The sequence below is a fragment of the Mesorhizobium sp. M1027 genome, from assembly GCF_040318745.1.
Classification (GTDB): domain Bacteria; phylum Pseudomonadota; class Alphaproteobacteria; order Rhizobiales; family Rhizobiaceae; genus Mesorhizobium.
This window is the reverse complement of the sequence record NZ_JAMYMW010000001.1, coordinates 679281-735388: the sequence shown is the minus strand read 5'-3', so window position 1 is coordinate 735388 and position 56108 is coordinate 679281. Positions and strand designations below refer to the sequence as shown.

Genomic DNA, 56108 nt, shown 5'->3' with positions numbered 1-56108 from the left:
TTTGTGCTGACCCCGGAAGCAGTCGGGCTGACGCGTCACACCAAGGACGAGTTGCGCGGCGGCGACGCCGCCCACAACGCCCAGGCACTGCGCGACATGCTGGGCGGCGCCGCTGGCGCCTTTCGCGATACGGTGCTGATGAATGCCGGCGCCGGGCTGGTGGTAGCCGGCAAGGCGACGACGCTTGCCGACGGCATGGTAACGGCGGCGCAGGCCATCGACAGCGGCCGCGCGCTGAAAGTGCTCGACAGGCTGGTCGAGATTTCGAACGGTTAAAACCATGTCCGACATCCTGCGCAAGATCGAGGCTTACAAGCGCGACGAGATCGCGGCGGCCAAGGCACGCGTGCCATTGGCCGAGATCAAGGCACGGGCGACGGATGCCGACGCGCCGCGCGGATTTCTTTCCGCCCTTGAAGCAACGCGCAAATCCGGCGGGTTTGCGCTGATTGCCGAAATCAAGAAAGCTAGCCCATCCAAAGGCCTGATCCGCGCCGATTTCGATCCGCCGGCGCTGGCCAGGGCCTATGCGAAAGCCGGTGCCGCCTGCCTTTCGGTGCTGACCGACACACCCTCTTTCCAAGGCGCGCCCGAATTCCTCACCGCTGCGCGCGCTGCCGTCGAGTTGCCTACCTTACGCAAGGATTTCCTGTTCGACCCCTATCAGGTCTACGAGGCCAGGGCATGGGGCGCCGATGCCATCCTGATCATTATGGCCAGCGTCGACGACGCGTTGGCAAGAGAACTCGAAGCGACAGCTTTCGGGCTCGGCATGGACGCGCTGGTCGAAGTGCATGATGAGGCGGAAATGGAACGTGCGCTGCGGCTGTCGTCGCGGCTGATCGGCATCAACAATCGCAATCTCCGGACTTTCGAAACCAGCCTCGAGACCTCGGAACGGCTGGTAGCGATGGTACCGGGCGGCCGCCTTCTAGTCAGTGAGAGCGGGATCTTTTCGCATGACGATTGCCGCCGGCTGGAGCGGAGCGGCATCGCTACTTTCCTGGTCGGCGAGAGCCTGATGCGTCAACAGGACGTGGCCGCGGCAACGCGCCTGCTGTTGACGGGCAAGGCGCCGGCAGAGGCGATCTGAGATGGCGGCCGCCCTCACCCATCTTGGCGCGCAGGGCGAAGCCAACATGGTCGATGTCGGCGACAAGGCTGAGACGGTGCGCACGGCAGTCGCGGAAGGTTTTGTCGCGATGCGGCCCGAGACGCTGGACATGATCCTCGCCGGCGACGCCAAGAAGGGCGACGTGCTGGGCACCGCGCGCATTGCCGGCATCATGGCGGCCAAGAAGACGCATGAACTGATCCCGCTCTGCCATCCGCTGCTGCTGACCAGGATATCTGTCGACATCGAGCCGGACGCAGCTTTGCCCGGCCTGAAGGTCACAGCATTGACCCGCGTCACCGGCAAAACCGGCGTTGAGATGGAGGCCCTGAGCGCCGTCTCGGTCGCTTGCCTGACCATCTACGACATGGCTAAGGCGGTCGACCGCGCAATGGTCATCTCCGGCATCAGGCTGGTTGAAAAGACCGGCGGCAAATCCGGCGACTACAAGATCACCGGGGCCACCGAGGCAGGCCGCTAATGGCGCTGGTCCCAGTTGCCGAGGCGCTCGAGCGCCTGCTGGACGGAGCAGTTGCGCTGCCGGGCGAACGTGTCGCGCTGCTGGATGCCGCCGACCGCGTGCTGGCGGAGCCGGTTGTGGCGCTCCGCACCCAGCCGCCGTTCAACGCCTCCGCCATGGACGGCTATGCCGTGCGGGCGGCCGACATCGCGTCCCTACCGGCAAGCCTTTCGGTGATCGGCATGGCGCCGGCCGGACGCGGCTTTGCCGGAACGGTGCAGCAGCGGCAGGCCGTGCGCATCTTTACCGGCGCGCCGCTTCCCGCAGGCACCGACACTATCGTTATCCAGGAGAACGTCCGCGACCTCGGCGGCGGCAAGGTCGAAGTGACAGAGCCGACGGTGCAGGGACGCAACATCCGCCGCCTTGGGCTCGATTTCGCCAAGGGCGATGTCCTGCTGCCCAAAGGCCGCCTGCTCGATTCGGCCGCCTTGTCGCTGGCGGCATCGGCCAACCACCCCGAGGTCGGCGTGGTCAAACGGCCGCTGGTCGCCATCATCGCCACCGGCGACGAATTGCTGCCGCCGGGCAGCGAGCTTGGCCCTGACCAGATCATCTCCTCCAACGCCTATGGTGTCGCTGCCGCCGCACAGTCGGTCGGTGCGCTGGCGCTCGACCTCGGTATCGCGCCGGACCGCAGGGAGGCGATCGCGGCATTGGTTGAAAAGGCCGTGAAGGCTGGCGCGAACGTCATCGTCACGCTGGGCGGTGCCTCGGTCGGCGACCACGACTTCGTCCATGACGTGCTGACCGGGCAAGGCATGACGCTCGATTTCTGGAAGATCGCCATGCGACCGGGCAAGCCGCTGATGTTCGGGCGGCTGGGCGACATTCGCTGCATCGGCCTGCCCGGCAATCCCGTGGCGAGTCTGGTGTGTGCTCAGCTCTTCCTGAAGCCGCTGCTGGCCCGGCTCGGCGGCCGCGCCTTTCAGCAGGATATCCGTCGGGCAGGGCTCGGTGCTGCCATGCCGGCCAACGATCTCAGGCAAGATTATGTGCGGGCTGTTGTCATAGATGACGCCGGTACGCTCGTGGCGACGCCGTTCGGCATCCAGGACTCCTCGATGCTGAAAATGCTGTCCGATGCCAACGGGCTGATCGTTCGCGCGCCGTTCGCGCCTGCCGCGGCGGCGGGCTCCCCCTGCGACGTGCTGATGCTACGCTGAACCTGCCTCACTCCGAGATCAAGGTCCGGGTCAGCGGATGGTCTGGATCGGCCAAACCGTCGATGATGTTGAAATGATGCCGGTCAGGCTCGACGACCGAGCTGGTCGCGGTACCCAGGCCGATCCAGATGTTGGCCAGCAACGCGCTCTGACGCAGGAATTCGGCGCGCTCGCCGCCGCCGGCCCAGCAGGTCAGGCGGGCCTTGTCCATCGGGCGCAGCAGCACCGGGCTTTCGGCCTGCGCCTCGGCCTCATCGATCGCGATCGTCTTGTTCATGCCGGTGCGCATGATCGGGCGCAAATCATGCACCCCCGAGATCGACACCACGTGACGAACGCGCCGGACGACTTCGGGCGCCAGCGGCGTCGTCGCCGTAACCATCCGGCTAACAAGATGGCCGCCGGCCGAGTGCCCGGTCAGCATCAGCGGCCCTGGGACCATCGCCGCCGCCTTGCCGATCGCCGCGCCGACTTCCTTGACGATTCCGCCAATGCGTATCTGCGGACAGAGCGTGTAGGACGGCATCGCCACCGCATAGCCGCGATCAACAGGGCCAGCGGCAAGATGCGACCAGAAATTCTTGTCGAATTCCATCCAGTAGCCGCCATGAACGAACACCACGAGTCCCTTGGGCTTGATGGCCGGCAGGAAAAGATCGAGCCGGTTGCGTGGGTTGTCGCCATAGGCCATGTCGAGCCGCGCCCTGCCCTCGGTCGAAAGCACGTCGCGGAAAACCCGCGCGGACTCGATCCAGGCCGCCGGCCAGCGATCGCTGCCGGCTATGTTGGCGCCGTTGGCATAGGCGTTGTCCCAATCGGCAATGTGACGTTCGAACACCCTGCGCCCTCCCTGGCAATATGGCCTTGCAACCTAGCCGTGAGCATCGCGCGGCACGTCGTCGCCAGCCTCACGATTCCAGCTCTCGCATCAATCTCAAGTGACAGCTGCTTTGATGGCGAAGCGCGCATCCTTCCACGCACCGGTGCGCAGGATATCCTCAAGCACTTTGACGGCCTGCCAGACATCGGCATAGCCGACATAGAGCGGGGTGAAGCCGAAGCGCATGGTCGATGGCGCGCGAAAATCGCCGATCACGCCACGTTCGATCAGCGCGCGCATGACCTGGTAGCCATGCTCATGCATGAATGAAATCTGGCTGCCGCGTTTTTCCCCATCGCGCGTGCTTTCGAGCGTGAGCCCGTAAGTGCCGCACTTTGCCTCGACAAGCTCGATGAACAGATCCGCCAGCGCGATGCTCTTCTTGCGCACCGCCGTCATGTCGACATCGTTCCAGATGTCGAGCGCGCCCTTCAGCGTGCGCATCGACAGGACCGGCTGGGTGCCGCACAGAAACCGGCGGATGCCGGTGCCGGCCGCATAGCCTGGCTCGAAGGCGAAGGGCCGTGCATGGCCCCACCAGCCGGTGAGCGGCTGCTGGATGTCGGAAAGATGCCGCTCAGCCACATAGATGAAGGCAGGCGCGCCCGGGCCGCCATTCAGATATTTGTAGGTGCAGCCAACGGCAAAATCGGCGTTTGCCTTGTCGAGCTCGACTGGCATCGCGCCGGCGGTGTGGCAGAGATCCCAGACGATCATCGCCCCGGCTTCCTGAGCCCTGCGCGTCAGCGTCGGCATGTCGCGCAGTTCGCCCGACTTGTAGTTGACGTGGTTGACCAGCACCACCGCGGTGCGTTCGTCGATCAGCTCTTCGATGGTCGGCGCGTCGACCCCCGAGAGGCGCAGCAGCGCATCTTTTCGCGTCGAAACCACACCCTCAGCCATGTAGAGGTCTGTCGGAAAACTATCGCCCTCGGCGACGATGACCTGCCGCTCCGGTCGCATGGCCATGGCGGCGTGCAGCAGCTTGTAGATGTTGACCGACGTCGTATCGCAGACCACCGTCTGGCCGACCGCGGCACCGATCAGGCGCCCTAGCTGGTCGCCAAGTTCAAGCGGCATGTTGAACCAGCCGGCCGTGTTCCATGCGCGGATGAGATCATGCGACCATTCTTCGGTCGCGGCCTTGTACAATTCATCGAAAGCGGCACGTGAAGCAGCTCCTAGCGAATTGCCGTCGAGATAGATCACTCCTTGCGGCAAGACAAAGCGGTCGCGCATCGCGCCCAGCGGATCCGCGGCATCCATCGCCTTTACGGCCACGAGATCGGGAATTCCCGTCATGATTTGCCTGCTCCCCCAAAAAATCCAACGCAACGCCGGACACGCATCAACTGTTCTTCTGTTCTTCTATTACCTGGTTGCGCGTGCAAGGCTCCACCGGCGAGAAGCAGCCTGACCAGGCGGTGGAAACCTGGAGTTAGCCCGAGGTTGGCGTTTTGAGTTCGTTTCGTTCACGGCGCATTGACCAAACCGCACAGTCGATAGGGGTTCACTTCCGTGCCCTTTGCCGACCGACGGCCGATGCCAGTACCGCCTTCTAGGAGGCCAGAACGGCGCAAACGAAAGCAGAATCAAGGCGATGAGGCTCGCGGCGGCGAAAATACGGTACGCCGGTAGGGGACGTCGTTTGTTTCCCGAGCCTTAACGCATTCATTAAACTTTAAACAGTTGCGGAACACAACTGGAACAGATAGTGTCTGTTCTGGGTTTGTTTTCTGATTCTGTTGGGGGTCGCTATGCTGACACGCAAACAACACGAACTGCTTATGTTCATCCACGAAAGGTTGAAGGAAAGCGGTATCCCACCGTCCTTCGACGAGATGAAGGAAGCGCTCGACCTGGCTTCCAAATCCGGAATCCACCGACTGATTACGGCGCTGGAGGAGCGCGGCTTCATTCGCCGTTTGCCCAACCGGGCCCGTGCGCTGGAGGTACTACGCCTGCCTGACTCGATCGCCCCCGGCCTCAATGCGGCACGCAAGTTCTCGCCGAGTGTCATCCAGGGCAGTCTTGGGCAAGGTGCCCCTCGGCAGGGCAAGCCCACATCGTCGCGCGTCCCTGCAGCCGGCAATGACGACGATGTCGTCGCCGCCGTTTCGATCCCGGTAATGGGCCGCATCGCCGCTGGTGTGCCGATCGATGCTATCCAGCACCAGACGCATTCGATTTCGGTGCCGCCGGATATGATCATGGGCGGCGAGCATTATGCGCTCGAGGTCAAAGGCGATTCGATGATCGAGGCTGGCATTTTCGACGGCGACACGGTGATCATCCGCAACGCCGATACGGCGAGCCCCGGTGAGATCGTGGTGGCCTTGGTCGACGAGGAGGAAGCGACGCTGAAGCGGTTCCGCCGCAAGGGCGCCTCGATCGCCCTGGAGGCCGCCAATCCGGCCTACGAGACGCGCATCTTCGGACCAGACAGGGTCAAGGTGCAGGGCAAGCTCGTTGGGCTGATCCGCCGCTACTGAGTTGCGCCCTTGGTGCCGGCTTTTGGATTGTCGGCTCTGCGGTATGGCGGCAGGCCGCGCGCCGCGCGTGAAAATTTCCGCTGCACGTGCCAGGGCCGGTATGATTTTTCGACGGCGAAGCGGATTTCGGCGCGTGTTGCCGCTTGTGGATCGAAATAGACGGCCGCACTTCCCGCGCGCGCCAGTTGCCGTTTGGTGACGACGAGGACCAGCCGGTCGTAGTAGCAGGGATTATGGGCGGTGGCGTCGTCGATGACGATCAAGCTGGCGAAGGCGCAGGCTGGCCGTGCGGTATCGCGGTCCTTGGCTTGCGCAATGATCGCGCCGGATGGATGCCTGGCGAGGCAGAGACCGTCCGTGCAAATGAACGGCATGCCCGGCGGTAGGTCGGCCGGATCGGCAATGTCGAATTGCGGATCGTTCTTTCCAGGTGTTTCCGGCGCGACGATAGCCTCTGATGTGAGCGCGCGTTTCCAGTTGTCGATCGTGAACTCATTCGGGCGTGCCCGGTTGACGGCGAGCTCACCGCTGCCGATCGGCAGCGCGACCAGCCGTGCGTCCTCCGAGATCAATACGTCGGGTACGCGCGTCTGCGTTGTCGTTAGCAAGCCGGCGAGCGCAAAAGGAAGTGCCGCGAGCCGCAACCAGGTCGTCGCCATGCTGGCAATGACGAGGGCGATCGTCACCAAAAGGACAGATCTCAGCGAAATCAGTCCGACCGCATCGATCGGCGAGCGCTCGGAGATCCACCCGGACAGGGCGATCATCGCCGTCAGCCCTTTGCCCATCACGTATAGGAAAGGCCCATCCGCGCCGAACGGCATCGCCAGCGCACTGAGGACGGCGAAGGGCATGACGACCAGTGAGACGATGGGCATGATGGCCAGATTGGCGAACAGGCTGAGCGGCGCCACGCGCTGGAAATGCCATATGGCGAAAAGCGCCGTGGCGCTCCCTGCAATGATCGAGGTCATCGCCAGGCCGCCCATGCCCAGCAGGACCTTTCGCGTGGCGAGGCGTAGCGGCGACCGCCGCGGCGGCGGCGTGGTGGCCCTGCCGGCGCGGTAGTCGGACCAGCCGGCATAGGCGCCGACAAGGGCCGCCGTCGCGGCGAAGGACATCTGGAAGCTCGGACCGACCACCTCGTGCGGCGACACCACGATGACCGCGATGGCCGAGATCGCCAGGTTGCGCATGGTGAGCGCGGCCCGGTCGAACAGCACGGCGATAAGCATCACCGCCAGCATGATGAAGCTGCGTTCGGCCGCTACCACAATGCCGGAAAAGACGAGGTAGGCCGCAATCGAAAAAAGCGCGGCGGCTGCGGCATATTTCTTGACCGGCCGTCGCGATGAGAAGTCGGGAAACAGCGCAAAGGCGCCGCGTAGCAGCGCCATGATGGTGCCGGCGACCAACGCCATATGCAGCCCCGAGATGGAGATGATGTGGTAGATGCCTGTACGCCGCATCGCTTCGTTGATCTCCTCGGGAATGCCGGCGCGCACGCCAACGATCAGCGCAGCAGCAATCTCGCCCTCGGCGCCGCCGATGCGGCTGCGGATATGGTCGGCGATGGATTCGCGCGCGTCTTCGATCGCGGAAGAAAGCCGCGCGGCAAGCGGCATGCTGCCCGAAGCCACGACTTTCGGATTGCCGAGAAAGAAGCCGCTGCCGCCGATACCGGCGAAATAGCTGTCGAAGGAGAAATCATAGCTGTCGGGCCGCACCGGGCCGGTCGGCGGCAGCAGCCGCACATAGCCGGTGATCTCGGAACCAGCGGCCAGCTCAGCCGGTATCTTCATCGCCGAAATGCGGACCCGTTCCGGCATGTAGCGCAGCGTCGGCCTGGCGGTTGAGATCACATCGATTGTCAGTCTGATGCGGCCGCTCGCCATGGGCTCGTACGATACGACACGACCCGTCAGCCGCGTCGAGATTTCGGAACCGAGCATATGCGTCCCGACACGCCAGGTCTCGAACTTGGCGGCAAGCACGCCAAGCGCGCAGAGCAGCGCCACCATGAAGCACAGGCGGGTCCTGGGCCATGACCGCGAGATGACGGCACAAAGGGCCGCGAGGAGCACGATTGCGATCGGCTGCGGAAAGGCCGGCTCCACCGACAGCGCGAAATATACGACCACCCCGCATGCGAGGAACACCGGCACCAGCAGGAAGGCGACGCCACGGTCGAGTTCCAGGCCGGCTGCCGAGGTTACGCTGTTGCGGATGCGGGATGGTGACGGGAGGCGGAAACGCCGGCGTAGGCGCACGATGGGCTCGGACGCAGGCACCGGAACCGTTGCTGGGTCGCTGGCCGGCAGCGACGGAGCATCGAAGCGCGGAGCGGGCAGCAATGCCGATACCGGCAGGGCAGGCGGGGGAGCGGCAAACAGCAAGCGTTCGCTGACGCCGCTACCAGCGTCCTCGCCCTCGCCCGCACCACGGCCTCGCACAGCCATCGGGTCTGCCTCTTGCGCCCTCGACCTCCTATGCTACATGAACGCGCAACGCGCGAAAGTCCGCAAACCCACTTCCTTGGCCCGCCTGAGAGTTCCATGCCCGATAAGGTCGTCACCCGTTTTGCCCCCTCGCCCACCGGTTATCTGCATATTGGCGGCGCGCGCACGGCGCTGTTCAACTGGCTGTATGCCAAGCACACAGGCGGCACGATGCTGCTGCGCATCGAAGACACCGACCGCGAGCGCTCCACCGATGCGGCAACCGCAGCCATTCTCGACGGGCTTTCCTGGCTTGGCCTGACATGGGACGGTGAGCCGGTGTCGCAGTTCGAGCGTGCGCCGCGCCATCGCGAGGTGGCCGAGGAGCTCGTTCGCATGGGCAAGGCCTATTATTGTTATGCGACGCCTGCCGAGCTGGAAGCAATGCGCGAGAGCGCACGGGCCAAGGGGCTGCCTCCCCGCTATGACGGACGCTGGCGCGACCGCGACCCGTCGGAGGCGCCGCCCGGCGCCAAGGGGGCGATCCGCATCAAGGCGCCGACAGACGGCGAGACGGTGGTGCATGACCGCGTCCAGGGCGACGTGCGTTTTCCCAACAAGGATCTCGACGATTTCATTATTCTGCGCTCGGACGGCAATCCGACCTACATGCATGCCGTCGTCGTCGACGATCACGACATGGGCATCACCCACATCATCCGCGGCGACGATCATTTGACCAACGCCGCACGCCAGACCGTAATCTACCAGGCCATGGGCTGGGAGGTGCCGTCGATGTCGCATATCCCGCTGATCCACGGTGCCGACGGCGCCAAGCTGTCGAAGCGGCACGGTGCGCTTGGCGTCGAGGCCTATCGCGCCATGGGCTACCTGCCGGAGGCGCTGCTCAACTATCTGGCGAGGCTTGGCTGGAGCCACGGCGACGATGAGATCATGTCGATTGCCGACATGATCGCATGGTTCGACATTGGCGATGTCAACAAGGGCGCCGCCCGTTTCGACTTCGCCAAACTCGAGGCGCTCAACGGCGTGCATATGCGCCGGATGAACGACGCGGCGCTGCTCGACACCTTCATCGCCACTCTGCCCTATCTCGAAGGCGGCCCGGCAATCGCCGCCCGCCTCGACGACAGACGCAAGGCGCAACTGCTTGCCGCTTTGCCCGGCCTGAAGGAGCGCGCCAAGACGCTGGTCGAACTTGTTGAAGGGGCTGCATTCCTGTTCGTCGAGCGGCCGCTGCCGGTCGACGAGAAGGCGGCGGCGCTGCTCAGCGGTGAGGCGCGCGCGATCCTGCGAGGCGCTCATGCGGCACTGGCCACGGTTTCGGACTGGTCTGCCGCCTCGGCTGAAGTCGCGATCCGCGACTACGCGCAGGCCGGCGGCCATAAACTCGGCGCCGTGGCCCAACCTTTGCGCGCCGCGCTCACCGGCAAAAGTACCTCGCCAGGTGTCTTTGATGTGCTTGCCGTGCTGGGCCGCGAGGAAAGCCTGGCGCGGATCGCTGATCAAATCGATTAGCGAACTGGCCCAAGAAGATTGGCATTGAAAGGTGTGTTTCGCAGTGCAACATTGGGCCTTGGCCTAATCTGGCGCGCAGATACAATTGCGGGCGCAAATGTGCATATTCCGATGCTTTTGACGTGTTGGGTTCAGATATTTTGCCTTTGCCGGCCTGAGGAAACAAAAAGGAGTTTGCTATGACCGAACCTGCGACGAAAATGGAATTTGGCGGCAAAACCCAGGCATCGACGGCAAAGCTGGAGCTCGGCGGCAAAACCCATGAATTCAAGATCCGAAGTGGTTCGGTAGGACCTGACGTCATCGACATCGGTTCGCTCTACAATACCGCCGGCGTCTTTACCTATGATCCCGGCTTTACGTCGACGGCGAGCTGCGAATCGGAAATCACCTTCATCGATGGCGATGCCGGCATTCTTTTGCACCGCGGCTACCCGATCGACCAACTGGCCGAGCACGGCGACTTCCTCGAAGTCTGCTATCTCTTGCTCTATGGTGAATTACCGACCAAGGCGCAGAAGGACGATTTCGACTACCGGGTGACGCGCCACACCATGGTACATGAGCAGATGTCGCGCTTTTTCACCGGCTTCCGCCGTGATGCGCATCCGATGGCGGTGATGTGCGGCGTGGTCGGCGCGCTGTCGGCCTTCTATCACGATTCCACCGACATCTCGGATCCGTATCAACGCATGGTCGCCTCAATGCGGCTGATCGCCAAGATGCCGACAATCGCGGCGATGGCGTACAAATACCACATCGGCCAGCCGTTCATTTATCCGAAGAACGAGCTGAATTTCGCAGCCAACTTCCTGCATATGTGCTTCGCCGTGCCTTGCGAGGAATACAAGATCAATCCGGTGCTGGCGCGCGCGATGGAGCGCATCTTCATCCTGCACGCCGATCACGAACAGAACGCCTCGACTTCGACCGTCCGCCTGGCCGGCTCGTCGGGCGCCAATCCCTTTGCCTGTATCGCTGCCGGCATCGCCTGCCTGTGGGGTCCCGCACATGGCGGCGCCAACGAGGCAGCGCTGAACATGCTGGGCGAGATCGGCCATGTCGATCACATCCCGGAATTCATTGCGCGCGCCAAGGATAAGAACGATCCGTTCCGATTGATGGGCTTTGGCCACCGCGTTTACAAGAACTACGATCCGCGTGCCAAGATCATGCAGAAAACGGCGCACGAAGTCCTGGGCGAGCTCGGCATCAAGGACGATCCGCTGCTCGACATCGCCATGGAGTTGGAAAAGATCGCGCTGACCGATTCCTATTTCATCGAGAAGAAGCTCTACCCTAACGTCGATTTTTATTCCGGCATCACCCTTAAGGCGCTGGGCTTCCCCACCACCATGTTCACCGTACTGTTCGCGGTCGCCCGCACCGTCGGCTGGATCGCGCAGTGGAAGGAGATGATCGAGGATCCGCATCAGAAGATCGGTCGCCCACGCCAGCTCTATACTGGCGCGCCGGAACGGGATTACGTGCCGATCGCGAAGCGGTGAAGATAGCGAGTAGCGAGTAGCGAGTAGCGAGTAGCGAGTAGTAGCTGAAGCAGCTTGGCCGTTACCGCCAGCACCATTTCCTACTCGCTATTCACTATTCACCACTTCCTCACCATCCCCATCACCACCCCCGCAGCAATCTCGCCTGACGACTTGGCGATTGCCATACGCCCGGCAATGTCGGCAAAACCGTGCTTCTGCCAGGTGCGGTAGGCGGTATCGGAGAACAGCGCTTCCAGTTGCCGCGCCAGATAATGCGGCCGCACATATTGATTGTAGTGTTCCGGCACAATCGGCCGGTCGGCAATGAGATTGGGCAAGGCTGCGCTCCATACTTTGATCAGCGGCTGCGCCATGCGCATGACCGGATCGAGCCGGTAGCAGGAGATCATCGGCACACCTGCCAGTGCAAGTTCCAGCGATACCGTCCCCGACGCGATCAGCGCCGCATCCGCCTTGCCGAAGGCCTGCCATTTGCGTTCGGCATCAAGGATGATCTCCGGCTTCTCGTCCCAGCTCGCAACCGAGGTCCTGACCAGGTCGGCTACGTGCGGGACCGTCGGCAACAGCAGGCGCAAGCGGTGCCCCCGCGCCCGCAGGATCGACACCGTCTCGCCGAACGGCCCGACCAGGCGTCGCACCTCGCCGCGACGCGAACCGGGCAATACGAGCAACGTTTTGACGTGATCGGCGGACAGGTCACGCGGCTGCGCCTGCGCCCTGGCGGCACTGACTATGCCCGGATCGTGTGCGAGGCGATGCCCGACATAGGTGCCGGGCGGCCCGCCCAGGCGAGCGAGTTCCTTCACCTCGAACGGCAGGATGCAAAGAGTGTGATCGACATACGGTTTCATCGCCGCCGCCCTGCCCGGCCGCCAAGCCCACACGCTCGGGCAGACATAGTGGACGATCGGGATAGTCGGATCGGCGGCACGCACCTTTTTGGCGACGCGCAGCGAGAAATCCGGACTGTCGATGGTGACAAGGCAATCGGGCTTTTCACCGGCAATCGCGTTTGCCGTTTGGCCGATCCGCCGCATCAGGCGCGGCAGGTCGCGCAGGATGGCGCTAAGCCCCATCAGCGCGATCTCGCTGCCGTCGAACAATGGCGCCAGGCCGAGCGCCTGCAAATGGCGGCCGCCGATGCCGACAAGCCGAACGTCGCGCCCGGTCATGCGCTTTAACGCCTGCACAAGATCGGCGCCAAGCAGGTCACCGGACTCCTCGCCGGCGACGACGGCTATCTTCAACGGCCGCTCATTCGCCATGCGCCGGCTCCGCAGCAGGCAGCCCGATCACGAACAGGCCGAGCGCATTGGCACGCCCGATGGTGGCGGGACCTTCGAGCACCAGCGAGCGGCCGGCTTCTACGGCAATGCCGGCCAGTCCGGCGGCATGCGCCGCCTCGACGGTCAGCGGGCCAATGGAGGGCAGATCGGCACGCAGTTCCTGACCGGGCTTGGCGCATTTGACCAGGACACCGCGCGTCCTGCCCGCCAGCCTGCCGTGCCCGCGCAATTCCCTTGTCCGCTCGAGCAGCCCGTCAGTCCCTTCGACGCCTTCCAGCGCAATGGCGCGGCCGCCGACCGCAACAGCCGCTTGGCCGATGTCGAGCGCGCCGATGGCTTTTGCCGCCGCGTGCGCCGCCTCGATGTCGCGCCAGTCGGCTTTGCGTGGCGCCGCCTTGGTCAGCAGTCCTTCGGCGGCGACCAGCTCCGGCACGATCTCGTGAGCGCCGACGACTTTGATGCCGCTGCGCTCGATCCTGCGCACGAACAATTTCAGCACCGTATCGTCTCCCCGGGTTACACCGACGAAAAGGCTGGGCAGCCAGGCGAGCAGGCCCAAATTGAGGCGCATGGCGCTCAGCCTGGGGCGGCGCGTGATATGACCCGCGGTCACCAGATGCGTAACGTGATGCCGCTTGAGGATCGGCAACAGCGAGCCGACGTCTTCCAGCCTCAAGGTTGCCTGCTCATAGGGCTCGAAATCGGCTATGCGGTCGACCTCGCCCGCCGCCATCACGATGAAGGGCAATTTGCCTTGCCGGGCGAGCGCTCGGGCAATTTCGACCGGGAGGCTGCCGCCGCCGGCGATGATGCCGACCTTGGCATCTGGCGCGAGATCAAGGCCCTTTCCGGCAGCCTCAATCTTCGTCATCTGCTCTCAGTCTTCATCATCGGTATCGTCGCCGTCGCCACCCTTGAGCGACGGCACGGCATAGTGCCGCTTGCCGCGACCGGCGATGAAATCGACAATCTTCATGGCAGTCGGCGACGAGGCGAACTCCGCCTTGGCGAATTCGATGTTTTCGCCGACGGTCCGGGAGCGATCGAAGATCGTCTTATAGGCTTTGCGCAGCAAATGGATCTCCGAACGTGGCAGGCCGGCGCGCTTCAGCCCAATGATGTTGAGGCCGCGAAGGCTGGCACGGTTGCCAACGGCGATGGCGTAGGGAATGACGTCGCCGACGATCGCCGAGCAGCCGCCGAGAAAGGCGTTATCGCCGATGCGGACAAACTGATGAACCGCGGTAAGGCCGCCGATGTAGACATTATCACCGACTTCGCAATGCCCGCCTAACGTCGCTTGATTGGCGAAGGTGGCGTTCTTGCCGACCACGCAGTCATGGGCAATGTGGGCATAGGCAAGGAAATTGCCGTTGTCGCCGATCGTCGTCTCGCCGCGGCTGGAATCGGTGCCGACATGCATGGTGACGCCTTCGCGGATCGTGCAGTTCTCGCCGATCACCAGCGTGGTACGGCCGCCCTTGTGCTTGGTGTTCTGCGGTGGTCCGCCCAGTATCGCCATCGGATAAACCTTGGTCGATGCACCGATGGTGGTCGCGCCAATCACCGAGACATGGCTGACCAGTTCGACGCGGTCGCCGATCACGGCATCGGGGCCGACGTGACAGAAGGGCCCGATGCGGGCGCCTTCGCCGATTTGGGCGCCTGCCTCGATGACCGACGATGGATGGATGACTGTCTGGATTTTCATTAGCATTCGTTTGTCAGCCGCTTGCGACCATCATCGCCGAGATCTCCGCTTCCGCCGCCTTGGCGCCATCGACGAGGGCCTCGCAAGCGAATTTGAGAAGATTGCCGCGTTTCTTGATTTTCTTCACATGAATTTTCAGCTGGTCGCCTGGAACGACCGGCTTGCGGAACTTGGCATTGTCGATGGTCAGGAAATAAACCAGCGACGGCTTTTCCGTACCAAGGCTGCGGATGCAGATGGCGCCGGCCGTCTGCGCCATCGCCTCGATGATCAGCACGCCGGGCATGACCGGCTGGTCAGGGAAATGACCTTGGAAATGCGGCTCGTTTATGGTGACGTTCTTGATGCCGATTGCGGATTCGTCGCCATCTATGTCGACGATACGGTCGATCATCAAGAACGGATAGCGGTGCGGCAGGAGCTTCATCAGCCGCATTATGTCAACCGCTTCGAGCGTCGCCGCTGCGATGTCAGCCATTTCCCCCCTCACCCTGTCTGCGCGTCCGTGCAAGTCTGCGCAAGGCCGCTATCTCGCGCATGGCTTCCGCCATCGGCTGCGCCGGATATCCTCCCCAAATCTCACCGGCAGGCACATTGCTCATAAACCCGCTTCTTGCCGCAAGCTTGGCGCCGGACCCGATGGTCAAATGATCGGCAAGGCCGACGCCGCCACCCATGGTGACGTTGTCGCCTATCGTCACTGAACCGGAAATACCCGAAAGCCCGGCTATTATGCAATTGCGGCCGATGCGAACGTTGTGCGCGATCTGCACCAGATTGTCGATCTTGGTGCCCTGGCCGATGATCGTGTCGGACATGGCGCCGCGATCGACGGTCGTATTCGACCCGATCTCGACGTCGTCCTGGATGATGACGCGGCCGATCTGCGGAACCCGCTCCGGACCCTTTGCGCCGGCCACAAAGCCGAAGCCATCCTGGCCGATCCTGGCGCCGCCATGAATGATAACGCGATTGCCGATCAATGCATATTGCACGCTGGCACCTGGACCGACATAGCCGTCGCGGCCAATCTGCGAGGACGGACCGATAACCGCATGAGGGGCAATGACGGTTCCGCTGCCGATGGCAGCGCGCGGTCCGATGACCGCGCCCGCTTCGATGATCGCACCGGGCTCGACATGGGCGGTCGCATCGATATGGGCGTGCGGCGAGATACCGGTTTCGCCGGTCATCGGTCCAGGCGTCGCAGCCGCCGGGAAAAGCAGGCGCCCGACCATTGCGAAAGCCTGCTGCGGGCGCGGATGCACCAGAACCGCGATGCCCGCTGGCGCCTTGGCGGCAAATTCGGCAGGGCAGAGAACCGCTGCCGCCCGCAGTGACTGCATCAGGGCGAAATTGCGCCTGCCATCGACGAAGACAAGGGCGTTCTCGCCGCCTTCGTTGGCGGGAGCCAGAGCATCGATCGAAACATCGGCGAGAGCGGAATCGACAAGCATCGAGCCGGTCAGATTCGCGACTTCGCCGGCCGTATACCGGCGTGAGGGCGCGAAGAACACCGGATCGGTCATTCCAGAAGCAATATCCAGCTAGCGCATGACCCCGAAATCGGAAATCGATCCTCGGAAAGGATCATGCGCAAATCAAAGTGCTACAACGTCCTTTGAGCGTCCGATAGGACGCGCTGCGCTGTAGTGTCGGATCACTGCCATCCGGATCCAAACGAGCCGGAAGCATCGTTACCCGCACATCAGAAGCGGGTCGATATGCCGAAGTTGAATTCCTGCACGTCGTCGGTCTTTTCCTTCTTGACCGGGATCGCATAGTCGATGCGGATCGGGCCGAAAGGCGATGCCCACATCAAGCCGACGCCGACAGAAGCGCGCCATTCCATGCCGGTCGTCGACTGATTGACGAGGTTGGAGGCAATCTTGCTGCCGTAGAGCGTTGCCGCATCGGCGAATACCGCGCCGCGCAAACCGAAGCTTTCCGGGATGACCGGCAGCGGGAACTGCGCTTCCGCCGAGGCATTGAAGTAAGTGGTGCCGCCGAGATGGTCATTGCTGTTGTCCGAGGCAACCGGACCGATGCCGCCATATTCGAAACCGCGGATCATGCGATCGCTGCTCTGGAAATGGTCGAAGACACGCAGGTCGCCGCTGCCATATCCCTGGACATGGCCGGCACCGCCAGAAATGAGGCCTACCAGATCCAATTGTTCGGACAACGTCTGATAAATGCTGCCGCGCGCTGTCACCTTGATGAACTTGGCGTCGCCGCCCAAGCCAGCCACTTCCGTGCCGACGTTGGCAAAAATGCCTTCATGGGGATTCTTCATGTCGTCAATAGTATTGTAAACTAGGCCGAGACTAACCGACGATTTGAGCCACGGACTCTCTTCGACACCGTTTATAATCGCCTGGGAGACATCGCAGGTGGCAGGGTCGCAGTTCTCGTCGAACTCATACTTCTCCTGAGCGATATTATACGCGAGCTGAGTCGAGATGTTGTCGGTAATCGGCAGACCGAAGCGCACTGTCGCGCCCGTCGTGTCGCTATCGTAATGGTCATAGTTTCGAGTCTGCTTGTAGATGTCGAATCCGGCAGCGATACGGCGACCAAGGAAGTACGGTTCGGTAAACGAGAAGCTGTAGTCGCGCGAGTTCTTGCCGCCGCCAGCCGCCACCTTGATGAATTGGCCGCGGCCGAGGAAGTTGCGCTCACTGATTGAACCTTCGACGGACGGACCAGCCGTCTCGCCACCAGTCGAATAACCGGCACCGACCGAGAACTCACCGGTCGATTTCTCGACCACGTCGACCACCAGTACGACTTGATCAGGCTCAGAGCCCGGAACGGTGGAAATCTCGACTTTCTCGAAATAATCAAGCGCTTCCAGCCGCCTCTTCGCGCGCTGGATGAGAACCTGATTGAAAGCGTCGCCTTCGCTGACATCGAACTCGCGGCGAATGACGTAGTCGCGCGTCCGATCGTTGCCGCGGATCTCGATGCGCTCGATATAGGCCTTGGTGCCCTGGTCGATCGTATAAACGACAGAGATGGTGTGGTTTTCGAAGTTGCGGTCACCGCGCGGCGTCACCTGGGCAAAGGCATAACCAGAACCGGCGACCTTTTCGGTCAGCGCGATGATCGTGTCCTCGACATCCTTGGCGTTATAGACATCGCCCTTATGGGTCTCGACCACCGATTCAAGCGACTTGCTGTCGACCTCGGGGATCGTGCTTTCGACGCTGACGTCCCCGAACGTATACCGCTCGCCCTCCTGCACCGTGATGGTAACGGTGTATTTGTTGGTTGTGTCGTCGAGTTCGCCGACAGCCGAGACGACCTGGAAGTCGGCATAGCCGTGATTATAATAGAAGCGGCGCAGCAGCTCCTGGTCGGCGCGCAGCTTGTCCTCGTCATAAACATCGTCGCGCAGCACGAACGACAGGAAGGACGAGCGCTTGGTGGAGATGATGTCCGACAGACGGCGGCTCGAATAGGCGCTGTTGCCGACGAAATTGATCGCCGCAATCTGGGTGCGGCCGCCTTCGTTGATGTTGAAGACCACGTTTACCCGGTTGTCGCCGAGATCCATGATCTGGGTGGTCACGGCGGCATCGTCGCGACCGATACGCCGGTATGCGGCCTTGACCGCCTCGACATCGGCGTCGAGCTGCTGTTGCGAGAAGGTGCCGCGCGGCTTCAATTGCACAGCGGCTGCAAGCGCGTTGTCCTTGAGCTTCTTGTTGCCCTGGAACAGCACCTGGTTGACGACCTGGTACTCCGAAACCTTGATGACCAGCGTCGATCCGACCTGGTTGATCTGCACGTCCGAAAACAGCCCGGTGCCGAACAGCGCCTTGACCGCATCGTCGATGTCGGAGCTGGAAAACGCCTTGCCGGGCTTGATTGTCACGTAGTTGCGGATGGTGTCCGCGTCGACACGCTGATTGCCGGTGACTTCAACTCTGGAGACGACAGCCGCCTCGGCGGCCGATGTGGCAACGAACTGCACTGCGAGCGCGCCTGGTACAACCAGAGCAGCGGATATAGCCACCGCGGACGCGGCGCTCAGAAACTTGGATGCTGCCTTCATCGGGCTTTTGTACCTTTTCTCGAAGTCCCCACGGCGAGAAAACCGGACGTGCGGTAATTTCCCCTACCGTATTAACCGGATTTTCCCTACACGCAAGGCTTCTGGTTAATTTGTATTTACTTAACCCTGTGGCGTGGCTTTCGCGTCACGCATATCCCCACGCATGGTAAACGGCGTCTCAACATTGGTCGCGCTGAAGCCAAATTTCTTCATGATTTCAGCACCCAAACAGATCGTTCCAGAAAACAAAACCCATGAAGCCGAGCACCAGGATGAGGCCGCTCCGATAAGCCATTTCCATCATCCGTTCGGACACCGGCCGTCGGATGACAGCTTCCACGCCGTAGAACAGAAGATGCCCTCCGTCGAGAGGGGGAATCGGCAGAAGATTGAGAATTCCTATCCCGACTGACAGATATGCAACAAGCTGGACGAGCAATTCGAAGCCGAGCTTTGCCGCCTGGCCCGACATCTTGGCGATCTTGATGGGCCCGCCCAGCTGGCACTTGTCCTCGCGGCCAACAACGAAACGCTGCAGGAACTGGCCGGTGCGCTGGATGACGTGTCCGGTTTCCTGGACGGCCGCCCCGACTGCCCCGGCCGGGCTGTAGGTGATCAGCCGCGGCTGGCCGAGTTCCTTGTTGTTGATGACGCCGATCACGGCCACCTGGGCTTTGTTGCCCAATGCGTCTTGTTGTTCCATCAAACGCGGCGTCGCCGTGACGGTGATTTCCTTGCCGCCGCGTAACATAACGAAGGTGATGCTGTCGCCGGCGCGGCCCGAAACCAGACGCTGGACGTCGGCAAAGGTCTCGACCTTGCTGCCGTCGACGCTGACGAATCGGTCACCGGGCATGATGCCGGCCGCCGCTGCCGGACTGCCTGCGGTGACTTCAGCCACCATCGGCTCGTATACCGGCCGGCCATATATTGAAAACAGCACGGCAAAGACGGCGATCGTCAGCAGGAAGTTGAACAGCGGCCCCGCCACGACGGTCGCCGCCCGCTTCCAGATCGGCTGCGTGTGGAAGGCAACCTTGCGTTCGTCGTCGCTCAGCGCCTCGACCTCCTCCGAGCTGGGCTGGCTCGACGTCGCGTTCATATCGCCGACGAACTTGACGTAGCCGCCGAGCGGTATGGCGCAAAGCTTCCAGCGGGTGCCTCGGCTGTCGTTGAAGCCGATGATCTCAGGGCCGAAACCGATCGAAAAGGCTTTTGCGCCGATACCGCACCAGCGGCCGACGAGGTAATGGCCCATTTCGTGGACGAACACGACCACGGTCAGCACGAACAGGAAAGGCACCAGCGTGCCGAGGACAAGGCCGTCCGTGCTGAAAACCGCGTGAAGAATCTCGTTCAATTCATGCCCTCAAATTCATCCACGGCGCAGATCACGCCGCGACTGTGACATCAATCCAGGCGAATCCATGACGCAGCCTCGTGCCGGCCCACCGACGATGCCGTTCAAACCGGAAACAGCCCCTGTGCCGGATGGTCGGCGGTCGCGGAAATCCAGCCGATGACGTATAGGGCGAAAGCCGCCGCGACAAGCCCATCGACCCGATCCATGATGCCGCCATGGCCGGGTATCAGCGTACCGGAATCTTTACGGCCGTGGCGTCGCTTGACCCATGATTCGAACAGGTCGCCGGCCTGCGCGACGATCGAAAGCACCAGTGCGACCACGCCAAGCACGGCGAGGTTGCCCGTTCCGGCTACTGCGGCCAGAAGCAGACCGGCCACTACGCCGCCGACCACCCCACCGAGCGCCCCGCTCCGCGTCTTGCCCGGCGAGATCGACGGCGCCAGCCTTGGGCCACCGACGGAGCGGCCGACGAAATAAGCAAAAATATCGGTCGCCCAAACCACGGCGAATAGGAACAGAATGGCCAGCAGCCCTGAATAGTCGCCATCACGCAAGAAGGCCAGCGACAAGCCCGACACGGCCGCATAGGCAAGGCCGGATGCTTCCCACGGTCCTGCCTTGCGCATCGACGCCGCGATGGCAGTGACAGCAACCAGAGCCGCCACGAGCGGCAGCAGCAAAGGCGCAGGCAGGCCGGCGACGAGGGCACCAATAAAGACCACGATCAGCGCCTCGGGCAGAAAGCCGAGACCTGCCATAGCACCAGCACCTGCCGGGGCAACGGGGCGGCTCATCCGCGTCCACTCGTAGAAGATCACCGCCGCCATGGCAGCGCAAAGCAACCGGAAGGGCAGTCCGCCGAGCCAGGTCAAGCCAAGCGTGACGACGGCAAGCACGACGGCCGAAATGACCCGAAGCTGGAGGTTGCTCATTCCTCAGCCTGAGGCGACATCTTGGGCGGCAAGTCCGCCGAAGCGGCGCTCGCGGCCGGCGAAATCGCGCAGTGCATCGGACAGGTGCTCGCGACTGAAGTCGGGCCAATAGCAAGGCAGAAAAACGAGTTCACTATAGGCAGCCTGCCATAACAGGAAATTCGACAGCCGAAGCTCGCCGCTGGTGCGGATGACCAGTTCCGGATCCGGAATGCCCTCTGTATCGAGCGAGCTGGCAAAGGACTCGGCCGTGATCGCCTCGCTGTCGATCTCACCGCGCGCCACCGCAGCTGCGAGCTTGCGCGCGGTGCGCACGATCTCGTCGCGCCCGCCGTAATTGAAGGCAATGACCAGCGTCAGCGCTTCGTTGCGGAGAGTGAGCGTTTCGGCTTCCTCAAGCAGGCCCCTTATGTCGGGCTGCAGCCCTGCCCTGTCACCGATGACCCTGATCCGCACCCCACTCTGGTGCAGCTCGGCGAGGTCACGTCGGATGAAAAGCTTCAGCAGGCCCATGAGGTCGCTGACTTCAGATTTCGGTCGTGACCAGTTTTCCGACGAAAAAGCGTAGACGGTCAGGAAGGAGATGCCGAGGCCGGGGGCGGCGCGCACTGTCTTGCGCAGCGCCTCAACGCCGGCGCGGTGACCAGCCAGCCGAGGCAAGCCGCGCGCCTTGGCCCAGCGTCCGTTTCCGTCCATGATGATCGCGACATGCGCGGGCGTTGCCATGTTCTCACTTCCGGGCCAGCCGTGGCCAGACCCTAGACCTGCATGATTTCCGCTTCCTTGTCGGAAAGCAGGTGGTCGATGGTGCTGATTGTCTCGTCGGTCAGTTTCTGAACCTGGTCGGCCCGTTTGCGATGGTCGTCCTCACTGATGTCGCCGTCCTTTTCCGCCTTTTTCAGAAAGTCCATGCCGTCCCGGCGAACGTGTCGTGCGGCGACACGGGCATTCTCGGCATAACCGTGCGAGATCTTCACCAGCTCCTTGCGGCGCTGTTCGTTGAGCTCGGGCAGCGGAATCCTGAGATTGGTACCGTCGACGATAGGATTGAACCCGAGATTGGCTTCACGGATGGCACGGTCGACCGCGCTGACCATCGACTTGTCCCAGACCGAAACCGAAATCATGCGCGGTTCCGGAACCGACACTGTTGCCACCTGGTTGATCGGCATGGTGGTGCCATAGGCCTGCACCTGGACGGCATCGAGCAGGTTGCTCGACGCGCGGCCGGTGCGCAGCGAAGCCAGATCATGCTTGAACGCGGCGATCGCCCCGTCCATGCGCCGTTTGAGATCGTCGTATTCGCCACTCATCATCGTCTCCTCGACCCGTTAACCCGGGTTCACTGCTTAGGGTAAGCCCTGTTCGAGCCTCATCCGCAACCGATCCCTTTCGGGTTCATGGTCCGGTCAATCGTCTGCGACGACCGTGCAACGGCCGCCACCCCTCAGGATATCGCCGAAACCACCCTTCTCGTGGATCGAATAGACGATTATCGGAATGTTGTTTTCGCGCGCAAGTGCAATCGCCGCCGTATCCATGATCGAAAGCCCGCGTTTGATGACTTCGTCATGGCTGATCCGCTCGAAACGTGTCGCGTGCGGGTCCTTCTTGGGATCAGCCGAATAGACACCATCGACCTGGGTGCCCTTGAACAGAGCATCGGCTCCGATCTCGGCGGCGCGAAGGGCTGCAGCCGAATCGGTGGTGAAGAACGGATTGCCGGTGCCGCCGGCGAAGATAACGACCTTGCCCTGGTTCATGTAGGCGGTCGCCTGACGCTGCGAAAAACTTTCGCAAAGCTCGGGCATGGCGATCGCCGACAGCACCACGGCGTCGACGCCGATCTTGTTGAGCGAGGTGCGCAGCGCCAGCGAATTGATGACGGTGGCAAGCATGCCCATATGGTCGCCGGTGACGCGGTCTCCGCCTTTTGACGCGACTGCGACGCCACGGAAGATGTTGCCGCCCCCAATGACGACACCGACTTCGATGCCCAATGCGCGGGCCTCGGCGATGTCGGCGGCGATGCGGTCGACCACCGATACGTCGATGCCGAAATGCTGCTCGCCCATTAACGCTTCGCCCGATGCTTTCAGCAAGACACGTCGGTAGAGGGGCTTCACCGTCATCTGGTCCTCGTCATCGTGCGTGTGACGCGTTTCGGTGCGCCCCGAAACACTGGGCGTTCCGATACACGAAGGGCGCCACGATGTCACGCGGCGCCCGAGCCCGAAAACTCTCTTCCAGCTTCAGCTTACACGGCAAAAGCACCTTGCATGAACGGGTTCGGCATGTTGCCAGCCGGCTTGTCACCGACTGTCTGACCTCCGGTAAGGCCATCCTGTATTTCCGAGCCGAAGAACGAATACGAAAAAGGGTGTGAATGACCGGCTCACCGCATCGAGCCGTGCCCGAACGTCCTGCGCAATGTCGAAATCGAGCGCGCCGAGGTCGTCCTTGAGTTGATCCTACACCGCGCAAGAAATCGGCCGGGCATCCTCGCGGACACCCGGCCGAAAAAGCCTTTTAAACGAATAGTTTACTTCTTGACCGCTGCCGCGACTTCTGCCGCGAAATCGGTCTCTTCCTTCTCGATGCCCTCACCGAGCGCGAAGCGTAGATAGGCAGCGATTTTGGCTGGCGCGCCGATCTCGCTTTCGGCATCCTTAAGCGCCTTCTCGACGGTGATGTCGGGATTGAGCACGAAAGCCTGCTTGAGCAGCACGACCTCTTCGTAGAACTTGCGCAAACGGCCATCGACCATCTTCTCGATAATCGCTTCCGGCTTGCCGGACTGGCGTGCCTGGTCGGCGAAGATCGCCTTCTCGCGCTCCACCGCGGCCGGATCGAGCTCTTCGGTGGTCAAGGCCATCGGATTGGTGGCAGCGACATGCATGGCAACCTGACGGGCGAAGGCGTTCGCGGCATGCGCGTTGCCTGTCGTCTCGATGGCCACCAGCACGCCGAGCTTGCCAAGGCCGTCCGCGACCGCATTGTGAACATAGGTTGCGACAGCGCCGTGCTCGACGGTGAGCTTGGCCGAGCGGCGGAAGCCCAGATTCTCGCCGATGGTGCCGACGGCGTCCTTGATGGTCTCGGCGACCGACTTGCCCGAGCCCGGATAGGGAGCAGCGGCAACGGCCTCGGTCTTGCCGCCATAGGCAAGCGCGACCTTCGCGACGTTGGCGACGATCTCTTGGAACGCAGCATTGCGGGCAACGAAGTCCGTCTCGGAATTGACCTCGACGATCGCTGCCTCGCGGACGCCCGAATCGACGCCGATCAGGCCTTCGGCAGCGGTACGGCCAGCCTTCTTGTCGGCCTTGGAAATGCCCTTCTTGCGCAGCCAGTCGATGGCTTCTTCCATATTGCCGTTGGTCTCGTTCAACGCCGCCTTGCAGTCCATCATGCCCGCGCCGGTCAAGTCGCGGAGTTCTTTGACCTGTGCAGCCGAAATGCTCATTGTCGCCTCTTTGTCTAAATGCACTGACGCACCATCGATTTTCGATGATGCGCCTGGTGCCGGTAGCGCTTACCGCGCCAACATATTGGAAAGATGAGGGCCGCAGCCGGCCTTCGCTACTATGCTTCCGGGGTCTGGGCTGCCGGGCTCTCGGCGGCCGGGGTCTGCTCGAGCGCCGGCTCGACCGGAGCCTCGACCGATGCGCCGATATCGACACCGAGCGCGCCCTGCTGACGGGCGATGCCGTCGATAGCTGCCTTGGCGATCAGATCGCAATACAGCTGGATGGCGCGGGCCGCGTCGTCATTGCCGGGGATCGGGAAGTCGATCTTGTCCGGGTCGCAGTTGGAATCGATGATGGCAACGACCGGGATGCCGAGACGCTTGGCCTCGAGGATGGCGATCGCTTCCTTGTTGGTGTCGATCACGAACATCAAATCGGGCGTCGAACCCATATCCTTGATGCCGCCCAGCGCTTTGTCGAGCTTCTCACGCTCGCGATCGAGGTTGAGGCGCTCCTTCTTGGTCAGGCCCTGAGCCTCGCCGGCCAGCATCTCGTCGAGCTTGCGCAGGCGCTGAATGGAATTCGAGATCGTCTTCCAGTTGGTCAGCATGCCGCCGAGCCAGCGCGAATTGACATAGTACTGGGCCGAGCGCTGCGCGGCATCGGCGACGATGTCGGAGGCCTGGCGCTTGGTGCCGACGAACAGCACGCGGCCGCCCTTGGCAACAGTGTCGGAAACCTGCTTCAGCGCTTGGTGCAGCAAGGGCACCGTCTGCGAGAGGTCGATGATGTGGATGTTGTTGCGGGCGCCGTAGATATAGGGCGCCATTTTCGGGTTCCAGCGGTGGGTCTGGTGGCCGAAGTGAATACCAGCTTCCAATAGCTGGCGCATGCTGAAATCAGGCAGAGCCATTCTTATTTCCTTTCCGGTTAGCCTCCACGGACACAGGCATTTTTGGACTTTGTCCTCAAACGCCACCGGAGGTTTCAGCCGGATTTCTCCCGGGCAGACACCAAAGTCCGTGTGTGGAATGAGCGCGCATATAGAGGGGAAGCGCGACAAACGCAAGCGCTGTGGCGTCTTGCGGCTCAGCGTGCGGCGATCAGCGCACCGGTGTCATTGTCGCATCTTCCCCTTCGGCACCCGCACACGCCGGAAAACAGCGACGATCTCCTCGCGGGTGCACTCGATGGCGCCTAACCGCACTGCGCGGTCACGCTCCAACCCGGTTATGTCATAATGCGGCGCCGATGTCTTGGGCGGCCCTTGATAGGACGAGCGCTTGACGCCGAGTTGCGCGGCGAAGCGATGCAGCTCGTCGGTATCGTCTGCCAGCAGATGACACCAGCGGTGGCCGACCCATTTCCAGATCGCCGCATCGACATAGACCGCCATGAGGTTTGCCGCACTCCTTCATCTTGCGCCGACCAACACGCCGCTAACGATGATAGAAGGGATTGGCATAGAAAATGAAGGCGCCGCCGGCCTCGAGTTGCGTCATCGTCCTGGTGACGGTCTCCTGCATGCGGTCGTGCAGTTCGGCGAGTGCCTCCTCGACGGAACCTTGATAGGCATGCAAGCCTAGCGGCTCCGGTACCCGGACATAGGCGCGGCGCGGGCCTGCCGGCTGCGGCACGAAACGGTTGACCGTATCGCGCAGCGTACCCCGGCAATAATCGTTGCGGATTCGCTTCAAATGTTCGGCGATCTCCTCCTGCGTGATGCGCGGATTGGCTGAAGCCCACGACCCGACACGCTGCAGTCGCTGGATTGCATCCGCCAGCATTCGGACCTGCTTCTGCCGTCCGGTGTCGTCCGTATTTTCCCGCAGCCAGCGGCGTGACCGACGCAAAAGCTCTGAACCGTCGAGCGTGCCGGCGTCGGCCGAAACAAGGTCAGCAAGGCGACGGCCGAGTTCGGCAAGCAGGTTTTTTTGACGCGCGCCGTACAGCGCCCGCTCATCAGGCTGAAGGCCACATGCAGCCTCATCCCGCGACAGCAGCGTCGCATAGGTGTGATGGACGCGCTCCGGCAGCGTATTGCCGGCACGGCGTTCGATCTTCAGGCTGTGCTCGACATAGGCGCATTCCTTTGCCAGCGCTGCCTCGACATTCCCCGTGAAAGCAAGCTTCCAGATCACGGGCGCGATCCAAACCTTGAAATCCGGATCCATCAGGCGGCCGCGCTTCAGCGCCTCGAACCCCATTTCGACCGCGCCTGGCAGCAGCGGGGCAACGATGTTGGCATGCCAGCCGACACCGCCTTCGGGATGCAGGAGCACGCCGTGCCCCTTCAGCGCCCAGGCCACCGAATGTTCCTTGGCGGCCGCGCTGTTGCCCGGGATTTGCGCGATCAGATTGTTGGCCAACCAGAATTTCTGCATCAGCCGGCCAAGCCCGTTGACGACGCCGTGCGTGGCCCAGGATGCCGCCAGCGGGCTTACCCGCGAGACGACCTCCTTGTCGATCATCCAGTCGGTAAAGAATTCGGGATGGTTGGGCGTGATGAACGTCGCCTTGCCCGCACCGCAACAAGCCTTCAGCCTTTGCCGGTCATCCTCCGGAAAATCGATGTGGCGGACATTGGCGACGCCGCGCAAACCGGCCAGACGGTTGAACGGCAACAGGTCGCGAAAGCCTGGAATGCCGTGCAGCATGACAATTCGGTTGACGAACGTCATGGCCTTGATCAGCGTCGCATTGGGCCGCGGCGCCACAAAAACGTCGATCCTGCTCAACCTGCTCCCCCACGGCGCTTACCGTCGTAAGACGATGATAGCCAATTGCGGCATGGTCAAGTCGATACGACACGCCCCGCAAGATCAAGCGCTACTATCCCGGATAGCGGCCGGCGGCTTGTCGTTGGTTCGAGCCTATTTCGACGGGCAGGTCTTTGGCTGATCGAACAGCGACAGATTGACCAGTTTGCCGGTCATCGAGAACTCGCCATAGTCCATGACGAGATCGCGCGTGATGCCGTTCTTGTGCAGCTTGAAGCTGATCCGGTATTCCGGCACCTCCTCGCCGCCTTTGTCGGCATCATCGAAATAGGCGATGTCGACCGGCCAGTATTTGTCGGTGGCGAGCTTGGCCAGCGCCGGCGCTTCCGGATCGGCGTTGTCGGCATCGGCTTGCTTGCCGACGACGACGGTGGTGGTCACCACCTTGTTGGCATCCTCAGAGCCGTCGAACAGGTTGGTTTCGTAGAAACGCTCGCCCTTTTCCGCCTTGCCGATCATTTCGACCATTTGCTGGGTCGGGAACTGGGTCGGCGCGAGTTCCAGGCTGTTCTTCTCGGGCTTGTCGATATCGACCTTGAGACCGTTGGCCTCCTTCGTTGCCGTACCCTTGACCTCCTTGTCGAGGTTCTGGTCGACAAAGGATTTGTTCACGAAGGAGAAGGTCTTGCCCTCGGCGTCCTCGAAGGTGGTCATCTGCTGATCGGTCAGCCTGGTGTTGTCGCTGGTTACGATCTGGGTCACCAAACGGAACTTTACCGTATAGCCCTCGCAAGGCGAGCCGTTGAACTCGTAGACCATGCGGCCGGTGATGCCGGTGATGCCGGAGCGGTCGGAGGCTTTGTCGAGTGAAATGTCGTAAACGGCGCGGTGCGCCTGCAGCGCCGGCACCGCAAAAGCGGGAGCCGCCCAGGAAGCCGCTGTCAAGAGAACGGCGTTGAATGCGAGGCGCGTTGCGCGCATGGGGTGCTCCGATCATCGCGGCTAATGGCAGGCCGCATGGAAAGATGGTCCAGCTTAAAAAAAGTCGTGGCGGAAGCGAGGCAAAAATAGCAATTTCGGCCCGGCCTGCGCGGCACCTTCAAGCAATAGGGAAATAGCATGAGCGAAACAATCGAAAAGCGGCTGAGCGATCTCGGCGTGACGCTGCCGGCCGCCGCCGCGCCCGCCGCCAATTACGTGCCCTATTGCAGGACCGGCAATCTGCTGTTCACCGCCGGGCAGTTGCCGCTCAAGGACGGCAAACTCCAGGCGAGCGGACTACTTGGCCGCGATGTCGACACCGCGACCGGCAAGGAAGCCGCAAAATACTGTGCGATCAACATATTGGCGCAAGCCCAGGCAGCACTTGGCGATCTCGAGAAAATCCGTCGCTTGGTGAAGATCACCGTCTTCGTCGCCTCGGCACCGGATTTTGTCGAACAGCATCTGGTTGCCAACGGCGCCTCGGATTTTCTCGCCGCGGTGCTCGGCGATCGCGGCACGCACGCTCGCTCCGCCGTCGGCACCGCCTCCCTGCCGCGTAATGCCGCAGTGGAAATCGAAGCGATCTTCGAAGTCGAATGACCAGGACTGCAACGATGACCGATCTTTCCTGGCTGACCGCCCGGCCCGTCGCCCATCGCGGCCTCCACGACATGAACAAGACGCGCTGGGAGAACACCCTTTCCGCCTTCGCCGCGGCGGCCGAGCGCGGCTACGCGATCGAATGCGACGTGCACCTGTCATCCGACGGCGTCCCCGTCATCATCCACGATGGCGATCTGCGGCGGCTGACCGGCGAAAATGGCTTCGTCTGGCAGCGTACGGCTGCCGAGATCACCGCGCTGAAGGTCGGCGGCACCGCTGACCATCTGCCGACGCTGCAGCAGGCGCTTGATCTGGTCGACGGCCGTGTGCCGATGGTTGTCGAACTGAAAGGAGCTGCCGGGCACGACGAAGGCCTGGTCGAAAGCGTCGGCAAGATGCTCAAGCAATACAAGGGCAAGACTGCGATCATGTCGTTCGACCATTGGCTGATCCGTGAGTTCCCGAAATATGCCCCCGGCATACCCGGCGGGTTGACCGCCTACGGCAACGACAACCACCTGATCGAGGCGCATTTCGCCATGCTGGCGCATGACATCGCCTTCACCTCCTACGCCGCCGGCGACCTGCCGAACCGGTTCGTCTCCTTCGTGCGAGAAAAACTCGGCATGCCGGTGATCACCTGGACCGTGCACGACCAGCCTGCCGTCGAGCTGACCTTCAAATATGCCGACCAGATGACGTTCGAAGGGTTCGAGCCAGATCTGGCACGGCTTGCTTGAGCGGGCTTGTATGGGTCCGCAGCGAGCTTAAGTAAGCCTCATGGATCAAGGGGACGACTGCGAAAGACAAACGGCGAACGCGGAGCTGTCGATCCGCATCGCAGCGGGCATCGGGGCCTTTACCAGCGCTGAATGGGACAGCCTCGGCGGCACTACACGCGGCGATGCAGAAAACGGCTACAACCCACTCGTTTCATTTGCTTTTTTGAGCGCGCTGGAAGATTCCGGCTGCGCTGTTCGGCGCACCGGCTGGCAAGGCCATCACCTGAGGCTGGAAACCGCCCGAGGCAAGCTGCTCGGGGCGGTCCCCTGCTATCTGAAGTCGCACAGCCAGGGCGAATATGTATTCGACCATGGCTGGTCGGACGCATTCGAACGTGCCGGCGGGCGCTACTACCCGAAGCTGCAATGCGCGGTGCCGTTCACGCCCGTCACCGGCCCTCGCCTGCTGGTCGGCAAGGGCGAGGACAGTCCCACCGTCAAGGCCGGTCTTGCGGCCGGCCTGAAGGCGGTGACGGATAAGCTCGGCGTGTCTTCCGCCCACGTCACCTTCGCGCCGGAGGACGATGTCCAGATATTGGCGGTGGCCGGTTTCCTGCATCGCACCGACCAGCAGTTTCACTTCTTCAACGAAGGTTTTTCGAGCTATGACGATTTTCTCGCGACGTTAGCGTCGCGCAAGCGCAAGGCAATGAAGAAAGAGCGGCGCGAGGCGCTCGCCGACGGCATCTCGATCGACTGGCTGACCGGCAAGGATCTGACCGAAAAGGCCTGGGACGACTTTTTCGCGTTCTACATGGATACCGGCAGCAGGAAGTGGGGCCGGCCCTACCTCAACCGCGATTTCTTCTCCCTAATCGGCGAGCGCATGGCGGACGACATCCTGCTGGTCATGGCCAAACGCAACGGGCGCTACATAGCGGGCGCCATCAACTTCATCGGCTCAGACGCGCTCTACGGCCGCAACTGGGGCTGCATCGAGGATCACCCATTCCTGCATTTCGAAGTCTGCTACCATCAGGCAATCGATTTCGCCATCTCGCGCAAGCTGAAGGTGGTTGAAGCCGGCGCTCAGGGCGAGCACAAGCTGGCGCGCGGCTACCGGCCCGTGACGATGCATTCGGCGCACTATATCGCCCATCCAGGTCTGCGCAATGCAGTGGCCGACTACCTCCAGCGCGAGCGGCGCGAAGTCGAGCGGATGAGCGAATATCTGGAAGAGCACACCCCGTTCCGCAAGGACATGGCGGAGTAGGGTAGCGGGCCCCAATCGCTCAGCCGCGCGGGCCCGCATGGCCGATGTCGATCGATCGTCTTGCCCGCGCGGAACAGCTTCGCTACACGAGACAGCGAGCCAAGAACCGGAGCGCGCGCCATGGCCGAAGCAACCTACGACAGCAGCAACATCTTCGCCAAAATCCTGCGCGGAGAAATCCCTTCGCACCGCGTCTACGAGGATGAAGCGGTCATTGTCTTCATGGATGTGATGCCGCAAGGACAGGGGCACACGCTGGTGGTGCCGAAAGCGCCGTCGCGCAACCTGCTTGACGCGGATCCGGCGGTGCTTGGCCCGCTCTTCGCTCACGTCCAGAAAGTTGCGCGGGCCGTAAAGAAGGCCTTCGATGCCGATGGCGTCACGGTTATGCAGTTCAACGAACCAGCTTCGGGGCAGACTGTCTTTCACCTTCACGTCCATGTCATTCCGCGCTTCGAGGGCGTTCCCCTGAAACCGCACAGCGGACAGATGGAAAAGCCTGAAGTCCTGGCCCAGAACGCCGGCAAGATACGGATGGCGCTGGCAAGCTGAACCGGCGCAAACCGCTCCGGCGGGCGCCGGGTGCTTAACCGGAGGGTGTCACAAAAAAAGCCCCGTTTCCGGGGCTTTTTTACTGGCTGGTTCGTCAGTTCTTACGCGGCAGTTGCGGCACGAGACTGCGCTTGCCGCCGTCCTTACCTTTCGGTTCCGGCTTCTGCGCCAACGCCTTTTTCGCGGCGGGCTTCTTCGCCTTCTTGGCCTTCGGCACGTCGTCCGGCTCTTCCTTCTTCGGCTTCACCGGCGCCTCGTCGGCGAGCGATTCGAGCTTCAGGCCGGTCTCGCCGGTTTCCTTCTTCTCGACGGTGACACGCACCGTGCCGCCCTTCTTGAGCTTGCCGAACAGCACCTCGTCGGCTAGCGGCTTCTTGATGTGCTCCTGGATGACACGGCCAAGCGGCCGGGCGCCCATGCGCTCGTCATAGCCCTTGTCGGCCAGCCATGCGATTGCATCCTGCGACAAGTCGAAGGTCACGCCACGCTCGGAAAGCTGCGCTTCCAGCTGCATGACGAACTTCTGCACCACCTGATGGATGACCGGCACCGGCAGCGAGCCGAACGGAATGATCGCATCGAGACGGTTGCGGAACTCCGGCGTGAACAGCCGGTTGATCGCCTCGACATCGTCGCCTTCGCGCTTGGTCGAACCGAAACCGATCGCCGCGCGCTGCGCATCGGATGCGCCTGCATTGGTGGTCATGATCAGGATGACATTGCGGAAGTCGATCTGCTTGCCGTTATGGTCGGTCAGCTTGCCGTGGTCCATGACCTGCAACAGGATGTTGAACAGGTCCGGATGCGCCTTCTCGACTTCGTCGAGCAACAGCACGCAATGCGGATGCTGGTCGACGCCGTCGGTCAGAAGGCCGCCCTGGTCGAAGCCGACATAGCCGGGAGGCGCGCCGATCAACCGCGAAACGGTGTGGCGTTCCATATATTCCGACATGTCGAAGCGGATCAGCTCCACGCCGAGCGAGGCGGCGAGCTGCTTGGCCACTTCGGTCTTGCCGACACCGGTCGGGCCCGAGAACAGGTACGAGCCGATCGGCTTTTCCGGTTCCCGCAGGCCGGCCCGCGCCAGCTTGATGGCCGAGGTCAGCGCTGTGATCGCGGTGTCCTGGCCGTAAACGACGCGCTTCAACTCGATGTCGAGGCCTTGCAGCACCTTCTCGTCGTCGGCGGAAACCGTCTTCGGCGGGATGCGCGCCATGGTGGCGATCGTCGCTTCGATCTCCTTGATGCCGATGGTCTTCTTGCGCTTGGCTTCCGGCACCAGCATTTGCGAGGCACCGGTCTCGTCGATCACGTCGATCGCCTTGTCCGGCAGCTTGCGGTCGTTGATGTAACGCGCCGAGAGTTCGACCGAAGCCTTGATCGCCTCGCTCGTGTAGCGGACCTTGTGGAACTCCTCGAAATAAGGCTTGAGGCCCTTCATGATCTCGATGGCGTCCTCGACCGTCGGCTCGTTGACGTCGATCTTCTGGAAGCGCCGCACCAGCGCGCGGTCCTTCTCGAAGAACTGGCGGAACTCCTTGTAGGTGGTCGAGCCGATGCAGCGGATGGCGCCGGACGACAGTGCGGGTTTTAACAGGTTCGATGCATCCATGGCGCCGCCGGAGGTGGCCCCTGCCCCGATCACGGTGTGGATTTCATCGATGAACAGCACGGCGCCGGGATAATCCTCGAGCTCCTTGACGACCTGCTTCAGCCGCTCCTCGAAATCGCCGCGATAGCGGGTGCCGGCCAACAGCGTGCCCATGTCGAGCGCGAAGATGGTGGCATTGTGCAGCACTTCGGGAACCTCGCCCTCGACAATGCGCTTGGCGAGGCCTTCGGCGATAGCCGTCTTGCCGACGCCGGGATCACCGACATAGAGCGGGTTGTTCTTGGAGCGGCGGCACAGCACCTGGATGGTCCGGTTGATCTCGCTCTCGCGACCGATCAATGGATCGATCTTACCGGCCTTGGCCTTGTTGTTCAGGTTGACGCAATAGGCAGTCAGCGCGTCCTGCTGCTGCTTCTTCTTGCCGCCTTCCTCCTGCGGCTCGGCTCCGCTCTGGCTGCCTTGCTCGTCGTCGGCGCCGCGCGGGGTACGCGTCTCGGAAGCGCCGGGGCGCTTGGCGATGCCATGCGAGATGTAGTTGACCGCGTCGTAGCGGGTCATCTGCTGTTCCTGCAGGAAGTAAGCGGCGTGGCTTTCACGCTCAGCGAAGATGGCGACGAGCACGTTGGCGCCGGATACTTCCTCGCGGCCTGACGACTGCACATGGATCACCGCGCGCTGGATGACGCGCTGGAAACCGGCAGTCGGCTTGGAATCTTCATCGTAGCCGGTGACGAGATTGTCGAGCTCGGTGTCGATATAGGTGAGAACCGTATGCTTCAACTCGTCGAGATCGACGTTGCAGGCACGCATGACGGCCGCCGCCTCGGTGTCGTCGATCAGGGCGAGCAGCAAATGTTCAAGGGTTGCATATTCATGGTGCCGCTCATTGGCGAGCGTCAGCGCTTGGTGAAGCGCCTTTTCCAGGCCTTGGGAGAAAGCCGGCATGTTACCTCACTTCTTCTCCATCACGCATTGCAGCGGATGCTGATTCTGTCGGGCGAAATCCATGACCTGAGACACTTTGGTCTCGGCCACCTCGAATGTATAGACCCCGCACTCGCCCACCCCATGATTGTGAACATGAAGCATTATGCGTGTGGCGGCTTCGCGGTCCTTCTGGAAAAAGCGCTCCAGCACGTGGACCACGAATTCCATGGGTGTGTAGTCGTCGTTAAGAATGAGGACCCGATACAGACTGGGCTTCTTGGTCTTGGTTTTTGTGCGCGTGATGACGGCCGTGCCGCGACCGGCCTCATTGCCGTTGCTGCCGTTCTGCATTCGCACCACGTAGCTCGTGGCAGTCAAACCTGTAGTCACGTAGTCCTGCCTCTTTCGAATCCTCATGCATGCTCGACATGTAGGTGTTCGATGGACGATTTTAAGCCCTTCTGTTTAGCTGACAATATGGCTAGGTGGCCAAACTTGCCCGATTTTTCAAATCGTGAAGACCGTAGGCCCCCGATTTCGAGCTGGCATGAAAAAACCCGGCCGTGCGTTCGCGACCGGGTTTGTCTTTGCAAGCCCAGGGGCCGGCTCGGAATGTTCGTCGAATTTACTTCGCCTTGGCGACGATCGATTCGAACGGCTTGTAAGCTTCCTTGGCGAGTTCGGCATAGAGATCGCCAAGCTTGGTGGCCTCGGTGACGAAGCTCTCATAGGACTGCTTGGCATAGTCGGACTGGATCTCGATCGCCTTGTCCAGCGACTTGGCGGAAAAGAGCTTCTCGACAGCGGCGCTACCGGCTTCGAAGCTTTTCTTGGTGTACTCGCCCGCCTCGGCGGCGATAGCCTGTGCACCCTTGGACAGCGAGGCGAAGCTCTTCAATCCGGTGTCCGCAAATTCCTTGCCGTATTTGCTGAAATCTTCATAGGTCTGGGTCATTTCACGCTTTCCCTTGAACGGTTGCCTTGGACGATAGACGCGCCTTGTCCGGGCCGCGTTGTGCAATGCGTGTAAATATATTGTGCAGTGCACAAAAAGTCAAGATTCCCGCGGCAATGCGCATCGTGAGCTGCCGGCAATCGCTAAGATTCGAATAAAGAGAAGCTCAATCCCGCAGAAAATGGTGAACGCGGCGGTTACCATAAACGGATTGGTAACGCTGCCCGCGTTAGCGTGGCCGAAGGTGAGGCAGGACCCCTTTGCCGCCTCCGAGGCAACGGAAATTCAAAGGAACTATCAGTGCGTAAGGCGTTGTCGGGCTTCGTTTCCAAATCCGCGTCACCCCTCAAAACGATCATGATCCTCGCCATGGCGATGAGCTTCGTCGTCGCGGACGCGGCTTCATCCATGGCGGCCAAGTCGGCGGCCATCGTCATCGATGCCAAGACCGGCAAGGTGCTTTATTCATCGGATGCCGATGGCCGGCGCTATCCGGCTTCGCTTACCAAGATGATGACGCTTTATCTGACGTTCGAGGCATTGGCGAAGGGCAGGATCAGCAAGAATTCCCCGGTCGTGTTCTCGGCCAATGCCGCTGCCGAGCCGCCGACGAAGCTAGGCATCAAGCGGGGCGGCTCGGTCACGGTCGAGACCGCGATCCTGTCGATGGTGACCAAATCGGCAAACGATTCCGCAACGGCGCTTGGCGAGATGCTCGGCGGCAATGAAGCCAATTTCGCCCGCATGATGACCGCCAAGGCGCGGGCGCTGGGCATGAGGGGAACCGTTTTCCGCAACGCCAACGGCTTGCCTGATCCCGGCCAGTTCACAACCGCGCGCGACATGGCGATGCTCGGCATCGCCCTGAGAGAGCATTTTCCGCAATATTACGGCTATTTCTCGCAGCGCTCCTTTCTTTATGGGCGGCAGCGCATCAACGGCCATAACCGTCTGCTCGGACGCATCAAGGGCGTCGACGGCATCAAGACCGGTTACACCCGCGCCTCCGGTTACAATCTGGTCTCCTCGGTCTCGGATGGCGATCGGCGGATCGTAGCGGTGGTCATGGGCGGCAGATCCGGCGGCAGCCGCGACAGCCAGATGGCCGGGTTGATCAATGCCTACATGCCGAAGGCCTCGTCGAGCGGCGGCGGCGTGCTGATTGCCAAGGCTGGCGGTGGCAATCCGATTTCAGCCTTGGCCAAGGTATTTCTACCGAACCATGACGCGCCGACACCGGACAGTAAGCCGAACGACGATGCCGTTGCCTCCCTTGTCGAGGAAAATGCGCCCGTCGTTGAAGAAACCACTCCGGTCGTTCAGGCCAAGAGGGTCAAGACGACGGCCGCGGCGACCGTGGACGACGTGGCGACAGCCCGGGTCGCCGCAGCCTATGCCGAACCGGCGGCAGAGGTCGATCCGGTCAGCACGGCCTCGGTGCCATCCGGCTGGGCAATACAGGTCGCCTCGTCGCCAAAACAGGCCGAAGCGAAGGCTTTCCTCGACAAGGCGACGAAGCAGGCACCCTCCGTTCTGGCCGATGCCTCCGGTTTCACCGTCGCCTTCGACAAGGACGGCGTCACCTACTACCGCGCCCGGTTCGGTGGTTTCGGTTCGAAGACCGCTGCCTGGAAGGCCTGCAACGCTTTGAAAAAGAAGAAGATCGAGTGCTACGCCGTCCAGCAGTAAGCGGCGCGCGAAACGATATCTTTCCCGAAAGTTCTGCGTCGAAGGAGACTAGTTGTGATTGGAGAGCAAGACGTCCTTGGCTTCATTGATCCGCGCCGCCAGGAAAGACGTGCCACCGATATCGGGGTGCAGGCGCTGCATCAGGCGGCGGTGCGCCTTGCGGACATCCGCCGCGGCAGCCCCCGCTTCAAGACCAAGGATCTTGTAGGCCTCCTCCTTAGTCATGGCGCCAGAACCTGGCGCAACACCCAGCCCTTCGCCGTCATTCGCATCAGCGTCTTTGCGCCAGATGGGAAATCTGCCGTCAAGATACGTCTCTAGCAATTGGCGGCTCTCCGGATCGCCGGAGAGTTCGCGATAGAGTTGCTGCAATTCGGCACGCCCCATCGAGCCAAGCATCTTGCCTTCATGGCGCCCGGCCAGCACGAGGCCTTCGAGGCCGCCGGTATCGTGATCGAGTTCCATTTCAAGCGCCGCGGTACGAACTGTCGAACGCTTGCCTTGTGCCAGTTTTGCCGCCGGCCGATTCATGCGCATGGAGCCGTACCAGGCGAGCGCAACCGACAGGATCAAGCCGCCGATGCCCTCGCGCCCGACCAGCAGCACGGCGACGCCGACCAGCCCGAGCAGTACAGGTCCAAGCGTTCTCATGCCGCCTGCAAGCTTCGCCGCATCGGCGCGCAGGAAGATGGTGAGTATGCCGAGAAGCACTAGAAGCAACGCTACAAAAGCGATAATTGCGCTCATCAGTTTCCGCCGCCCCGCATATGCTCGATCATCAGCCGGTCTTCCGGTCTGCCCCGGGCCTCCAGTGCTTTCAGCCCGCCGGTCGCAAACACGGCGACGGACGAAAGCAGGCCGGCCAAGGTTGCGGCAGCCCGCCGATCGAAGCGGAACCAGGCCCCTTTCGACAGCCGCGCAATCTCCTTGAACGCCTTTTCCGCGGCGGCATCATGGCCCTCCTGAAAGACGAAGACAGGAACGCCGTGCAGACCGAGGCTGCCGGCCTTTTCGGCCAGATCATCTATGTTTTCTTCCATCGCGTCGCCGATATAGACCAGCGCGTTGACCTTGGCCGCCGCCGTCTGTTTCAGGGCATGGGCGAGCACCTTGCCGATCTGGGTATGGCCGCTGCGGCAGTCGATGCGCGTCATCAGCTGCTTCAGAGCTTCGGTATCGGTGACGAATGCGGAGGAGCGGCAGTCGCCAAGGCCGCGAAAATAGACAAGTTGAACCTTGAGCGCCCCGGCCTTGCCGACGGCGTCGAACATCTCGGCCTGCAGCGCACAGGCGAGATCCCAGGTCGGCTGGCGGCTCATCGTCGCGTCGAGGGACAGGATCAGCCTGCCTGACCCGGTGGCGGATGCAGCGAGCGTCCTTGCCTGACGGAGAAACGCGTCGATCTCGCCGGTGCTCGATTGAGACTCGACCGGTGCAGGATTGGCCCTTGCAGGCACGGGCTGCTTCTTGTCGCTCATGACATTCAAGATGTGGCGTTGTTCCCCGGCTTGCAAGCCCAGATGAGGCGACCTGGAGGACCGATGATGGCAATTGCGGACAAGCACTTCGGCTGGCGGTCTTGGCGTTGCGGTTCTCGGCGTCAGAGCAGGCCGAGATCGGCAAGCTCTCGCCTGAGCTTCGGCGGCATCTCGATCAGCCCGGCTTTGCCCTTGCCGAGATCGGCCGGCGCGTCCGCCTGCTTCAGGTAGCGCCATCCCTGGAATGCACGGCGCGGTTGCCAGTCAGTGCGCACGACGTCGGGATCGAGGATCAGATGGCAACGGCCGATGCCCTCGTCATCGGTGAAGGGGCGGATTTCGGTGATCAGCTGGCAGCATTGGACATTGCCCTTGATCACCCAGTAGAGCGAGCCGCCGTCGGTAATCTCGACGCCGCGTGTCGGCACCATGCGGGTGGTGTGGTAGTGCTCGGCCGGTTCGCCGGCGCGGCGCCGCTCGTCGAGACGGAAGGCAATCCACTCTTCCAGATCCTCGACGCTGTCACAGCCGACGCAAAGCTTTATGAGATTGAGAGACATCGTTTAAGGTTTAGTCCAGCACGCGAACGCGTCAACGGCCTGATCGACTTCTCCACAGTGGTGGTCCAGGCCGCCAGATTGGCGCTCAGCACTCCACGACATTGACTGCCAATCCGCCAAGGCTGGTTTCCTTGTACTTTTCGTTCATGTCGAGGCCGGTCTGGCGCATCGTCTCGATCGCGGCATCGAGCGGCACGAAATGAACGCCGTCGCCCTTGATGGCCAGCGAAGCGGCGGTCACCGCCTTGACGGCACCAAGCGCGTTGCGCTCGATACACGGCACCTGCACCAGCCCGCCGACCGGATCGCAGGTCATGCCGAGATGATGTTCCAACGCGATCTCGGCAGCGTTCTCGACCTGCTCGGGCGTGCCGCCCATGACGGCGCACAATCCCGCCGCAGCCATTGCCGAAGCCGAACCGACCTCGCCCTGGCAGCCGACTTCCGCCCCCGAGATCGAAGCATTGGTTTTGATGATGCCGCCGACGGCCGCCGCCGTCAGCAGGAAATCGCGGATGCTGGGCTGGTCGGCTTCGGGATGGAAATGCAACCAGTAGCGCAGCACTGCAGGCAGAGTGCCGGCCGCCCCATTGGTTGGCGCGGTGACGACACGGCCGCCGGCGGCGTTCTCCTCATTGACCGCCATCGCATAGATCGACAGCCAGTCGTTGGCGAGCAGCGGGTTGGGCCGGTTCTGCTGCCATTGCTCCTGCAGCTTGTCGTGCAGCATCCGGGCACGGCGGCGCACCTTGAGTCCGCCCGGCATGATGCCGTCTTGCGACAGGCCGCGCTCGATGCAGCCCTTCATGGCGCTCCAGATGCCGTCGAGGCCGGCGTCGAGCTCCTCGCGCGACATCTGCGTCTCCTCGTTGACGCGCTTCATCTCGGCAATGGAAAGCCCACTTTTCGCTGCCATGGACAGCATTTCGACGGCGTTCTTGAACGGATACGGAACCTTCTTGCCTTCGGTTGTCGCCGAGCCTCTTGCTTTCATCCGCTGCAGTTCCACCTCGGACATTACGAAGCCGCCGCCGATCGAATAATAGATGCGCCTCAGCAGCAACCGGTCGCCGGCATCATAGGCAGAGAAGGCCATGCCATTGGCGTGACCCGGCAGCGGCGTCTTGCGATCCAGCACCAGATCCATTGCCGGGTCGAAACGATAGGACGGATGGCCGGGCGGCGAGATCCGCTTCTCGGCGGCGATGCGAGCGACGATGCCGTCCGCCTGGTCGGGATCCACCGTCTGCGGCGTCTGGCCGGCGAGGCCGAGCACCACCGCACGATCGGAGCCATGGCCGATGCCGGTATAGGCGAGCGAGCCGTGCAGGCTGGCCGCGATCCGGTCGACCTTGGCGCCGGCCGGGCGCGGCCAGTCGTCTCCCGCAATCTCGTCGAGAAACCGCCGCGCAGCCGTCATCGGCCCCATCGTGTGCGAACTCGATGGGCCGATGCCGATCTTGAACAGGTCGAAAACCGAAAGGAACACGTGGGCGTTTTCTCCTGGGACCTTGTTGAGGTCTACATATAGGAATTCCCATGGTGTTTTCCGCTGTTTTGACGATTGCGGCGCTGCGCCTGCCGACCTTGTTTGCTCCGGCAGCGACATTCCAGCTTCGGCCATCGAAGCGTCCCCTCCGCCTGTGGTAAAAGCACCGCATGAGCGATTCCTTTCATCTATCGATGGCCGACCTTGCGGCGCTGGGGTTCTTCCTTGCCGCGTGGGTGCTGCATACGCTCGCCGCCGACGGAATGCTGGTCAGCCGCATGTCGCTGACGAGGGCGATGAACGCGCAGCGCGAGGCCTGGATGCGGACCATGGCCGAGCGCGAGATCCGCATCGTCGACACCGCCATCATGAGCGGCCTGCAGCAGGGAACCGCCTTCTTTGCCTCGAGTTCGCTGATTGCGATCGGCGGCTGTTTTGCTTTGCTCGGCGCCTCCGACCAGGTTCTGACCGTGCTGGGTGACCTGCCGTTTGGCGCTACGCCCTCACGCGCGGCGTTCCAGACGAAGGTGTTCGGCCTGGTGCTGATCCTGGCCTTTTCCTTCTTCAAGTTCGGCTGGGCTTACCGGCTGTTCAACTATTGCTCGATCCTGATCGGCGCCGTGCCGATTCCGCATGGCGAGGCGTCGCGCAATCCGGTCACCGAAACGGCGGTGTGGCGTGCCGCGCGCATGAACATGTTGGCCGGAAAGCATTTCAATTCGGGCCTGCGCGGCGTGTTCTTCTCGATTGGCTATCTTGGCTGGTTCGTCGATCCCGCGGTGTTCGTCCTGTCGACGCTGCTGCTCCTGGCGGTGCTGGTGCGCCGCCAGTTTTTCTCGGCGGCGCGGCAGGCGGTGCTCGGTCAGCCGCCCGGTCCGGGGAAAGGCCGATCGATGCGGCCCGACAGCCAATAGGCGGTGAGCCCTATCCATTCGCGGATCGCAACAGTGGTGACCTCCAGCCAGTCGCCGGGATAAGGCAAGGTGCCGATGCTTTCCTTGCCGGAAGTGCGATAGTCGACCGGCCACGGAACGGTCGAAAAGCCGGCTTTGTCGAACAGCGCCTTGGCGCGTGGCATATGGAAGGCCGAGGTCACCAGCAACCAGGTTTCGCCCGGTTTCGGCGTCACCAGTTCCCTGGTAAAGACAGCGTTCTCGTAGGTGCTGCGGGATTTGTTCTCGAGGATCAGCCGATCGGCCGCCACGCCGAAAGCGGCAAAAAGACGGGGTGCGGTATCTGCATCGCCTTCGCCGCCGCGGAAGGTTTCGATGCTGCCACCGGAGATAACGACTTTCGCTGTCGGAAACCGCCGCGCCAGCACGGCCGCCTCGACCATCCGGTCGCCACTGGAGTTCATTTCATAGCCGCCACGCACCAGATTGACGGCGCCATCCAGACTGCCGCCAAGCACTATGATACCGTCAACCTTTTCCGGCAGCGGCGCCCTGGGGAAGCGCTCCTCCAGCGGATTTAGCATCATGGGGCCGAGCGGGCTCCATGTCGCAACAACAAGGATGAGGAAGGCAAGAGTGCTGCCGACGGCCGCCAATCGCCGCCGGCCGAACATCGCCGCGACCAGCCCCGCCAGCAGCAGGAAGATCGCGAGATTCAACGGCTGAACGAAGAACCAGAGAATCTTGGAGACATAGAAGAACATCCCTCACCCCCTCAGATGAGAAACGATCCTACCACCATTTTTCCGGCTGAAATGTGCCGGCCGCCTGTTCGATGACATGGGCGGTCTGGAACAGCGTTTCCTCGTCGAAGGGCCGGCCGATCAGCTGCAGGCCGAGCGGCAGCCCCTTGGCGTCGAGCCCAGCCGGAACCGCTATGCCGGGCAGTCCGGCCATGTTCACTGTCACCGTAAAAATGTCGTTGAGATACATCTTGACCGGGTCGGCGGCCATGTCCTCGTCGGCGATGCCGAACGCGGCGGAAGGCGTTGCCGGCGTCAGGATGACGTCGACGCCTGCGGCAAACACATTTTCGAAGTCGCGCTTGATCAGGGTTCGAACCTTCTGCGCCTGCAGATAGTAGGCATCGTAGTAGCCGGCGGAAAGCACATAGGTGCCGATCATGATGCGGCGCTTGACCTCGCGCCCGAAGCCGGCAGCGCGGGTCTTTTCATACATGTCGACAATGTCCCTGCCGGGCACGCGCAACCCATAGCGGACCCCGTCGTAACGGGCGAGGTTGGACGAGGCTTCGGCCGGCGCCACGATGTAATAGGCCGGCAGCGCGTATTTGGTGTGCGGCAGCGAGATATCGACGATCTCGGCGCCGGCATCCCGCAGCCAGGCAATGCCTTTCTGCCACAGCGCCTCGATCTCCGCGGGCATGCCGTCGACTCTATATTCCTTGGGGATGCCGACCTTCATGCCCTTGATCGGGCGGCCGATCGCCGCCTCGTAGTCCGGCACCGGCAGGTCGACGGACGTCGTGTCCTTCGGGTCGACCGAAGCCATCGACTTCAACAGGATCGCGGCATCGCGGACGTCGCGCGCGATCGGCCCGGCCTGGTCGAGCGACGAGGCGAACGCTACGATCCCCCAGCGCGAGCAGCGGCCATAGGTCGGCTTGATGCCGACTGTGCCAGTGAAGGCGGCGGGCTGGCGAATCGAACCGCCGGTGTCGGTGGCGGTGGCGCCTGCGCACAGGAAGGCCGAGACAGCTGATGCCGATCCACCGGACGAACCGCCCGGCACCAGTTGGGCATTGTCCAACGTGCGCGCGGTCCTGGTGCCGCCCGCCGAAACGAAGCCACCCTCGCCCTGATGTGTCGTCGGCATCACCACCGTGTTGAGGCGCGAACGCCGCCACGGGTTGATGACCGGCCCATAATACGAGGTCTCGTTGGACGAGCCCATGGCGAACTCGTCCATGTTGAGCTTGCCGAGCATGACGGCGCCATCCGCCCACAGATTGGCCGTGACCGTCGATTCGTAGCGCGGCTTGAAGCCGTCCAGCACATGGCTGCAGGCCTGGGTGTGGACGCCTTCGGTGCCGAACAAATCCTTGATGCCGAGCGGGATACCCTCGAGCGACCCGCCCTCGCCCTTGGCCAATTTCGCGTCGGAGGCCTTGGCCATGTCGCGCGCCTTGTCGTCGGTGACCACGACATAGGCATTGAGCGCCGGATTTGCTCGCTCGATCGCCGATAGATAGGCCTCGGTGACTTCGGTGGCGGTGATCTCCCTGGAACGCAATTTGGCGCGGGCCTGCGAAATCGTCAGTTGGGTCAGGTCGGTCATCTGGCAAGGCTCTTTTCGTAAAATACCGACCACTCGGAATCGGGATAATTCAGCACCGGGCCGCAGCGGGAAAAACCGGCGCGTTCGTAGACGGTCCAGGCGGCGGGATGACGGTCCCCCGTCTCCAGCACCAGCCGCTTAAGCCCTTCTTGGCGCGCCAGCGCCTCGATACGCTCGACAATCTTCGCGCCGATCTTGCGGCCGCGATGCGAAGGTCGCGTATACATCCGCTTGACCTCGCCGACCACAGCATCGTGGCGCTTCAGTGCGCCGCAAGCGATGGCAAGGCCGTTATCGCGGGCGACGAAAACGGTCGTGTCGCGATCCGCCATCTGCTCGACGGTCAAATGATAGCAATGCTCCGGCGGCGTCAGCTCCAGCAATGTGGCGTTCAGCTCTTCGACCAGACCACGCACATCGTCCTGCAGCGGCGTCTCAGCGGCGATGTCGATTGCCATCGGCGTGCTACTCCACGACCTTCGGCACAAGGAAGAAATTCTCTTCGGTCGCTGGCGCATTGGCGACGACGTCAGCTGCCTTGCCGCCGTCGGTGACGACGTCCTGGCGCTTTTTCATTGCCATCGGCGTGACCGAGGTCATCGGCTCGACGCCGGAAACATCGACCTCGTTCAACTGCTCGACAAAGCCCAAAATGGCGTTCAATTCGCCGGTCATACGCTCTGCATCCTCCTCGCTCACCGCAATACGGGCAAGGTGCGCGACGCGCTTCACGGTTTTTATATCAACGGACATGTTTGTGCCTCGGGGAAAATCAGCGCTATAGCGGCGCAGCGCGTGCCGCGCAACATGCATCGTGCCGACAACTGCCCAATGGCATCGTGACGCCGTCGCAGAGGAAATAACTGCCGCCGTTACCGCTCTGCTCGCCTTCGTCGGCGGCAGGCCGAACCGATACCAGGTCGATCTGCTTCGGGCTCATCTGTGTCAGTGAGAGAACATCGGGAAAGACGTAGCCCGGCTCCTGGCATATAGCGGTCACCGCCCAGCTTGGTGAGCGTGTCGCTTTGGTGATCTGCAGGAATTCACAATTATATTCGATGCTTTCCAGGCCATTTGCCGACAGCACGATATTGCCGCCCTCGATCACCGTCTGCAGCGTATCCTTTTTGGCCTGCGCGCAGAGATCCTCCGATTGCAGATAGACCCCGTTGATGAAATCCTCGACGGCCAGCGCCGGCGACGCGGCAACCAGCATGGAAATGCAAAGAGAATTTCTCAAGCGCATCGTATCGTGCCGGATCGGCTTTCTCTACAGCGTAATCGTCTCGCCGATCTTCGGCAATGCCACTTTCACACCCGATCCGTCCAGCCCGGCCACGAATTTGTCGGCGGTCTGATCTATCATCGGAAATGTGCCGAAATGAGCGGGAACGACCGTCTCGAACTTGAAGAAACGCTGGCAGGCAAGGGCTGCCACCGCGCCGCCCATGGTGAAGCGATCGCCGATCGGCACGATGCCGATCTTCGGTTCATGCAACTCGTTGATCAGCGCCATGTCGGAAAAGATGTCGGTGTCACCCATGTGATAAACCGTCTTGTCCTCGGGAAAGTGCAGGACAAGCCCGCCGGGATTGCCGAGATAGGTATTCTGGCCGCCCTCGCCCGGAAACGACGATGAATGCAGAGCCTGAACGAAGGTGGTGGTGAAGCCGCCGCAATCGACCGTACCGCCGATATTGCCGGGATTGATCTGCTTGTTACCGACGCCCTTGCCGACCAGGTACATGCAAATCTCGAAATTGGCGACCAGCATCGCGCCGCTCTTCTTGAGCACTTCGATGGCGCCGCTGATGTGGTCGCTGTGGCCATGGGTGAGCAACACGTGCGTGACCCCTTCGGCCGGCCCTTCCCACCCACCCGTCCACGACGGATTACCGACCAGATAGGGGTCGATGAGGATTTTCGCGCCTTCGATTTCGATTCGGAATGCCGAATGTCCGTACCAGGTTAGTTTCATCAATGCTTTCCTCGATTTTTGCTTCGGTAGAGGATAGAACGCCGACGGCGAAATTAAAGTGCCGCGCACGCTTTGCGCGTATACGACGTGCGGCGTCGCGGTCAAAGGAAAACCCATTGGGCATCATCACCATCGAGGAGTTGCCGGCCCGGCTCGGCGGCGGCAAGACCCTGGCCGGTCTCGACCTCGGCGACAAGACGATCGGCGTGGCGGTTTCCGATCGCGGCTTGTCCTTCGCCCACCCGCGCGCTGTCATCATGCGCAGGAAATTCTCGCTCGATGCCGCAGTGCTGCTCGCTCTGCTACAGAAGGAAAATGCCGGCGCCGTGGTGATCGGCCTCCCCATCAATATGGACGGCTCGGAAGGCGCGCGCGCCCAAAAATCCCGGGCTTTCGTGCGCAATATGGCTGGATTGACCGATCTGCCCTTCGTCTTTTGGGACGAAAGGCTGTCGACGGTGGCGGCCGAGCGGACGCTGATCGAGATGGATTTTTCCCGCAAGAAACGCGCCGGCAAGATCGATTCTGCGGCGGCCGCTTTTATCCTCCAGGGCGTTCTCGACCGGCTTCAGGTGCTCGGCGTCGATGCCTGGTCGAAATAACGGTTGCGCATCGCTGTGATCCAGCCACCAATCGCCTTGCGGCGGCGAAATGCCCAGAACCCCGTCAGCAGCAGCCCATCGAACACGCAAGCTTTCGCCACCATGCCCGGAATGAGTGCCGGATCGACGCCGAGCATCTGTCCATAGAGCTGGAAGACGAGATCGTGCAATTGACGGCTCAGCATGACGTAGCCGAAATTGATGTCGTTGAGCGACAGAAAGAACCAACCCCAAAACAAGAGGAGCGGAGCCGCCCAAAGCGCGAACAAGGTGCGCATCAGCGGTCGTCCCTCGAATCCAGCCGGCCGGAAATGCGGGCAAGCGAGGAATTATGCGCCGCTGCCTTGGCCATGACATGCGCGGCCGCTCGGATTTCGCCGGTCCCTGGAACTGCCGCGGCAACGGCCGACCGCCTCTCGGCGAGCATCGCGACATAGGACGCCAGAAGTGCCGCCAATTGCACCGCGACAACCATGAACAGCCCATTGATGCCTTGCGCGGCGCCGCCGATGACTATCAGCGACAGCACGCCCAAGGCGGAGATGAAGGCGATCCGCACGACGCTGTCGGCAGGATCCGGGTTGGTCGCGTGGCTGGTCAGTGCTTCAACAAAAGCCCAGCAGAACAACACCGCGACGACAAGCAGTGCCACGGCGAGCGGTGCCACGACGACGGCGTTTTCGAGATCGGCAAATCGAGTGTTCTGGACGGGAACGCCCAGTACGCCAAGGGCCGTCGCCACGCCTCGATTCCCGTCGATGCAGATGAACGCCAGCAGGGCGAAAACGGCCGCCCAATGCAATGCCAGAAAAGAGCTCAGAATGTGCCGCATGACGCTCCCGCTTCGCAGGGCAAAGCCGCTCAAGCTGAACAGTCCTGCCTTAACCATAACATTGGGCTTTGCCATCGGCCGCCGCAATGGAAACCATTCGTTAAGGTTAACGGCCATCCACAGGGGCGCGAGAGCGGCAGCGAATTTGGCGAGGGCACCTAGTTGATCGGCGGGTAGAGCGTATCGATGATCATGCGGGCATCATGGCGCGAATCGATCATGCCATAGGTATTGCGCCACTGGCCGGCGAGGCGCGTTTCCACGAAGGCGTCGGCGATCCGCCCTGCCCCCAGCCTGCGAAGCTCTGCCGCCGCCGCCGACAATGCCAATTGCTCGGTCAACAGCCGCGCCGAGCCCTCGTCGGTTGCCGCGACCTGCATTGCCGCCTTGAGCACGCCGACGGTGCCGCGTCCGCCGGCGCCTAGATCGCGGTCGATGCCGGCCAGCACGTCGTCGAACAGGCCTGGCGCGCGGCCGAGCACGCGCAACACGTCGAGCGCCATGACGTTGCCTGAACCTTCCCAGATCGCGTTGACCGGAGCTTCGCGATAGTAGCGGGCGAGCGGCCCCTCCTCGACATAGCCATTGCCGCCGAGGCACTCCATCGCTTCATAGAGCAGCGGCGGCGCAATCTTGCAGACCCAGTATTTGACGACAGGCGTCATGGCGCGGGCGAAGGCTGCCTCGCCGCGGTCGCCGGCCGCCTCGTCGAAGGAGCGCGCCAGCCGGAACGACAGCGCGGTAGCGGCGGCAACGTCGAGCGCCATATCGGCCAACACACGCTGCATCAGCGGCTGCTCGATCAGATTTGTTCCAAACACCTTGCGGTGGCGCGTGTGGTGGACAGCCTCGGCCAGTCCGGCCCGCATGATCGCCGAAGAGGCGACGGCGCAGTCGAGCCGCGTCAGGGTCACCATATCCATGATCGTCTTTACGCCGGCGCCGGACTCGCCGACCATCTCGCCGATGGCATTGACGAATTCCACCTCCGACGAGGCATTGGAGCGGTTGCCGAGCTTGTCCTTCAGCCGTTGAAAACGGAAGCCGTTACCGGATCCGTCGCCGAGCAAGCGGGGCACGAGAAAGCACGACAGTCCCTCCGCCACCTGTCCGAGCACCAGGAAGGCATCCGACATCGGCGCCGACATGAACCATTTGTGGCCGGTCAGGCGATAAAACCCGCTGCCGGCGCGCTCCGCCTTGGTGACGTTGGAGCGGACATCGGTGCCGCCTTGCTTCTCGGTCATGCCCATGCCGAGTGTCAGCCCTGCTTTTTCGACCGGCGGCTTTTGGCTTTGATCGTACTTGCGCGTCGTCACCCGCGGCGCCCATTCGCGAAACAGCTTCGGGCTGGCCATCAGCGCTGCCAGCGAAGCGCTGGTCATGGTGATCGGGCAGAGATGCCCGGTCTCGAGCTCAGCCGTGAGATAAAAGCGCGCGGCGCGCACCTGGTGGCGACGGCCGATCTCGGCGTCGCCATTCTCCCAGACCGACGAATGCAGCCCGTTGGCAACAGAGCGGCGCATGAGCGCGTGATAGGCGGGATGGAACTCGACCTGGTCGATGCGCCGGCCCTGGCGATCATGGGTCCTGAGCTTCGGCGTCTCGACATTGGCAAGACGAGCCAGCTCCTGCGCCTCATGTGTCAGAACGAAACGGCCAAGCCCGTCGAGGTCCTTACGCACCGGATCGGAAAAGCGCTCGGCAAGCTGGATCAGCAACGGATCGCCCCGCCAGGCGTTGCCGCCGGCCAGCGGCGGCGGCTGGTTGGTCACGTCGTCAGTCACGCTTCGTCCTTATCACCTGAAGGCTGCGAATCCAAAGCCAAGGCGGTTTATAGCCTATGGCTAGCGGCGCGCGACGAAAATACCGGGGAGAACCGATCCAATCCCAAGCCGATGCTTGCAGCCGCGGAGCCTCCCCCCTATAGCAGCGACTTGAGATGACCGACGCATCGTCCCTGCCACTTTATCCCCACCGCCATCTTCTGGGCATCCGCGATCTTTCCCCCGCCGACATCGAGCTTCTGCTCGACCGGGCGGACCAGGCCGTTGCCATCTCGCGGCAATCGGACAAGAAGACATCGACGCTGCGCGGCCGCACCCAGATCAATCTGTTCTACGAAGCCTCGACCCGTACGCAATCGTCGTTCGAGCTGGCCGGCAAACGGCTCGGCGCCGACGTCATGAACATGTCCGTAGCGAGCTCTTCGGTGAAAAAGGGCGAGACGCTGATCGATACTGCGATGACGCTGAATGCCATGCGTCCCGACATATTGATCATCCGCCATCAATCGGCCGGCGCGGCAGCACTTCTTGCCCAAAAAGTCGGCTGCTCGGTGGTCAATGCCGGCGACGGCGCCCATGAGCATCCTACCCAGGCACTGCTCGACGCACTGACCATCCGCCGCGCCAAGGGTCCGCTGTCGAAGCTGATCGTGGCGATCTGCGGCGACATCCTGCATTCGCGCGTGGCCCGCTCCAATATCATCCTGCTCAACGCGCTTGGTGCCCAGGTCAGGGTCGTCGCCCCTTCGACGCTTTTGCCCACCGGCATCGCGAAGATGGGCGTCATCGTCACCCGTTCCATGGCCGAGGGTCTGAAGGACGCCGACGTGGTAATGATGCTGCGCCTGCAGCGCGAACGCATGGAAGGCGCTTTCGTACCGTCGGTGCGCGAATATTTCCGCTATTTCGGCCTCGACGCCGAGAAGCTGAAGGCGGCCAAGGACGGTGCGCTGGTTATGCATCCCGGCCCGATGAACCGCGGCGTAGAGATCGCCTCGGAGATCGCCGACGGCCCGCAAAGCGTCATCCAGGAACAGGTTGAGATGGGCGTCGCCGTACGCATGGCGGTGATGGAAGCGCTGCTCGACCCGCGTCGAAACCACGAGGGTCGGGGCCGATGAGCATAACGGTCTTCAGCCGCGCCCGCATCGTCGACCCATCGCGCGGCATCGATGAGATCGGCACCGTCATCGTCGAAGGGCGCAAAATTGTTGCCGCTGGCAAGGCGGCCTTGAACCAGGGCGCGCCCGAAGCCGCCACGATCATCGAGTGCGCCGGCAAGGCGATCATCCCCGGCCTGATCGATGCGCGTGTCTTCATCGGCGAACCGGGCGGCGAACACCGGGAGACCATCGCCTCGGCCAGCGTGGCGGCAGCGGCCGGCGGCGTAACCTCGATTGTGATGATGCCCGATACCGACCCGGTGATCGACAATGTGGCGCTGGTCGAATTCGTGCTGCGCACCGCCAAGGATACAGCCATCGTCAACATCTTTCCGGCAGCGGCGATCACCAAGGGGCTGGAAGGCCGCGAGATGACCGAATTCGGCCTGCTGCGCGAGGCCGGCGCGGTCGCCTTCACCGACGGCAGGCATTCTATTGCCAGCGCGCTGGTGATGCGCCGGGCGCTGACCTATGCGCGCGATTTCGGTGGCGTGATCGCCCACGAAACCCAGGATGCCGATCTCGCCTCGTCAGGCGTGATGAATGAAGGCCTATATGCAAGCTGGCTCGGCCTTGCCGGTATTCCGCGCGAGGCCGAATCCATCCCCCTGGAGCGCGATCTGGCGCTGGCGCGGCTGACCGGCGGCGCCTATCACGCGGCCAAGATCTCGACGGCGATGGCGGCGGCTGCTGTGACGCGAGCCAAGGCCGACGGCGCCAATGTCACATCAGGCGTGTCGATCCACAATCTGTCGCTCAACGAGAACGATGTCGGCGAGTACCGCACCTTCTTCCGACTGACGCCGCCGCTGCGCGCCGAGGAAGACCGGCTGGCGATGATCGAAGCGATCAAGGACGGCACCATCGACCTCATCGTCTCCTCGCACGACCCGCAGGACGTCGACACCAAGCGCCTGCCCTTTGCCGATGCTGCGGCCGGCGCCATCGGGCTGGAAACGCTGTTAGGCGCAGCGCTGCGGCTCTATCACAATGGCGACGTGATGCTGCTGCGGCTGATCGAGACACTGTCGACCGCGCCGGCAAGATTGTTCAGCCTGCCCGGCGGCACGCTGAAACCGGGGGCATTGGCCGACCTTGCGCTCGTCGATCTGGACGAGCCATGGGTCGTTAGCGAGAGCGGCATCCGCTCACGCTCGAAAAACACCTGTTTCGAAGGCGCGCGACTGCAAGGCAAGGTCTTGCAAACGATGGTGGCGGGCCGCACAGTGTTTTCGGCCTAGGACGAAGCGGGTGTCACGTCTTCAAATTCGCTCAGCCAAGGAAAGTTCGGGGGAACAATGGTTTACAGTCCCGTCTTGGCATTGGTGTTCGGCTATCTTCTCGGCTCGATCCCGTTTGGCCTGCTGATCACCCGTGCCGCCGGCCTCGGCGACGTGCGCAACATCGGCTCCGGCAACATCGGCGCCACCAATGTGCTGCGCACCGGCAACAAGGGCTTGGCCGCGGCCACGCTGCTGCTCGATGCGCTGAAGGGCACCGCGGCGGTGTTGATCGCGGGCCGCTTTGCGCCCGAGCTCGGACTTTGGGCCGGATTCGGCGCGTTTTCAGGTCATATTTTTCCGGTCTGGCTCGGCTTCAAGGGGGGCAAGGGTGTCGCCACTTACCTCGGCGTGCTGATCGGCCTTGCCTGGCAAGTGGCGCTGATCTTCGCCGTCGTCTGGCTGGCGGTGGCCTTCCTGTTCCGCTTCTCCTCGCTTGCGGCACTGACGGCAGCGGTCGTCGTGCCCGTTGCCCTGTATTTCCTGAGCACCCAGCAGATTGCCGGGCTTTTCGCGGCGATGAGCCTCATCGTCATCGTAAAGCACCGCGCCAACATTGCGCGGCTGCTTGCCGGCACCGAGGGTAAGATCGGGGCCAAGGAGTGAGCGAGCCCGACGCCGGGCCGCGCCTCAGCGACCGGCAGCGGCTGAGCTGGCTTCGTCTGATCCGCACGCCGAATGTCGGCCCGGCTTCCTTTCGCGACCTGATCAACCGGTTCGGTTCGGCCGAAGCAGCATTGTCGATGCTGCCCGAGCTGATGATTTCGGGTGGCGCCAAAAAAATCGTCCGCATCCCGTCCATTGCCGAGGTGGAGGCGGAGCTGGAGACGGCCCGGCGGGCCGGCGCCCGCTTCGTCGGCATCGGCGAGACGGATTATCCACCGCTGATGAAAAGCATGGATCATCCGCCGCCGCTGCTCGCGGTCAGGGGCAACAGCGCGGTGTTCCGGTTGCCAGCGGTCGCTATCGTCGGCGCGCGCAACGCATCGCTGGCAGGCATCAAGATGGCGCGGATGCTGGCGGCGGATCTCGGCCGCGACGGTTATGGCATTGTTTCCGGCCTGGCGCGCGGCATCGATACAGCCGCGCACCAGGGCAGCCTTTCGACCGGCACGATCGGCGTGCTCGCCGGCGGCCTCGATTTGCCCTACCCGCCCGAAAATGCCGACCTGTGCGACGAGATCGCCGAGCATGGCGGCGCCATCATTTCCGAAATGCCGTTTGGCTGGCAGCCGCGCGCACAGGACTTTCCGCGCCGCAACCGGCTCGTCGCCGGTGCTGCATTGGGATTGGTGGTGGTCGAGGCCGCACAGCGCTCCGGCTCGCTGATCAGCGCCCGCCTCGCCGGCGAGATGGGGCGGCTGGTTTTCGCCGTTCCCGGTTCACCGCTCGATCCGCGCGCCGCCGGCGCCAATGGCCTGCTCAAGGACGGCGCCACCCTTGTGACCGAGGCCGCCGATATCACCAGTGCCATAGCGCCGCTGGTCGGCGGCTGGTCGCCAAGGACATCGCCGCTTGAAGAGCCGCCCGACTTTTCGGCAACACCGCCGCCGCGCGAGGACGATCGCGACCGCGTCGTCGAAGCGCTCGGCCCGACGCCGGTATCAGTGGACGAGATCATCCGCCACACCGGCCTGCATCCCGCCCAAGTGTTCATGGTGCTGCTGGAGCTCGACCTCGCCGCCCGGCTCGAACGCCATGCCGGCGGCAACGTCTCACTGATTTGACCCAGAACTTGCGCATGTCCCGGCAAGCAATTCCGACGTGATCCGATGGCCGATCCGAGCAACAAACCAAAGCAGACGCTGTTCACTCGTATGACGGCCCTTGTCTGGTCAGCTCTGAGCGTCATGCTGGCGCTGCAATGGTCGATGGATCTCGGCATGTCGGGTTTTCCCGACGGCTACATAACGCCCTTTGCAAGAGCGACCAGCACGCTTCTGGGCATTCTGACGGCAGCCTGCATGGCCCAAGGTCTCTACTTTTTTCTGGCCGGCGCGTTCGGCAGGAAGGTAAGCGCCGTCGGTCTTTTCCTGCAAATCCTTGCCGCGGCGGTTCTTACCGTGGCGCCAGTGCTTATCGTGAAGGATTGTCCGGGTTCTCAGGTGTGCAGCAGAGCCTATGAGGCGCTCACCGGCACGATGATGGACGATGGCGCGGGCGGCTAACGCCACTGCATGCGTTGGGCACGAGGCTGTCACCCATGTCGTAGGTACAAACTGTTACCCATGTCTCCGGGTCGTACCCCTCTGGATTTGGTGAGCGCGATGGGATTCGAACCCATGACCTACTGATTAAAAGTCAGTTGCTCTACCGGCTGAGCTACGCGCTCCCGCGGGCTCAGAAAGGCCGCCCTCGAAATTGCGCGGAACATAGGGAGAGTGCCTCTGCCGGTCAACCGGAAAAAGACGGCTCCCGGACCGGGCCTTCCTGCCGCGTCATGCCGTGCGGTGCGCTTCGGCGTTGACGGAATTGCCTCCGTCTCGCGCAAGTCCGAAGCTCGCGCTTGGCGGGACAAGCGCAAGCAGCGAATCGAGAGAACCTTTGCAGATCAGCAACTTGGGATTCTTAGCGGAACAATTTGCGCAGCCTGCCCGTTTTTCCGCGACAAGGGACACGCGTTTCAAGGAGAAGATCATGAATAGGATCATGTCGGGCCTGCTGGCGACCACCCTTTCGATCTCATTCGCTGCCGCGGAGATCGTGCCCGTCAACGCTCAGCCCAGCTATGCGCCCCCTGCCCAAGGGCTCACCTCGAATGTCCAGACCGTCCAGTACGAGCCGTGGCGGAGGCACCGGAATTTCAATCGCGATTTCTCGCGTCGCGATTTCTCCCGGCGCAGTTTTGCGCGTGACGACGGCATGTATTGGCGTGGCCATCGCGGCTATCGCGAATATCGTCGCGGCTATCGCCGCCATGGCGACTACTGGTTCCCGCTGGCCGCTTTCGCCACCGGTGCGCTGATTACCGGCGCTATCATCAACAACCAGAATCGTGTCTATCGCGGCGATGCCCATGTGCAGTGGTGCTATGACCATTATCGGAGCTATCGTGCCTCTGACAACACCTACCAGCCCAATTACGGTCCGCGCCGGCAGTGCCGGTCGCCTTACTGAGTCGTGATTAGAGACTGTAAGCCCGCGCCCGCAACGGCGCGGGTTTTTCATGGGTGCGAAGCCGGTGCGGTCCCTGCTTATTGCACGCTTAGCGTCCTGCGCACAGCGTGGCGCCAACCTGCCAGCTTGGCGGCACGTGTCGAAGCATCCATCTCCGGCTTGAACCGGCGCTCGAGCGCCCAACTCCTGGCGAATTCTCGCGCCTTCGGCCAGGCACCCGCCTTCGAGCCGGCCAGCCATGCCGCACCAAGCGCGGTCGTCTCGAGAATTGTCGGTCGGTCGACCGGCGCATCGAGAAGGTCGGCCAGCCGCTGCATGGTCCAGTCCGACGCCACCATGCCGCCATCGACCCTGAGCACAGTCTTGGCCGAAGCGCCCTTCCAGTCCTTGCGCATAGCGTCGAGCAGATCGCGCGTTTGGAACGCAACGGATTCCAGCGCCGCGCGGGCAAATTCCGCCGGCCCCGAATTGCGGGTCAGCCCGAAGATGGCGCCGCGCGCCTCGGCATCCCAGTGCGGTGCGCCGAGCCCGACGAAAGCCGGCACCAGATAGACATTCTGCGTCGGATCGGCCTCCGCCGCCAATTTGCCGCTCTGCTCGGCCTTGCCGATCACCTTGATGCCGTCCCGCAGCCACTGCACGGCGGCGCCGGCGATAAAGATAGAGCCCTCCAAGGCATAGGTGGTGTTGCCGTTCAGCCTATAGGCGATGGTGGTCAAAAGCCGGTTCTTCGAACGCACCAGATCGCTGCCGGTGTTGAGCAACGCGAAGCAACCGGTTCCGTAGGTGGATTTCATCATGCCCGGCTCGAAACAGGCCTGGCCGATCGCCGCCGCATGCTGGTCGCCGGCCACACCGAGGATTCTGATCTCTGCACCAAACAGGCTTTTGTCGGTTATTCCAAAATCATCGGCACAATCTTTCACCTGCGGCAGCATTCTTGCGGGTATGCCAAGAATGGCCAGCAGCTCGTCGTCCCAGGCGTTTTGTTCGATGTTGTAGACCAGTGTACGCGAGGCGTTGGTGGCGTCAGTAGCGTGGACCTTGCCGCCAGTCAGGCGCCAAATCAGAAAACTGTCGATGGTGCCGGCCAGCAGTTCGCCCTTCTCGGCGCGTTTTCTGGCGCCCTTCACCTTGTCCAGCATCCAGGCGATCTTGGTGCCGGAGAAATAGGGATCGAGCAGCAGGCCGGTCTTTTTCGTGAATTTCTTCTCCAGCCCCAGCTTCTTCAGTTTCTGGCATAGCGGCGCGGTGCGGCGGTCCTGCCAGACAATCGCGTTGTGGATCGGCTCGCCGGTCTCCTTGTCCCAGATGACGACCGTTTCGCGCTGGTTGGTGATGCCGATCGCGGCGACGTCCGCTGCGTTGCGGCCGGCTGTCTTCAGCGCGGCCTTCACCGTTTCCACGACGCTTGCCCATATCTCCTCGGGATCGTGCTCGACCCAGCCGGAGGCCGGATAATACTGGGTGAATTCCTTTTGCCCGCTGCCGACGACCTTCATCTTGTCGTCGAACAGGATCGCCCGGCTCGATGTCGTCCCCTGGTCGATTGCAAGGATATATCCGGTCATTCTCTCTCCCGTCGAAGCGAATTCAAGGTGCTGCGATGTCTCGACGCCAGATGGCGCGAAGCCGTTCACGCAAACAGGGGAGACGGCAACATGCCGCCTCCCCTGAGTATGGCGATGCGGACGCGAACGCCCGCATCAAACGGCCCTATTGCTGCCAGCTCTTCACCAGCTCGTCATAGTTGATGGTGACCGGTTTTTCCTTCTCGTTTTCGATCTTGACCTGAGGAGCGAGATTGCCCTTCTTGACCGCATCGGCGTTCCAGTAGGCGAGGTCATGCTCTTCGGCCATCTTCGGGCCGATATCGCCCTGGACGCCCGACTTCTCGATGCGGCTCATCACCTTTTCCTGCTCGGCGCAGAGCGAGTCCATTGCTTCTTGCGCGCTTTTGGCGCCCGACGAAGCATCGCCGATCGCCTGCCACCAGAGCTGTGCCAGCTTCGGATAGTCCGGCACGTTGGTGCCGGTCGGGGACCACTG

The 56108-nt window shown here is 62.4% G+C and carries 57 protein-coding genes and 1 tRNA gene (2 of these 58 cut by a window edge); 20 read left to right on the top strand and 38 right to left on the bottom strand.

The genetic code is table 11. The features are described from left to right. The 4 genes in view from trpD to NKH50_RS03495 are tightly spaced (at most 4 nt apart) and all read left to right on the top strand, a layout consistent with a single transcriptional unit that may run on beyond the window. Positions 1–276: the final stretch of an anthranilate phosphoribosyltransferase gene (gene trpD, locus NKH50_RS03510; protein WP_352751705.1), read on the top strand. 735 nt of this gene lie to the left of the window's left edge; the window shows 276 of its 1011 coding nt (coding positions 736–1011); its start codon lies beyond the left edge, outside the window; the stop codon is at positions 274–276. A gap of 4 nt (positions 277–280) precedes the next feature. Then, complete coding sequence (trpC, locus tag NKH50_RS03505) at positions 281–1093, top strand: indole-3-glycerol phosphate synthase TrpC (RefSeq protein WP_352876701.1); 813 nt, start codon at positions 281–283, stop codon at positions 1091–1093. A gap of 1 nt (position 1094) precedes the next feature. Then, positions 1095–1595 carry a cyclic pyranopterin monophosphate synthase MoaC gene (gene moaC, locus NKH50_RS03500; protein ID WP_352876699.1) on the top strand — a complete coding sequence of 167 codons (501 nt, stop codon included), beginning with the start codon at positions 1095–1097 and terminating at the stop codon, positions 1593–1595. Continuing rightward, positions 1595–2800, top strand: coding sequence for a molybdopterin molybdotransferase MoeA (locus NKH50_RS03495; RefSeq protein WP_352876696.1), 1206 nt, complete (start codon positions 1595–1597; stop codon positions 2798–2800). The genes moaC and NKH50_RS03495 overlap by 1 nt, the downstream gene beginning before the upstream one ends. 7 nt (positions 2801–2807) lie before the next feature. Here the strand turns inward: NKH50_RS03495 and NKH50_RS03490 are convergent, their stop codons facing one another. Together NKH50_RS03490 and kynU are read right to left on the bottom strand one after the other, a co-directional pair. After that, on the bottom strand, positions 2808–3638 hold the full coding sequence (locus tag NKH50_RS03490) for a hormone-sensitive lipase (protein ID WP_352876694.1): 831 nt from the start codon (positions 3636–3638) through the stop codon (positions 2808–2810). 96 nt (positions 3639–3734) lie between these two features. Further along, on the bottom strand, positions 3735–4982 hold the full coding sequence (gene kynU / locus NKH50_RS03485) for a kynureninase (protein ID WP_352507315.1): 1248 nt from the start codon (positions 4980–4982) through the stop codon (positions 3735–3737). A gap of 455 nt (positions 4983–5437) precedes the next feature. Between kynU and lexA the strand changes: the two genes are divergently transcribed. Next, complete coding sequence (gene lexA, locus NKH50_RS03480) at positions 5438–6172, top strand: transcriptional repressor LexA (RefSeq protein WP_023674949.1); 735 nt, start codon at positions 5438–5440, stop codon at positions 6170–6172. On the opposite strand, the gene NKH50_RS03475 is transcribed toward lexA, so the two are convergent. Continuing rightward, positions 6166–8631 carry a ComEC/Rec2 family competence protein gene (locus tag NKH50_RS03475; RefSeq protein WP_352705973.1) on the bottom strand — a complete coding sequence of 822 codons (2466 nt, stop codon included), beginning with the start codon at positions 8629–8631 and terminating at the stop codon, positions 6166–6168. The two genes, lexA and NKH50_RS03475, sit on opposite strands and share 7 nt — an antisense overlap. A 96-nt stretch (positions 8632–8727) precedes the next feature. Between NKH50_RS03475 and gltX the strand changes: the two genes are divergently transcribed. Both gltX and gltA read left to right on the top strand, forming a co-directional pair. Beyond that, positions 8728–10149 carry a glutamate--tRNA ligase gene (gene gltX / locus NKH50_RS03470; protein ID WP_352705976.1) on the top strand — a complete coding sequence of 474 codons (1422 nt, stop codon included), beginning with the start codon at positions 8728–8730 and terminating at the stop codon, positions 10147–10149. Positions 10150–10328: 179 nt separating this feature from the next. After that, complete coding sequence (gene gltA, locus NKH50_RS03465; protein WP_254817305.1) at positions 10329–11657, top strand: citrate synthase; 1329 nt, start codon at positions 10329–10331, stop codon at positions 11655–11657. 98 nt (positions 11658–11755) lie between these two features. Here gltA and lpxB read toward each other — a convergent pair whose 3' ends face one another. The 16 genes from lpxB to NKH50_RS03385 all read right to left on the bottom strand — a co-directional run bounded on the left by lpxB (position 11756) and on the right by NKH50_RS03385 (position 28186). Next, positions 11756–12925, bottom strand: coding sequence for a lipid-A-disaccharide synthase (lpxB, locus tag NKH50_RS03460; RefSeq protein WP_352876691.1), 1170 nt, complete (start codon positions 12923–12925; stop codon positions 11756–11758). Beyond that, positions 12915–13817: an LpxI family protein gene (locus NKH50_RS03455; protein WP_502906830.1), complete on the bottom strand. Its 903-nt coding sequence runs from the start codon at positions 13815–13817 to the stop codon at positions 12915–12917. The genes lpxB and NKH50_RS03455 overlap by 11 nt, the downstream gene beginning before the upstream one ends. Before the next feature lie 6 nt (positions 13818–13823). Further along, a complete protein-coding gene (lpxA, locus tag NKH50_RS03450) occupies positions 13824–14657 on the bottom strand; it encodes an acyl-ACP--UDP-N-acetylglucosamine O-acyltransferase (protein WP_352478915.1) in 834 nt (277 codons plus the stop codon). Between the two features lie 13 nt (positions 14658–14670). Continuing rightward, complete coding sequence (fabZ, locus tag NKH50_RS03445) at positions 14671–15135, bottom strand: 3-hydroxyacyl-ACP dehydratase FabZ (protein ID WP_023674942.1); 465 nt, start codon at positions 15133–15135, stop codon at positions 14671–14673. Beyond that, positions 15128–16186: a UDP-3-O-(3-hydroxymyristoyl)glucosamine N-acyltransferase gene (gene lpxD, locus NKH50_RS03440; protein ID WP_352876688.1), complete on the bottom strand. Its 1059-nt coding sequence runs from the start codon at positions 16184–16186 to the stop codon at positions 15128–15130. Before lpxD ends, fabZ begins: the two co-directional genes overlap by 8 nt. A gap of 179 nt (positions 16187–16365) precedes the next feature. Next, complete coding sequence (gene bamA, locus NKH50_RS03435) at positions 16366–18717, bottom strand: outer membrane protein assembly factor BamA (protein WP_352876686.1); 2352 nt, start codon at positions 18715–18717, stop codon at positions 16366–16368. 217 nt (positions 18718–18934) lie between these two features. After that, positions 18935–20077, bottom strand: a complete 1143-nt coding sequence (gene rseP / locus NKH50_RS03430; protein WP_352736543.1) for an RIP metalloprotease RseP — start codon at positions 20075–20077, stop codon at positions 18935–18937. Positions 20078–20181: 104 nt separating this feature from the next. Continuing rightward, positions 20182–21015 carry a phosphatidate cytidylyltransferase gene (locus NKH50_RS03425; protein ID WP_352736544.1) on the bottom strand — a complete coding sequence of 278 codons (834 nt, stop codon included), beginning with the start codon at positions 21013–21015 and terminating at the stop codon, positions 20182–20184. Positions 21016–21018: 3 nt separating this feature from the next. After that, positions 21019–21741 (bottom strand): isoprenyl transferase, encoded by a 723-nt coding sequence (locus NKH50_RS03420; protein WP_352508486.1) that lies wholly within the window; start codon positions 21739–21741, stop codon positions 21019–21021. 32 nt (positions 21742–21773) lie between these two features. Then, the gene (frr, locus tag NKH50_RS03415; RefSeq protein ID WP_084640965.1) at positions 21774–22328 is read right to left on the bottom strand and encodes a ribosome recycling factor; all 555 of its coding nucleotides are present in this window, start codon (positions 22326–22328) and stop codon (positions 21774–21776) included. A 96-nt stretch (positions 22329–22424) separates the two neighbouring features. Further along, positions 22425–23147, bottom strand: a complete 723-nt coding sequence (gene pyrH, locus NKH50_RS03410; RefSeq protein WP_023674934.1) for a UMP kinase — start codon at positions 23145–23147, stop codon at positions 22425–22427. A gap of 410 nt (positions 23148–23557) precedes the next feature. Then, on the bottom strand, positions 23558–24481 hold the full coding sequence (gene tsf, locus NKH50_RS03405) for a translation elongation factor Ts (RefSeq protein ID WP_352876683.1): 924 nt from the start codon (positions 24479–24481) through the stop codon (positions 23558–23560). A 119-nt stretch (positions 24482–24600) separates the two neighbouring features. Next, positions 24601–25398 (bottom strand): 30S ribosomal protein S2, encoded by a 798-nt coding sequence (gene rpsB, locus NKH50_RS03400; protein WP_254817316.1) that lies wholly within the window; start codon positions 25396–25398, stop codon positions 24601–24603. A 204-nt stretch (positions 25399–25602) separates the two neighbouring features. Next, positions 25603–25881, bottom strand: a complete 279-nt coding sequence (locus NKH50_RS03395; protein ID WP_352508484.1) for a DUF4031 domain-containing protein — start codon at positions 25879–25881, stop codon at positions 25603–25605. 43 nt (positions 25882–25924) lie between these two features. Then, the gene (locus NKH50_RS03390) at positions 25925–27223 is read right to left on the bottom strand and encodes a lysophospholipid acyltransferase family protein (RefSeq protein WP_352736545.1); all 1299 of its coding nucleotides are present in this window, start codon (positions 27221–27223) and stop codon (positions 25925–25927) included. A 135-nt stretch (positions 27224–27358) separates the two neighbouring features. After that, entirely contained in the window at positions 27359–28186 is an 828-nt protein-coding gene (locus tag NKH50_RS03385; protein ID WP_023674927.1) for a cell envelope integrity EipB family protein, read from the bottom strand. A gap of 138 nt (positions 28187–28324) precedes the next feature. Between NKH50_RS03385 and NKH50_RS03380 the strand changes: the two genes are divergently transcribed. From NKH50_RS03380 to NKH50_RS03365, 4 genes are all read left to right on the top strand, one after another. After that, positions 28325–28789 carry a RidA family protein gene (locus NKH50_RS03380; protein ID WP_352876680.1) on the top strand — a complete coding sequence of 155 codons (465 nt, stop codon included), beginning with the start codon at positions 28325–28327 and terminating at the stop codon, positions 28787–28789. A 14-nt stretch (positions 28790–28803) separates the two neighbouring features. Then, entirely contained in the window at positions 28804–29532 is a 729-nt protein-coding gene (locus NKH50_RS03375; RefSeq protein WP_352876678.1) for a glycerophosphodiester phosphodiesterase, read from the top strand. Between the two features lie 40 nt (positions 29533–29572). Next, entirely contained in the window at positions 29573–30787 is a 1215-nt protein-coding gene (locus NKH50_RS03370) for a GNAT family N-acetyltransferase (RefSeq protein ID WP_352876676.1), read from the top strand. A gap of 120 nt (positions 30788–30907) precedes the next feature. Beyond that, the gene (locus NKH50_RS03365) at positions 30908–31339 is read left to right on the top strand and encodes an HIT family protein (RefSeq protein ID WP_352705449.1); all 432 of its coding nucleotides are present in this window, start codon (positions 30908–30910) and stop codon (positions 31337–31339) included. Between the two features lie 94 nt (positions 31340–31433). On the opposite strand, the gene clpA is transcribed toward NKH50_RS03365, so the two are convergent. From clpA to NKH50_RS03350, 3 genes are all read right to left on the bottom strand, one after another. Further along, positions 31434–33896 (bottom strand): ATP-dependent Clp protease ATP-binding subunit ClpA, encoded by a 2463-nt coding sequence (gene clpA / locus NKH50_RS03360; RefSeq protein WP_352876674.1) that lies wholly within the window; start codon positions 33894–33896, stop codon positions 31434–31436. A gap of 6 nt (positions 33897–33902) precedes the next feature. Beyond that, complete coding sequence (gene clpS, locus NKH50_RS03355; RefSeq protein WP_023717744.1) at positions 33903–34229, bottom strand: ATP-dependent Clp protease adapter ClpS; 327 nt, start codon at positions 34227–34229, stop codon at positions 33903–33905. Positions 34230–34503: 274 nt separating this feature from the next. After that, positions 34504–34833: a phasin family protein gene (locus tag NKH50_RS03350; protein ID WP_023674920.1), complete on the bottom strand. Its 330-nt coding sequence runs from the start codon at positions 34831–34833 to the stop codon at positions 34504–34506. Between the two features lie 300 nt (positions 34834–35133). Here NKH50_RS03350 and NKH50_RS03345 point away from each other — a divergent pair, with 300 nt between their 5' ends. Then, positions 35134–36522 carry an SPOR domain-containing protein gene (locus NKH50_RS03345; protein WP_352876671.1) on the top strand — a complete coding sequence of 463 codons (1389 nt, stop codon included), beginning with the start codon at positions 35134–35136 and terminating at the stop codon, positions 36520–36522. 48 nt (positions 36523–36570) lie between these two features. Here the strand turns inward: NKH50_RS03345 and NKH50_RS03340 are convergent, their stop codons facing one another. The 4 genes from NKH50_RS03340 to NKH50_RS03325 all read right to left on the bottom strand — a co-directional run bounded on the left by NKH50_RS03340 (position 36571) and on the right by NKH50_RS03325 (position 40049). Next, on the bottom strand, positions 36571–37269 hold the full coding sequence (locus tag NKH50_RS03340) for a DnaJ domain-containing protein (protein WP_352876669.1): 699 nt from the start codon (positions 37267–37269) through the stop codon (positions 36571–36573). Then, a complete protein-coding gene (locus NKH50_RS03335) occupies positions 37269–38000 on the bottom strand; it encodes a vWA domain-containing protein (protein WP_254817326.1) in 732 nt (243 codons plus the stop codon). The genes NKH50_RS03340 and NKH50_RS03335 overlap by 1 nt, the downstream gene beginning before the upstream one ends. Positions 38001–38122: 122 nt before the next feature. Beyond that, positions 38123–38560, bottom strand: a complete 438-nt coding sequence (locus NKH50_RS03330; RefSeq protein WP_352876666.1) for a DUF1489 family protein — start codon at positions 38558–38560, stop codon at positions 38123–38125. 85 nt (positions 38561–38645) lie between these two features. Beyond that, positions 38646–40049 carry an L-serine ammonia-lyase gene (locus NKH50_RS03325; protein WP_352876664.1) on the bottom strand — a complete coding sequence of 468 codons (1404 nt, stop codon included), beginning with the start codon at positions 40047–40049 and terminating at the stop codon, positions 38646–38648. 170 nt (positions 40050–40219) lie between these two features. Here NKH50_RS03325 and NKH50_RS03320 point away from each other — a divergent pair, with 170 nt between their 5' ends. Further along, positions 40220–40963, top strand: a complete 744-nt coding sequence (locus NKH50_RS03320) for a DUF599 domain-containing protein (RefSeq protein ID WP_254817329.1) — start codon at positions 40220–40222, stop codon at positions 40961–40963. Here the strand turns inward: NKH50_RS03320 and NKH50_RS03315 are convergent. From NKH50_RS03315 to NKH50_RS03290, 6 genes are read right to left on the bottom strand one after another with little or no spacing between them, the layout of a single operon-like run. Next, positions 40912–41706, bottom strand: a complete 795-nt coding sequence (locus tag NKH50_RS03315) for a YdcF family protein (protein ID WP_352876661.1) — start codon at positions 41704–41706, stop codon at positions 40912–40914. The genes NKH50_RS03320 and NKH50_RS03315 overlap by 52 nt on opposite strands. Positions 41707–41734: 28 nt before the next feature. Continuing rightward, positions 41735–43300, bottom strand: a complete 1566-nt coding sequence (locus NKH50_RS03310) for an amidase (protein WP_352876659.1) — start codon at positions 43298–43300, stop codon at positions 41735–41737. After that, a complete protein-coding gene (locus NKH50_RS03305; RefSeq protein ID WP_352876657.1) occupies positions 43297–43758 on the bottom strand; it encodes a GNAT family N-acetyltransferase in 462 nt (153 codons plus the stop codon). Before NKH50_RS03305 ends, NKH50_RS03310 begins: the two co-directional genes overlap by 4 nt. Positions 43759–43765: 7 nt before the next feature. Further along, complete coding sequence (gene gatC, locus NKH50_RS03300; RefSeq protein WP_352876655.1) at positions 43766–44053, bottom strand: Asp-tRNA(Asn)/Glu-tRNA(Gln) amidotransferase subunit GatC; 288 nt, start codon at positions 44051–44053, stop codon at positions 43766–43768. Positions 44054–44078: 25 nt separating this feature from the next. Then, positions 44079–44516 (bottom strand): hypothetical protein, encoded by a 438-nt coding sequence (locus NKH50_RS03295; RefSeq protein WP_352876653.1) that lies wholly within the window; start codon positions 44514–44516, stop codon positions 44079–44081. A 54-nt stretch (positions 44517–44570) separates the two neighbouring features. Continuing rightward, positions 44571–45278 (bottom strand): metal-dependent hydrolase, encoded by a 708-nt coding sequence (locus tag NKH50_RS03290; RefSeq protein ID WP_352876651.1) that lies wholly within the window; start codon positions 45276–45278, stop codon positions 44571–44573. A gap of 116 nt (positions 45279–45394) precedes the next feature. On the opposite strand from NKH50_RS03290, the gene ruvX reads away from it, so the two are divergent. Continuing rightward, positions 45395–45880, top strand: coding sequence for a Holliday junction resolvase RuvX (gene ruvX / locus NKH50_RS03285; protein ID WP_254817335.1), 486 nt, complete (start codon positions 45395–45397; stop codon positions 45878–45880). On the opposite strand, the gene NKH50_RS03280 is transcribed toward ruvX, so the two are convergent. The 3 genes from NKH50_RS03280 to NKH50_RS03270 form a co-directional block, all read right to left on the bottom strand. Further along, complete coding sequence (locus tag NKH50_RS03280) at positions 45847–46158, bottom strand: DUF6105 family protein (RefSeq protein ID WP_352478942.1); 312 nt, start codon at positions 46156–46158, stop codon at positions 45847–45849. The genes ruvX and NKH50_RS03280 overlap by 34 nt on opposite strands. Next, positions 46158–46712 carry a hypothetical protein gene (locus NKH50_RS03275; protein WP_352478943.1) on the bottom strand — a complete coding sequence of 185 codons (555 nt, stop codon included), beginning with the start codon at positions 46710–46712 and terminating at the stop codon, positions 46158–46160. Before NKH50_RS03275 ends, NKH50_RS03280 begins: the two co-directional genes overlap by 1 nt. A 158-nt stretch (positions 46713–46870) precedes the next feature. Beyond that, complete coding sequence (locus tag NKH50_RS03270; RefSeq protein WP_352705476.1) at positions 46871–48499, bottom strand: DNA alkylation response protein; 1629 nt, start codon at positions 48497–48499, stop codon at positions 46871–46873. A 155-nt stretch (positions 48500–48654) separates the two neighbouring features. Between NKH50_RS03270 and NKH50_RS03265 the strand changes: the two genes are divergently transcribed. From NKH50_RS03265 to NKH50_RS03245, 5 genes are read left to right on the top strand one after another with little or no spacing between them, the layout of a single operon-like run. After that, positions 48655–49620, top strand: a complete 966-nt coding sequence (locus tag NKH50_RS03265) for an aspartate carbamoyltransferase catalytic subunit (protein ID WP_352705477.1) — start codon at positions 48655–48657, stop codon at positions 49618–49620. Next, a complete protein-coding gene (locus NKH50_RS03260; RefSeq protein ID WP_352876648.1) occupies positions 49617–50903 on the top strand; it encodes a dihydroorotase in 1287 nt (428 codons plus the stop codon). Before NKH50_RS03265 ends, NKH50_RS03260 begins: the two co-directional genes overlap by 4 nt. 57 nt (positions 50904–50960) lie before the next feature. Continuing rightward, positions 50961–51548, top strand: coding sequence for a glycerol-3-phosphate 1-O-acyltransferase PlsY (gene plsY / locus NKH50_RS03255; RefSeq protein WP_352876646.1), 588 nt, complete (start codon positions 50961–50963; stop codon positions 51546–51548). Then, positions 51545–52669 carry a DNA-processing protein DprA gene (dprA, locus tag NKH50_RS03250; RefSeq protein ID WP_352736574.1) on the top strand — a complete coding sequence of 375 codons (1125 nt, stop codon included), beginning with the start codon at positions 51545–51547 and terminating at the stop codon, positions 52667–52669. Before plsY ends, dprA begins: the two co-directional genes overlap by 4 nt. Before the next feature lie 45 nt (positions 52670–52714). Then, positions 52715–53110, top strand: coding sequence for a hypothetical protein (locus tag NKH50_RS03245; protein WP_352876643.1), 396 nt, complete (start codon positions 52715–52717; stop codon positions 53108–53110). 88 nt (positions 53111–53198) lie between these two features. Here the strand turns inward: NKH50_RS03245 and NKH50_RS03240 are convergent. Continuing rightward, positions 53199–53274 (bottom strand) — tRNA-Lys (locus NKH50_RS03240). A gap of 305 nt (positions 53275–53579) precedes the next feature. Between NKH50_RS03240 and NKH50_RS03235 the strand changes: the two genes are divergently transcribed. Continuing rightward, complete coding sequence (locus tag NKH50_RS03235; RefSeq protein ID WP_254817344.1) at positions 53580–54059, top strand: BA14K family protein; 480 nt, start codon at positions 53580–53582, stop codon at positions 54057–54059. A 77-nt stretch (positions 54060–54136) separates the two neighbouring features. Here the strand turns inward: NKH50_RS03235 and glpK are convergent, their stop codons facing one another. Together glpK and NKH50_RS03225 are read right to left on the bottom strand one after the other, a co-directional pair. Then, positions 54137–55630 (bottom strand): glycerol kinase GlpK, encoded by a 1494-nt coding sequence (glpK, locus tag NKH50_RS03230; protein ID WP_352876641.1) that lies wholly within the window; start codon positions 55628–55630, stop codon positions 54137–54139. Positions 55631–55775: 145 nt separating this feature from the next. Next, a protein-coding gene (locus NKH50_RS03225) for an ABC transporter substrate-binding protein (protein WP_352876639.1) crosses the window boundary here: on the bottom strand, positions 55776–56108 show its 3' portion. 1395 nt of this gene lie beyond the right edge of the window; 333 of the gene's 1728 nt are visible here — the last part of the coding sequence; the start codon falls outside the window, past its right edge — the gene reads right to left on this strand; the stop codon is at positions 55776–55778.

Excerpts from the sequence above, each read along its gene's own strand:
- gltX (WP_352705976.1), top strand. The coding sequence starts at position 8,728 with ATGCCCGATAAGGTCGTCACCCGTTTTGCCCCCTCGCCCACCGGTTAT.
- gatC (WP_352876655.1), bottom strand. The coding sequence starts at position 44,053 with ATGTCCGTTGATATAAAAACCGTGAAGCGCGTCGCGCACCTTGCCCGT.
- tsf (WP_352876683.1), bottom strand. The coding sequence starts at position 24,481 with ATGAGCATTTCGGCTGCACAGGTCAAAGAACTCCGCGACTTGACCGGC.
- frr (WP_084640965.1), bottom strand. The coding sequence starts at position 22,328 with ATGAGTGGCGAATACGACGATCTCAAACGGCGCATGGACGGGGCGATC.
- trpC (WP_352876701.1), top strand. The coding sequence starts at position 281 with ATGTCCGACATCCTGCGCAAGATCGAGGCTTACAAGCGCGACGAGATC.
- NKH50_RS03290 (WP_352876651.1), bottom strand. The coding sequence starts at position 45,278 with ATGAAACTAACCTGGTACGGACATTCGGCATTCCGAATCGAAATCGAA.
- clpA (WP_352876674.1), bottom strand. The coding sequence starts at position 33,896 with ATGCCGGCTTTCTCCCAAGGCCTGGAAAAGGCGCTTCACCAAGCGCTG.
- lpxA (WP_352478915.1), bottom strand. The coding sequence starts at position 14,657 with ATGAAAATCCAGACAGTCATCCATCCATCGTCGGTCATCGAGGCAGGC.
- NKH50_RS03315 (WP_352876661.1), bottom strand. The coding sequence starts at position 41,706 with ATGTTCTTCTATGTCTCCAAGATTCTCTGGTTCTTCGTTCAGCCGTTG.
- glpK (WP_352876641.1), bottom strand. The coding sequence starts at position 55,630 with ATGACCGGATATATCCTTGCAATCGACCAGGGGACGACATCGAGCCGG.
- NKH50_RS03420 (WP_352508486.1), bottom strand. The coding sequence starts at position 21,741 with ATGGCAACGCCCGCGCATGTCGCGATCATCATGGACGGAAACGGACGC.
- NKH50_RS03475 (WP_352705973.1), bottom strand. The coding sequence starts at position 8,631 with ATGGCTGTGCGAGGCCGTGGTGCGGGCGAGGGCGAGGACGCTGGTAGC.
- NKH50_RS03495 (WP_352876696.1), top strand. The coding sequence starts at position 1,595 with ATGGCGCTGGTCCCAGTTGCCGAGGCGCTCGAGCGCCTGCTGGACGGA.
- gltA (WP_254817305.1), top strand. The coding sequence starts at position 10,329 with ATGACCGAACCTGCGACGAAAATGGAATTTGGCGGCAAAACCCAGGCA.
- NKH50_RS03275 (WP_352478943.1), bottom strand. The coding sequence starts at position 46,712 with ATGCGGCACATTCTGAGCTCTTTTCTGGCATTGCATTGGGCGGCCGTT.
- NKH50_RS03335 (WP_254817326.1), bottom strand. The coding sequence starts at position 38,000 with ATGAGCGACAAGAAGCAGCCCGTGCCTGCAAGGGCCAATCCTGCACCG.
- NKH50_RS03260 (WP_352876648.1), top strand. The coding sequence starts at position 49,617 with ATGAGCATAACGGTCTTCAGCCGCGCCCGCATCGTCGACCCATCGCGC.
- NKH50_RS03425 (WP_352736544.1), bottom strand. The coding sequence starts at position 21,015 with ATGAGCAACCTCCAGCTTCGGGTCATTTCGGCCGTCGTGCTTGCCGTC.
- NKH50_RS03330 (WP_352876666.1), bottom strand. The coding sequence starts at position 38,560 with ATGTCTCTCAATCTCATAAAGCTTTGCGTCGGCTGTGACAGCGTCGAG.
- lpxD (WP_352876688.1), bottom strand. The coding sequence starts at position 16,186 with ATGACCGATCCGGTGTTCTTCGCGCCCTCACGCCGGTATACGGCCGGC.
- NKH50_RS03395 (WP_352508484.1), bottom strand. The coding sequence starts at position 25,881 with ATGGCGGTCTATGTCGATGCGGCGATCTGGAAATGGGTCGGCCACCGC.
- NKH50_RS03370 (WP_352876676.1), top strand. The coding sequence starts at position 29,573 with ATGGATCAAGGGGACGACTGCGAAAGACAAACGGCGAACGCGGAGCTG.
- plsY (WP_352876646.1), top strand. The coding sequence starts at position 50,961 with ATGGTTTACAGTCCCGTCTTGGCATTGGTGTTCGGCTATCTTCTCGGC.
- kynU (WP_352507315.1), bottom strand. The coding sequence starts at position 4,982 with ATGACGGGAATTCCCGATCTCGTGGCCGTAAAGGCGATGGATGCCGCG.
- NKH50_RS03280 (WP_352478942.1), bottom strand. The coding sequence starts at position 46,158 with ATGCGCACCTTGTTCGCGCTTTGGGCGGCTCCGCTCCTCTTGTTTTGG.
- NKH50_RS03385 (WP_023674927.1), bottom strand. The coding sequence starts at position 28,186 with ATGCGCGCAACGCGCCTCGCATTCAACGCCGTTCTCTTGACAGCGGCT.
- NKH50_RS03375 (WP_352876678.1), top strand. The coding sequence starts at position 28,804 with ATGACCGATCTTTCCTGGCTGACCGCCCGGCCCGTCGCCCATCGCGGC.
- NKH50_RS03265 (WP_352705477.1), top strand. The coding sequence starts at position 48,655 with ATGACCGACGCATCGTCCCTGCCACTTTATCCCCACCGCCATCTTCTG.
- moaC (WP_352876699.1), top strand. The coding sequence starts at position 1,095 with ATGGCGGCCGCCCTCACCCATCTTGGCGCGCAGGGCGAAGCCAACATG.
- NKH50_RS03245 (WP_352876643.1), top strand. The coding sequence starts at position 52,715 with ATGGCCGATCCGAGCAACAAACCAAAGCAGACGCTGTTCACTCGTATG.
- NKH50_RS03455 (WP_502906830.1), bottom strand. The coding sequence starts at position 13,817 with ATGACGAAGATTGAGGCTGCCGGAAAGGGCCTTGATCTCGCGCCAGAT.
- NKH50_RS03305 (WP_352876657.1), bottom strand. The coding sequence starts at position 43,758 with ATGGCAATCGACATCGCCGCTGAGACGCCGCTGCAGGACGATGTGCGT.
- NKH50_RS03320 (WP_254817329.1), top strand. The coding sequence starts at position 40,220 with ATGAGCGATTCCTTTCATCTATCGATGGCCGACCTTGCGGCGCTGGGG.
- NKH50_RS03310 (WP_352876659.1), bottom strand. The coding sequence starts at position 43,300 with ATGACCGACCTGACCCAACTGACGATTTCGCAGGCCCGCGCCAAATTG.
- pyrH (WP_023674934.1), bottom strand. The coding sequence starts at position 23,147 with ATGACGGTGAAGCCCCTCTACCGACGTGTCTTGCTGAAAGCATCGGGC.
- NKH50_RS03365 (WP_352705449.1), top strand. The coding sequence starts at position 30,908 with ATGGCCGAAGCAACCTACGACAGCAGCAACATCTTCGCCAAAATCCTG.
- bamA (WP_352876686.1), bottom strand. The coding sequence starts at position 18,717 with ATGAAGGCAGCATCCAAGTTTCTGAGCGCCGCGTCCGCGGTGGCTATA.
- lexA (WP_023674949.1), top strand. The coding sequence starts at position 5,438 with ATGCTGACACGCAAACAACACGAACTGCTTATGTTCATCCACGAAAGG.
- clpS (WP_023717744.1), bottom strand. The coding sequence starts at position 34,229 with ATGCAGAACGGCAGCAACGGCAATGAGGCCGGTCGCGGCACGGCCGTC.
- NKH50_RS03350 (WP_023674920.1), bottom strand. The coding sequence starts at position 34,833 with ATGACCCAGACCTATGAAGATTTCAGCAAATACGGCAAGGAATTTGCG.
- lpxB (WP_352876691.1), bottom strand. The coding sequence starts at position 12,925 with ATGGCGAATGAGCGGCCGTTGAAGATAGCCGTCGTCGCCGGCGAGGAG.
- fabZ (WP_023674942.1), bottom strand. The coding sequence starts at position 15,135 with ATGGCTGACATCGCAGCGGCGACGCTCGAAGCGGTTGACATAATGCGG.
- NKH50_RS03340 (WP_352876669.1), bottom strand. The coding sequence starts at position 37,269 with ATGAGCGCAATTATCGCTTTTGTAGCGTTGCTTCTAGTGCTTCTCGGC.
- NKH50_RS03380 (WP_352876680.1), top strand. The coding sequence starts at position 28,325 with ATGAGCGAAACAATCGAAAAGCGGCTGAGCGATCTCGGCGTGACGCTG.
- NKH50_RS03295 (WP_352876653.1), bottom strand. The coding sequence starts at position 44,516 with ATGCTGGTTGCCGCGTCGCCGGCGCTGGCCGTCGAGGATTTCATCAAC.
- NKH50_RS03235 (WP_254817344.1), top strand. The coding sequence starts at position 53,580 with ATGAATAGGATCATGTCGGGCCTGCTGGCGACCACCCTTTCGATCTCA.
- rpsB (WP_254817316.1), bottom strand. The coding sequence starts at position 25,398 with ATGGCTCTGCCTGATTTCAGCATGCGCCAGCTATTGGAAGCTGGTATT.